The organism is Leifsonia sp. 115AMFTsu3.1 (assembly GCF_004362795.1).
Lineage (GTDB): Bacteria > Actinomycetota > Actinomycetes > Actinomycetales > Microbacteriaceae > Leifsonia.
The window spans coordinates 1,690,993-1,747,302 of the sequence record NZ_SNYB01000001.1; the positions used below are offsets into that span (position 1 = coordinate 1,690,993).

Annotated in this window: 50 protein-coding genes, 1 tRNA gene and 1 pseudogene (2 of these 52 cut by a window edge); 31 read left to right on the forward strand and 21 right to left on the reverse strand. The window is 69.4% G+C overall.

Annotation, left to right across the window (positions count from 1 at the left end):
* The 3 genes from AXZ95_RS08205 to AXZ95_RS08215 form a co-directional block, all read left to right on the forward strand.
* On the forward strand, positions 1-80 hold the 3' end of the coding sequence (locus tag AXZ95_RS08205) for an alpha/beta hydrolase (RefSeq protein WP_018190549.1). The gene continues 1,894 nt to the left of window position 1, outside the view; the window shows 80 of its 1,974 coding nt (coding positions 1,895-1,974); its start codon lies beyond the left edge, outside the window; it ends in the stop codon at positions 78-80.
* A 32-nt stretch (positions 81-112) separates the two neighbouring features.
* Entirely contained in the window at positions 113-643 is a 531-nt protein-coding gene (locus tag AXZ95_RS08210) for a hypothetical protein (protein ID WP_018190550.1), read from the forward strand.
* Between the two features lie 152 nt (positions 644-795).
* Positions 796-1,245, forward strand: coding sequence for a hypothetical protein (locus AXZ95_RS08215; protein WP_018190551.1), 450 nt, complete (start codon positions 796-798; stop codon positions 1,243-1,245).
* A 49-nt stretch (positions 1,246-1,294) separates the two neighbouring features.
* Here the strand turns inward: AXZ95_RS08215 and AXZ95_RS08220 are convergent, their stop codons facing one another.
* Entirely contained in the window at positions 1,295-2,692 is a 1,398-nt protein-coding gene (locus AXZ95_RS08220) for an MFS transporter (RefSeq protein ID WP_018190552.1), read from the reverse strand.
* A 174-nt stretch (positions 2,693-2,866) separates the two neighbouring features.
* On the opposite strand from AXZ95_RS08220, the gene AXZ95_RS08225 reads away from it, so the two are divergent.
* Positions 2,867-4,759, forward strand: coding sequence for a glycoside hydrolase family 15 protein (locus AXZ95_RS08225; RefSeq protein WP_018190553.1), 1,893 nt, complete (start codon positions 2,867-2,869; stop codon positions 4,757-4,759).
* Here AXZ95_RS08225 and AXZ95_RS08230 read toward each other — a convergent pair.
* From AXZ95_RS08230 to AXZ95_RS08265, 8 genes are all read right to left on the reverse strand, one after another.
* A complete protein-coding gene (locus AXZ95_RS08230) occupies positions 4,668-5,813 on the reverse strand; it encodes a hypothetical protein (protein WP_018190554.1) in 1,146 nt (381 codons plus the stop codon). The two genes, AXZ95_RS08225 and AXZ95_RS08230, sit on opposite strands and share 92 nt — an antisense overlap.
* Before the next feature lie 105 nt (positions 5,814-5,918).
* Positions 5,919-6,980 (reverse strand): hypothetical protein, encoded by a 1,062-nt coding sequence (locus tag AXZ95_RS08235; RefSeq protein WP_018190555.1) that lies wholly within the window; start codon positions 6,978-6,980, stop codon positions 5,919-5,921.
* Positions 6,977-8,002: a hypothetical protein gene (locus AXZ95_RS08240; protein ID WP_018190556.1), complete on the reverse strand. Its 1,026-nt coding sequence runs from the start codon at positions 8,000-8,002 to the stop codon at positions 6,977-6,979. Before AXZ95_RS08240 ends, AXZ95_RS08235 begins: the two co-directional genes overlap by 4 nt.
* A gap of 38 nt (positions 8,003-8,040) precedes the next feature.
* Positions 8,041-8,952 carry a carbohydrate ABC transporter permease gene (locus AXZ95_RS08245; protein ID WP_018190557.1) on the reverse strand — a complete coding sequence of 304 codons (912 nt, stop codon included), beginning with the start codon at positions 8,950-8,952 and terminating at the stop codon, positions 8,041-8,043.
* Complete coding sequence (locus tag AXZ95_RS08250; RefSeq protein WP_018190558.1) at positions 8,949-9,926, reverse strand: sugar ABC transporter permease; 978 nt, start codon at positions 9,924-9,926, stop codon at positions 8,949-8,951. Before AXZ95_RS08250 ends, AXZ95_RS08245 begins: the two co-directional genes overlap by 4 nt.
* Before the next feature lie 2 nt (positions 9,927-9,928).
* The gene (locus AXZ95_RS08255; RefSeq protein ID WP_018190559.1) at positions 9,929-11,221 is read right to left on the reverse strand and encodes a sugar ABC transporter substrate-binding protein; all 1,293 of its coding nucleotides are present in this window, start codon (positions 11,219-11,221) and stop codon (positions 9,929-9,931) included.
* A gap of 36 nt (positions 11,222-11,257) precedes the next feature.
* Positions 11,258-12,280: a LacI family DNA-binding transcriptional regulator gene (locus AXZ95_RS08260; protein WP_018190560.1), complete on the reverse strand. Its 1,023-nt coding sequence runs from the start codon at positions 12,278-12,280 to the stop codon at positions 11,258-11,260.
* A 7-nt stretch (positions 12,281-12,287) separates the two neighbouring features.
* Positions 12,288-14,375 carry a hypothetical protein gene (locus AXZ95_RS08265; RefSeq protein WP_018190561.1) on the reverse strand — a complete coding sequence of 696 codons (2,088 nt, stop codon included), beginning with the start codon at positions 14,373-14,375 and terminating at the stop codon, positions 12,288-12,290.
* 185 nt (positions 14,376-14,560) lie between these two features.
* On the opposite strand from AXZ95_RS08265, the gene AXZ95_RS08270 reads away from it, so the two are divergent.
* Entirely contained in the window at positions 14,561-15,682 is a 1,122-nt protein-coding gene (locus AXZ95_RS08270; RefSeq protein ID WP_018190562.1) for a hypothetical protein, read from the forward strand.
* A 237-nt stretch (positions 15,683-15,919) separates the two neighbouring features.
* Here the strand turns inward: AXZ95_RS08270 and AXZ95_RS08275 are convergent, their stop codons facing one another.
* From AXZ95_RS08275 to AXZ95_RS08285, 3 genes are read right to left on the reverse strand one after another with little or no spacing between them, the layout of a single operon-like run.
* A complete protein-coding gene (locus AXZ95_RS08275; RefSeq protein WP_018190563.1) occupies positions 15,920-16,426 on the reverse strand; it encodes a DUF2017 family protein in 507 nt (168 codons plus the stop codon).
* On the reverse strand, positions 16,423-16,725 hold the full coding sequence (gene clpS, locus AXZ95_RS08280) for an ATP-dependent Clp protease adapter ClpS (RefSeq protein WP_018190564.1): 303 nt from the start codon (positions 16,723-16,725) through the stop codon (positions 16,423-16,425). The genes AXZ95_RS08275 and clpS overlap by 4 nt, the downstream gene beginning before the upstream one ends.
* The gene (locus AXZ95_RS08285) at positions 16,722-18,497 is read right to left on the reverse strand and encodes a glycoside hydrolase family 15 protein (protein ID WP_018190565.1); all 1,776 of its coding nucleotides are present in this window, start codon (positions 18,495-18,497) and stop codon (positions 16,722-16,724) included. The genes clpS and AXZ95_RS08285 overlap by 4 nt, the downstream gene beginning before the upstream one ends.
* Before the next feature lie 29 nt (positions 18,498-18,526).
* Between AXZ95_RS08285 and AXZ95_RS08290 the strand changes: the two genes are divergently transcribed.
* The gene (locus AXZ95_RS08290; RefSeq protein ID WP_196802423.1) at positions 18,527-19,903 is read left to right on the forward strand and encodes a glucose-6-phosphate dehydrogenase; all 1,377 of its coding nucleotides are present in this window, start codon (positions 18,527-18,529) and stop codon (positions 19,901-19,903) included.
* 58 nt (positions 19,904-19,961) lie between these two features.
* Here the strand turns inward: AXZ95_RS08290 and AXZ95_RS08295 are convergent, their stop codons facing one another.
* Together AXZ95_RS08295 and AXZ95_RS08300 are read right to left on the reverse strand one after the other, a co-directional pair.
* Positions 19,962-20,423: a hypothetical protein gene (locus AXZ95_RS08295; protein WP_018190567.1), complete on the reverse strand. Its 462-nt coding sequence runs from the start codon at positions 20,421-20,423 to the stop codon at positions 19,962-19,964.
* A gap of 129 nt (positions 20,424-20,552) precedes the next feature.
* Positions 20,553-20,771, reverse strand: coding sequence for a hypothetical protein (locus AXZ95_RS08300; protein ID WP_018190568.1), 219 nt, complete (start codon positions 20,769-20,771; stop codon positions 20,553-20,555).
* Between the two features lie 62 nt (positions 20,772-20,833).
* Between AXZ95_RS08300 and AXZ95_RS08305 the strand changes: the two genes are divergently transcribed.
* The gene (locus AXZ95_RS08305) at positions 20,834-21,988 is read left to right on the forward strand and encodes an SLC13 family permease (RefSeq protein WP_018190569.1); all 1,155 of its coding nucleotides are present in this window, start codon (positions 20,834-20,836) and stop codon (positions 21,986-21,988) included.
* 79 nt (positions 21,989-22,067) lie between these two features.
* On the opposite strand, the gene AXZ95_RS08310 is transcribed toward AXZ95_RS08305, so the two are convergent.
* Complete coding sequence (locus AXZ95_RS08310) at positions 22,068-23,945, reverse strand: YhgE/Pip family protein (protein WP_018190570.1); 1,878 nt, start codon at positions 23,943-23,945, stop codon at positions 22,068-22,070.
* A complete protein-coding gene (locus AXZ95_RS08315; protein ID WP_018190571.1) occupies positions 23,945-26,875 on the reverse strand; it encodes an MMPL family transporter in 2,931 nt (976 codons plus the stop codon). The genes AXZ95_RS08310 and AXZ95_RS08315 overlap by 1 nt, the downstream gene beginning before the upstream one ends.
* Before the next feature lie 120 nt (positions 26,876-26,995).
* Here AXZ95_RS08315 and AXZ95_RS08320 point away from each other — a divergent pair, with 120 nt between their 5' ends.
* The 9 genes and pseudogenes from AXZ95_RS08320 to AXZ95_RS08360 all read left to right on the forward strand — a co-directional run bounded on the left by AXZ95_RS08320 (position 26,996) and on the right by AXZ95_RS08360 (position 37,182).
* On the forward strand, positions 26,996-27,682 hold the full coding sequence (locus tag AXZ95_RS08320; protein ID WP_018190572.1) for a TetR/AcrR family transcriptional regulator: 687 nt from the start codon (positions 26,996-26,998) through the stop codon (positions 27,680-27,682).
* Between the two features lie 35 nt (positions 27,683-27,717).
* The gene (locus AXZ95_RS08325; protein WP_018190573.1) at positions 27,718-28,635 is read left to right on the forward strand and encodes an SGNH/GDSL hydrolase family protein; all 918 of its coding nucleotides are present in this window, start codon (positions 27,718-27,720) and stop codon (positions 28,633-28,635) included.
* Between the two features lie 161 nt (positions 28,636-28,796).
* Complete coding sequence (gene otsA / locus AXZ95_RS08330) at positions 28,797-30,269, forward strand: alpha,alpha-trehalose-phosphate synthase (UDP-forming) (RefSeq protein ID WP_018190574.1); 1,473 nt, start codon at positions 28,797-28,799, stop codon at positions 30,267-30,269.
* A gap of 52 nt (positions 30,270-30,321) precedes the next feature.
* The gene (gene otsB / locus AXZ95_RS08335) at positions 30,322-31,146 is read left to right on the forward strand and encodes a trehalose-phosphatase (RefSeq protein WP_018190575.1); all 825 of its coding nucleotides are present in this window, start codon (positions 30,322-30,324) and stop codon (positions 31,144-31,146) included.
* Between the two features lie 72 nt (positions 31,147-31,218).
* Entirely contained in the window at positions 31,219-32,913 is a 1,695-nt protein-coding gene (gene ilvD / locus AXZ95_RS08340) for a dihydroxy-acid dehydratase (protein WP_018190576.1), read from the forward strand.
* Positions 32,914-32,966: 53 nt separating this feature from the next.
* Positions 32,967-34,772: an acetolactate synthase large subunit gene (locus AXZ95_RS08345; protein ID WP_026307134.1), complete on the forward strand. Its 1,806-nt coding sequence runs from the start codon at positions 32,967-32,969 to the stop codon at positions 34,770-34,772.
* 2 nt (positions 34,773-34,774) lie between these two features.
* Positions 34,775-35,284: an acetolactate synthase small subunit gene (ilvN, locus tag AXZ95_RS08350; RefSeq protein ID WP_026307135.1), complete on the forward strand. Its 510-nt coding sequence runs from the start codon at positions 34,775-34,777 to the stop codon at positions 35,282-35,284.
* 45 nt (positions 35,285-35,329) lie between these two features.
* A pseudogene (gene ilvC / locus AXZ95_RS08355) lies at positions 35,330-36,373 on the forward strand (ketol-acid reductoisomerase); the annotation flags it as partial.
* Between the two features lie 77 nt (positions 36,374-36,450).
* Positions 36,451-37,182: a copper homeostasis protein CutC gene (locus AXZ95_RS08360; RefSeq protein WP_018190580.1), complete on the forward strand. Its 732-nt coding sequence runs from the start codon at positions 36,451-36,453 to the stop codon at positions 37,180-37,182.
* Between the two features lie 21 nt (positions 37,183-37,203).
* On the opposite strand, the gene AXZ95_RS08365 is transcribed toward AXZ95_RS08360, so the two are convergent.
* A complete protein-coding gene (locus AXZ95_RS08365) occupies positions 37,204-37,587 on the reverse strand; it encodes a DoxX family membrane protein (RefSeq protein ID WP_018190581.1) in 384 nt (127 codons plus the stop codon).
* 147 nt (positions 37,588-37,734) lie between these two features.
* On the opposite strand from AXZ95_RS08365, the gene serA reads away from it, so the two are divergent.
* On the forward strand, positions 37,735-39,327 hold the full coding sequence (gene serA / locus AXZ95_RS08370) for a phosphoglycerate dehydrogenase (protein WP_018190582.1): 1,593 nt from the start codon (positions 37,735-37,737) through the stop codon (positions 39,325-39,327).
* 73 nt (positions 39,328-39,400) lie between these two features.
* Here the strand turns inward: serA and AXZ95_RS08375 are convergent, their stop codons facing one another.
* The gene (locus AXZ95_RS08375; protein ID WP_026307136.1) at positions 39,401-40,039 is read right to left on the reverse strand and encodes a TetR/AcrR family transcriptional regulator; all 639 of its coding nucleotides are present in this window, start codon (positions 40,037-40,039) and stop codon (positions 39,401-39,403) included.
* Positions 40,040-40,098: 59 nt separating this feature from the next.
* Here AXZ95_RS08375 and AXZ95_RS08380 point away from each other — a divergent pair, with 59 nt between their 5' ends.
* The 8 genes from AXZ95_RS08380 (at position 40,099) to AXZ95_RS08415 (ending at position 48,362) form a co-directional block, all read left to right on the forward strand.
* Positions 40,099-41,625 carry an MFS transporter gene (locus AXZ95_RS08380; RefSeq protein ID WP_018190584.1) on the forward strand — a complete coding sequence of 509 codons (1,527 nt, stop codon included), beginning with the start codon at positions 40,099-40,101 and terminating at the stop codon, positions 41,623-41,625.
* Between the two features lie 73 nt (positions 41,626-41,698).
* Positions 41,699-42,754: a 3-isopropylmalate dehydrogenase gene (locus tag AXZ95_RS08385; protein ID WP_018190585.1), complete on the forward strand. Its 1,056-nt coding sequence runs from the start codon at positions 41,699-41,701 to the stop codon at positions 42,752-42,754.
* A 25-nt stretch (positions 42,755-42,779) separates the two neighbouring features.
* Positions 42,780-43,910 carry a branched-chain amino acid aminotransferase gene (locus AXZ95_RS08390; protein WP_018190586.1) on the forward strand — a complete coding sequence of 377 codons (1,131 nt, stop codon included), beginning with the start codon at positions 42,780-42,782 and terminating at the stop codon, positions 43,908-43,910.
* A 153-nt stretch (positions 43,911-44,063) separates the two neighbouring features.
* Positions 44,064-44,939 (forward strand): 2-dehydropantoate 2-reductase N-terminal domain-containing protein, encoded by an 876-nt coding sequence (locus AXZ95_RS08395; protein WP_018190587.1) that lies wholly within the window; start codon positions 44,064-44,066, stop codon positions 44,937-44,939.
* A complete protein-coding gene (locus AXZ95_RS08400) occupies positions 44,936-45,721 on the forward strand; it encodes a fumarylacetoacetate hydrolase family protein (protein ID WP_018190588.1) in 786 nt (261 codons plus the stop codon). The genes AXZ95_RS08395 and AXZ95_RS08400 overlap by 4 nt, the downstream gene beginning before the upstream one ends.
* Positions 45,722-45,745: 24 nt before the next feature.
* Positions 45,746-47,263 (forward strand): glutamate--tRNA ligase, encoded by a 1,518-nt coding sequence (gene gltX / locus AXZ95_RS08405; protein WP_018190589.1) that lies wholly within the window; start codon positions 45,746-45,748, stop codon positions 47,261-47,263.
* A 4-nt stretch (positions 47,264-47,267) separates the two neighbouring features.
* Entirely contained in the window at positions 47,268-48,233 is a 966-nt protein-coding gene (locus AXZ95_RS08410) for an NAD(P)/FAD-dependent oxidoreductase (RefSeq protein ID WP_018190590.1), read from the forward strand.
* A gap of 57 nt (positions 48,234-48,290) precedes the next feature.
* Positions 48,291-48,362 (forward strand) — tRNA-Gln (locus tag AXZ95_RS08415).
* 48 nt (positions 48,363-48,410) lie between these two features.
* Here AXZ95_RS08415 and AXZ95_RS08420 read toward each other — a convergent pair.
* A complete protein-coding gene (locus AXZ95_RS08420) occupies positions 48,411-49,100 on the reverse strand; it encodes an alpha/beta hydrolase (protein ID WP_018190591.1) in 690 nt (229 codons plus the stop codon).
* A 206-nt stretch (positions 49,101-49,306) separates the two neighbouring features.
* Between AXZ95_RS08420 and AXZ95_RS08425 the strand changes: the two genes are divergently transcribed.
* Together AXZ95_RS08425 and AXZ95_RS08430 are read left to right on the forward strand one after the other, a co-directional pair.
* Complete coding sequence (locus AXZ95_RS08425) at positions 49,307-50,020, forward strand: DUF1275 family protein (RefSeq protein WP_018190592.1); 714 nt, start codon at positions 49,307-49,309, stop codon at positions 50,018-50,020.
* 2 nt (positions 50,021-50,022) lie between these two features.
* Positions 50,023-50,502 carry a hypothetical protein gene (locus tag AXZ95_RS08430; protein ID WP_231374385.1) on the forward strand — a complete coding sequence of 160 codons (480 nt, stop codon included), beginning with the start codon at positions 50,023-50,025 and terminating at the stop codon, positions 50,500-50,502.
* Between the two features lie 98 nt (positions 50,503-50,600).
* Here AXZ95_RS08430 and AXZ95_RS08435 read toward each other — a convergent pair whose 3' ends face one another.
* Entirely contained in the window at positions 50,601-50,918 is a 318-nt protein-coding gene (locus AXZ95_RS08435) for a hypothetical protein (protein WP_018190594.1), read from the reverse strand.
* Positions 50,919-51,043: 125 nt separating this feature from the next.
* Between AXZ95_RS08435 and AXZ95_RS08440 the strand changes: the two genes are divergently transcribed.
* The 4 genes from AXZ95_RS08440 to AXZ95_RS08455 all read left to right on the forward strand — a co-directional run bounded on the left by AXZ95_RS08440 (position 51,044) and on the right by AXZ95_RS08455 (position 56,216).
* Positions 51,044-52,171 carry an FAD-dependent oxidoreductase gene (locus AXZ95_RS08440; protein WP_018190595.1) on the forward strand — a complete coding sequence of 376 codons (1,128 nt, stop codon included), beginning with the start codon at positions 51,044-51,046 and terminating at the stop codon, positions 52,169-52,171.
* Between the two features lie 898 nt (positions 52,172-53,069).
* Positions 53,070-53,447: a hypothetical protein gene (locus AXZ95_RS08445; RefSeq protein ID WP_018190596.1), complete on the forward strand. Its 378-nt coding sequence runs from the start codon at positions 53,070-53,072 to the stop codon at positions 53,445-53,447.
* A complete protein-coding gene (locus AXZ95_RS08450; RefSeq protein ID WP_133638818.1) occupies positions 53,444-55,561 on the forward strand; it encodes a hypothetical protein in 2,118 nt (705 codons plus the stop codon). The genes AXZ95_RS08445 and AXZ95_RS08450 overlap by 4 nt, the downstream gene beginning before the upstream one ends.
* Before the next feature lie 265 nt (positions 55,562-55,826).
* A complete protein-coding gene (locus AXZ95_RS08455) occupies positions 55,827-56,216 on the forward strand; it encodes a VOC family protein (protein WP_018190598.1) in 390 nt (129 codons plus the stop codon).
* Positions 56,217-56,223: 7 nt separating this feature from the next.
* Here AXZ95_RS08455 and AXZ95_RS08460 read toward each other — a convergent pair whose 3' ends face one another.
* On the reverse strand, positions 56,224-56,310 hold the 3' portion of the coding sequence (locus AXZ95_RS08460) for a DUF1349 domain-containing protein (RefSeq protein ID WP_018190599.1). The gene runs 522 nt beyond the window's last position; the window shows 87 of its 609 coding nt (coding positions 523-609); its start codon lies off the right edge, out of view; it ends in the stop codon at positions 56,224-56,226.

A 56,310-nucleotide genomic window follows, 5' to 3' on the forward strand; every position in this document is an offset into this window, starting at 1 on the left:
CCGGCGGCACCCCGCAGGATCGTGGGACTGTGCCGAACCCGCAACCTCTCCCGTCTCCGACTCCGATGGGGGCACGATGACCACTACTACTACCCGTGCTGTGTTGCGTGCTATGGCCGTGGCTGCGTTGCTTGCCACCGGGGCGCTGAGCGGGTGTGCGCCACAGCCGAAGACTGCGAAGGAGATACAGCAGGTGGAAGACAGCGACAGATCCGACCGCGCCGCGGTCGAACGGGAAATCCAGCGTCTCTACGACGAGGCCACCGCACTGGTCGCTGACACCTGGCCGACCGTGCCTGACAAGAGCTGGCAGACCGGGTGTGGTGACTACGCGGATGGCACCCCGTCGGAGACTTGGAGCATATTCAACCAGTACTTCGGTCCGACGAAGTCGAGCCCTGAGGAGACGGCGGAGCGGGTGGCGAAGATGTGGACGGACTACGGGTTTCCGACGAAGGTGGTGGAGGATAACAGGATCAACCCGCCGCGGAAGGTCGTGTCCTACCCGCCGTATCTGACTGGGGTCCGGGAAGACGGGTTCGGGATCGAATTCACGATCGGTGAGAACTACGCCGACTTCGAGGGCAATAGCCGGTGTGCTCCGATCGACCCGGACGACCCCACGCTCCCGAAGAACTGGTGATGGTTTCGCCTGCTCCGCCCGGGCCCGCGCCGCGGAGGACCGTGGGCCATTCCCGCCTTGCACTGCGTGTTGTTGCCGTGGCCGTGTTGTTTGCCAGCGGGGCGCTGAGCGGGTGTGCGCCACAGCCGAAGACTGCGAAGGAGATTCAGCAAGTGGAAGACAGCGACAGAGCCGACCGCGCCGCGGTCGAACGCGAGATCCAGCGTCTCTACGACGAGGCCACAGCCCTGGTCGCCGACACCTGGCCCAACGCACCAGAGATGGAGTGGGGTTACGGATGTGGTGACTATGCCGACGGCACCGAGTCGGAGAGTTGGAATATCGCGAACCAGTACAAGGGTCCGACGAAGTCCAGTCCGGAGGAGACGGCGGAGCGGGTGGCGAAGATGTGGACGGAGTACGGGTTTCCGACGAAGGTGGTGGAGGATAACAGGATCAACCCGCCGCGGAAGGTCGTGTCCTACCCGCCGTATCTCACCGGGCTCCGGGAAGACGGGTTCGGGATCGAATTCACGATCGGTGAGAACTACGCCGACTTCGTAGGCAACAGCCGGTGTGCTCCGGTCGACCCGGACGACCCGAGGCGGCCGGAGAACTGGTGACGAGTCCGCCGGCGCCCGTCCGACGGCGACGAGGGTCGGGTGGTGAGGATCAGGCGAGCGTGCGACGGTGACGGTCCTCCGGCAGGAACAGCGCGGCGATCAGCCCGCCGACGCCGAGGATCGCCAGCACGGCCATCGCGGTGCCGTACGCCGCACCGCCCGCGTCGATGTTGGCGACGAGGATGGTGCCGGCGATCGCCGTGCCGAGCGTCGATCCCAGGTTGGACACGCTCCGTGACAGGCCGGAGATCTCGCCCTGCTCCTTCTCCGGGAACGCCGACTGCACGACGTTCACCGACGGCGTGAGCATCAGCCCGAGCCCGGCACCGATCAGGAACAGCCCGGGCACGAACGACCACTCCGTCGTGCTCACCGCCACCAGCCAGATCAGCAGCACGACGCCGGGGATGCAGAGCACGAACCCGGTCAGGATGAGGCCCCGCTGCGAGAAGCGCTTCGCCAACCTCCCGGCCACCAGCGATGTGAGGAGCAGTCCGACCGTCGCCGCGGTGAAGATGACGCCCGTCTCGATGGCGTTGTGGCCGCGAACCACCTGCAGGTAGGCGGACACCGTGAACGAGGTGCCCATCAGGAGCACCCACTGCAGGTTCTGGGTGATCAGCGCGATGTTCGACACCCGGTTCTTGAACAGGGAGGTCGACAGCAGCACCTCCTTGCCCGCGCGCTCACGGCTGCGCACCCACCAGAAGAACAGGAAGAGGATCACGATCCCGGCGAGGACGAGCCCGATCATCAGCGGGACGCTTGTGTCGGCCGCGAGGATGCCGAGCACCAGCACGAAGAGTCCGAGGGCGGAGAGCACGGCGCCGACGACGTCGAACGGCCGGTCGGGGTCGGCCGGCACCGGGTCGGTCAGACGCCGGCTGAGCAGCAGGATGATCACGATGATGAGCGCCTGGAACAGGAACGCGGCGCGCCAGCTGATCGTGCTGGTGATCAGGCCGCCGATCAGCGGACCGGCGGCGGCGCCGATGCCGCCGAGCGCGCTGATGATCCCGAACGCCCAGGCACGCGTCGCGATGTCGGGCAGGTAGAGGGTGGTCAGGATGTAGACCGGCGGGATCAGCAGCGCCGTCCCGATCCCCTCGAGGATGCTGTTGCCGAGGATGAGAGCCCACAGACCGGGGGAGAGCGCGCTGATGATCGCGCCGATCCCGTAGACGATGAGCCCGAGGGTGAAGCAGCGTTTCCGGCCGATCTTGTCGGTCAGCTTGCCCGCCGGGATCATCAGGGCGGCCATGGTCAGCAGGAACAGCGTGATGCTGACCTGGATGCCCTGGACCGTCGTGTCGAGATCGCGCGACATGTCGTTGATCATCACGTTCATGTTCGAGCCCGCGAAGCTGCAGATGAACTGCGCGAGCGCGAGCGGCGCGATCAGGCGCCGGACCGATGCGTGCGAGACGCCGACGGCTGCTGCGGTCATGGTGACCTCCGATCGGGAGGGTGACCTCCGATCGGGAGGGCGGACTCCGCCCGGATGGTAGCTCCGTGGGTGCGACCCCGGGTAGACGGCAATCCGTCCGGCCCGGAACATCTCTCTCGCCGGTCGGAGGGTCGCGGGGTTACCATCCGGCCATCGACTGGAGGGGACATCATCATGGCCGCAGACGAGCACGCCTTTCCGGATATCGCCGACCACGGACTGATCGGCGACCTGCAGTCCGTGGCCCTGGTGTCGACCGAGGGATCGATCGACTGGTTCTGCTCACCCCGCTTCGACTCGCCCGCGGTCTTCTCGTCGCTGCTCGACCGCGAGAAGGGCGGCTTCTTCCGCATCCGGGCGGAGGACGACGGGATGCGCATCAAGCAGATGTACTTCCCGCAGACGGCCGTCCTCATCACCCGGTTCATGTCTCCCTCCGGGGTCGGCGAGGTGATCGACTTCATGCCCGTCGCCGACGAGCCCACCATCCCGAGCGACAACCGCGTGGTGCTGCGCGGCATCCGGGTCGTCCGTGGCGAACTCGACTTCCATATCGAGTGCCGCCCGCGATTCGACTTCGGCCGCCGTCACCACACGGCGAGCGCGGCCGACGGCGGCGTGGTGTTCCAGGGCGACGCGGTCCGCGCATCCCTTACCGGGCTCACGGCCGACGAGCTCGCTGCACTGGACCTCTCCGGCGGCGATGTGGATGCGACGGTCACGGTCGCGGCGGGAGAGCTCCGGCTCTTCGTATTCCAGACCGCGCCGGCGTCCGGAGCCGAGCCGCTCACCGCGGACGCCGGGCAGGCGGCGTTCCGCGAGACCGTGGCGTTCTGGCGGGACTGGCTGCAGCGCAGCACCTACTCGGGCCGCTGGCGCGAGTCGGTGGAGCGTTCGGCGATGGTGCTGAAGCTGCTGCAGTACGCGCCGAGCGGCGGACTGGTCGCCGCACCGACAGCCGCGCTGCCCGAGCAGCTCGGGGGAGTGCGCAACTGGGACTACCGCTACACCTGGATCCGGGACGGCTCGTTCTCGGTCTTCTCGCTCCTCGCGCTCGGCTACACCGAGGAGGCGATCTCGTTCGCGCTGTGGGTCTCCGATCGGGTCGCCGAGCAGGCCGGCGAGAGCTCCGGCCCGCTGAAGATCATGTACCGGATCGACGGCTCCTCCGACCTGGAGGAGCGCGAGCTGGAGGACTTCGAGGGCTACGCGGGGTCGCGTCCCGTGAACATCGGCAACGGCGCCGCCGACCAGCTGCAGCTCGACATCTACGGCGAGGCGATGGACGCGCTGTACGCCACCGAGGGCTACCGGCCGATCGGGCACCCCGGCTGGAGCAAGCTGTGCCGCATCCTGGACTGGCTGGTGGCGAACTGGGACCAGCCGGACGAGGGCGTCTGGGAGACGCGCGGCGGCCGCAAGGATTTCACCTACGGGCGCATCATGTGCTGGGTCGCCTTCGACCGGGCCATCGCCATCGCCCGCGACCGCGGCCTCCCCGCTCCTCTCGAGTCGTGGATCGAGGCGCGCGACGCCGTCTACGAGCAGGTGTTCACCCGGTGCTGGAACCCGGACCGGCAGGCGTTCGTGCAGTACCCGGGCACCGACGTGGTGGATGCGATCACACTGCTCATGCCGCTGGTGGGCATGATCTCGCCGCAGGACCCCATGTGGCTGTCGACGCTCGACGCGATCACCGAGGAGCTGGTGACCGACAGCCTGGTGTACCGCTACAACCCGGCCGCCTCGCCGGATGGCCTGCCCGGCGCGGAGGGCACGTTCTCGCTGTGCTCGTTCTTCTACGTGAACGCGCTCGCGGACGCGGGGCGCATCGAGGAGGCGCAGTACGCCTTCGAGAAGATGCTGACCTACGGCAACCACCTGGGGCTGTTCGCCGAGGAGATCGACCCGGCGGGGCTGCAGCTGGGCAACTTCCCGCAGGCGTTCACCCATCTCGCGCTGATCCGCGCGGCGATCACTCTGAACGGTGCGCTCGACCGGCAGCAGAAGCGAGAGGCGGCCCCTCCAGGCGCCCCGCGGACGACCTCCGGCCGACCGCGCCGCTGACGCGCAGGTAGACGATCAGCCAGGCGAACACGACGACGCCGGCGACGAGTTCGGTCGCGGTCAGCACGTAGTAGCCGACGACGAAGAACAGCAGGACGGCCACGATCGTCGCGAAGAACACGTAGCCGAGCACGAAGAACGCGACGGGAGCCTCCGGCAGCGCCGCCCGCACCCAGAAGACGACGAGCGAGAACACCAGCACCATCCCGACCGCCGACACGTTGTGCAGGACCTGCGAGACGTTCAGCGGAAACAGCCCGACCCCCGCGAGAAGCACCCCGATGAGGATGAGTCCGACGCGGACCCGGATGAGCGCGGCACGCCGACGGTCGGCGACCGGATCGCCCTCCGACGCCGGGGCCAGGAAGCGCGTGTCCGTCGCGTAGCGCGCCATCGCCGTGACGATCACGCCGGCGATGATCAGGGTCAGGTTGAAGGAGAGCGAGGAGATCGACTGGGTCATGCCCAGTGCGCTCAGGTGCAGCATCCACCAGTGCGGGTCCGGCGCGCTCAGCATCGCCGTGAGGATGCCGACGATGACGAAGGCGGCGAGCACGGTGGACAGCCGCATCAGGCTCATGTTCACCGCCGACAGGAACACGGCGTACCCGGTGACGGCCGCCGCGGTCGCCGCGAGCGCGGACGCGGAGAGGAAGTACACGGTCGCGTCCCGGAACCCGTCCGCGAGCACCGTTCCGAGCACCAGCCAGCCCAGGAGCGCGATGACGCCGTGCGCGACGGCGATGGCGATGGTGTCGAACACGTCGACCGGGGATGCGCCCGCCCGCCGCCGCTCGCCGGGGGCGGCGAACGGGGTGAGGCCGTCGCGCATCCACAGCCTCCCGACCACGTACGCCAGCACGGCGACGATCCCGCCCGCGTACGCGACGAACTGGCCGACGGAGTCCGGGCCGGCGATCGGCAGGTCGCGACCCCAGAACAGCGGAAGCGCGACGATGCCCGCGAGGACGAACGCAGCGGCGCCCGCGACGATGGCGGCCCCCTCCGCCTTGAGCAGCGGAGTGCGCCGCATCTGCCCAACGGTGTCGCCCATGTCACCACCTCGCCGGCCGGGAACGCGCTCACTGTACCGCCGTGCGGAGCGCGGGCACCAGGCAGCGTTCCCGCCGAGTGCGAGGTGCGGGACGCGGGGGTGACGTCAGTCGGACGAGGGCACCCGCTCCAGCAGCGCGACCCCGATCTTCGAGTCCGCCATGCCGTAGAACACCCAGTCGCGGCCGTCCACCGTCTCGATGGCCGTCGGGAACACGACGTTCGGAACGATGCCGCTCCGCTCGTCCTCCGTCTCGGCCGAGAGCAGCGGTTCGGTGGTGCGGTCGAGCACCCGCCACGGCTCGTCGCCGTCGAGGATCATCGCGCCGGCGGCGTAGTTCACATTCTTCTGCTGCGCGACCCCCGACTCCAGCCGGCCGGTGACACCGTGGTGGATGAGCAGCCAGCCTTCGGGGACGCGTCGCGGCGCCGGGCCCGCACCGATCTTGAGCTCCTCGAACGGGAACTCGGGACCCGCGAGGAACCGGTTCTGCCGCCAGCGGGCGAGCTCACGCAGGTCGCGCTGCACAGCCTCGACGGGGATGAACGCGATCCAGATGCTGGGGCGGCTCTCGCCCGCGGGGGGATGCTCGCCCTCGCCCGGGCGGATCTCGCCCAGGTCCCACACCGGCCGGTGGAGCACGGCGAGGCTCGGGGTGCCGTCCGGCGCGGTGACCGGTTCGGGGAAGAACACGGTGTCCTTGTTGTGGAAGAGCGACAAGTCGATCCCCAGCTCGTCGTCGTACTCGAACGACACCGGGCCGAGCCGCCGCCAGGCGCGCAGGTCGTCGGAGACGGCGACCGCGGTGTGCGGGCCGAGCGGTCCGTAGGCGACATACGTCATCACGTGCAGCCCGAGCGACGGGATGAACGTGATGCGCGGATCCTCGACGCCCGCGTTCGAACGGCCGCGCTCGAAGGGGCGGTCCGGTTCGAGGACGACGCCCTGGCGTTCGACGGCGACCGGGACGCCGTCCTCCGTGATCACGCGGGCGAGGCCGACACGCGAGACGTTTCCCTCGGCGACCAGGCGCGGCAGCAGGTACAGGTCGCCGTCGGGGCCGTGGCCGGAAGCGGGGTTGAGGACCCCCTCCGCCTCGAGCGGGTCGCCCGCGACAGGGGTCATCACGACGCCCGCCCGCGAGAGCCGGTACGGGAACGCGCTCATGCGTCCACCTCCTTGTAGAAGTACAGTTCGCGGACCCCGGGTGGAGCATCCCATCCCTGGGCGAACGACCAGCGGCCGTCGAGCTTCTGGAGTCCGCCCCAGGCGAGCGAGCCGCCGCGGTTCAGCTCCAGTTGCGTGAACGGGTGGTCGAGCCGATACAGCGCCTGCGCTGCGGCGAAGTCGCCGTCGGCGTCGGCGTAGAAGAAGTCGAGCACCAGGTGGTCGCCGTCGACGACGGCGCAGGCGACCTCGAACAGCGTGCCGGGGAGCGGCGACAGGTCGAGGTAGGGCTGCACCTCGAAGCGCCACTCGAGGCCGTCGGTCGAGCGTCCGACCGTGGGCCGGCCGCCGCATCCCTCGGACAGGAACATGAGGTACTCGCCGCCGATGCGCACCGCCCGGCCCTGCGCGTCGCGCGGGATGACCGCTCCCTTCGCCCAGTACTCCGACACCTCGTAGGGGACGACGAGGCCCCGCTTCGTCCAGTGCTCGAGGTCGTCCGAGACCGCGCTCATGATGTCGACGGCGACGGATCCGTCGTCCCGTCGCCAGATCGCGTTGTAGAAGAGTACGTAGCCGGTGTCGAGGGCGTAGACCTTCGGGTCCTCGACGCCGAGCGTCTCGTTCGCGAGCGTCGGATACAGGATCGGGTTGGCGGGGGAGTCGTGCCACACGCCGTCCCGCCGGACCGCGTGACCGATCCGGCTGGCGGTCGACTCCTTGCGCGGCGACGCCCGGTAGAACAGGTGCACGTCGTCGCCCCGCTGGATGACGGTCGGGTTGAAGACCGAGTCGCTCGTCCACCCCACCCCGGTGGGGTCGTCCCACTGGCCCTCCGGGCGGAAGGTCAGCGCGTCGTCACGGACGAACGGTCCGATCGCCCAGTCCGGGCGCACCGGGTAGTGCGCCGAGAACTGGTCGGTCGAGATGCGGTCGGTGAGGGCGTTGGTGTGCGCGAGCGCCTCGCGGTAGCTCGCCAGCAGGGCGTCGTGCTCCGCCGGAGCGGTGTGGACGGTGTCCATGGTCTCCCGTGGTTCGTTTCTGTGGATGGACGGGTGGGTCAGCCCTTGACGGACGAACCCAGGTCGGTGGAGGTGAAATAGCGCTGGAACACGATGAACAGCACGACGACGGGCGCGGCCAGCACGACGGCTCCGGAGAGGATCGCGCCGTACGGGTTCGCGGTGGACCCCGCGACCGTCGAGATGTAGTTCGCCAGCGACACGGCCAGCGGCTGCAGGCTCGCCTCCTTGGTGATCAGGAACGGCCAGAGGAACTCGTTCCACGGGCCGATGAAGGTGAGCAGCAGCACCGTGACCAGGGCCGGACGCACCAGGGGCAGCGCGATCCGCCACAGCAGCCGGAACTCGCCAGCCCCGTCGACGCGCGCGGCGTCGAACAGCTCCTTCGGGAGCTGCAGGAAATACTGCCGGAAGATGAGCACGGCCGCCGAGTTGATCGCGAACGGCAGGATCATCCCGAGGTAGTTGTCGGCGAGCCCGTAGTTGCGTGCGATGAGCACGTACAGCGGGATCATCAGCAGCTGGAACGGGATGGTCTGCACCAGCAGGGCGAGGGCGAAGGTGACCCCGCGTCCGCGCCACTGCAGCACCGCGAGCGAGTACCCGGCCAGCACGCCGAACACGACCGTGCCCAGGAGCACGCCGCCGGTGAAGATCCCCGAGTTGACGAGGCCGGTCACCAGGTTGATGCGCGAGTTGATCTCGGCGTAGTTCTGCAGCGTCAGGTTGCCCGGGTTCGGGAAGGCGCCCGCGATCGTCGTGTCGGGGGCCGTCTGCAGCGACCCGACCAGCATGTAGTAGAAGGGGAACAGGAACGCGATGGCGCCGAGCGTCAGCACGATGCCCTGCAGGATCGCCTGCCCGCGGCTCAGCCGCCGCGGGGTGCCCAGGTCCCTCCTGCGCTTGGTCCGCGCCGGTGCGACGGCACGTGGGGTGGTCTCCGTGGTCATGACTCGTTCCTCCCTCCGACGAAGCGGTTCTGCAGCCAGCCGATGATGAGCACCCCGATGACGAGGATGACCCCGATCGCGGAGGCGTATCCCGGGTGGCCCTGCTGAATGCCCTGCTGATAGATCAGCAGCACCGGCGAGGCGGATCGGCCCTCCGGCCCGCCGCCACCGGTGAGCAGGTAGGGCTCGGTGAACAGGTTCGCGCCGGTGATCGTCGCGAGCAGCAGGACCAGCACGGTCGCCGGACGCACGCCCGGAACGGTGACCGACATGAACTGCCGGATCTTGCCCGCGCCGTCGGTGGCGGCCGACTCGTACAGCTCGGTCGGCACGTTCTGCAGCGCCGCGAGGTACAGCAGGATGTAGAAGCCGAGACCCTTCCACGTGACGTAGATCGCGATGGACGGCATGGCGAGCGCCGGGTTCGAGAGCCAGCTCGGGCTCGGCGCCAGCGGACCGAGGATCTGGTTGACGAGTCCGTTCTGGCCGAACAGGAACAGCCAGACGGCGATGGTCGCCACACTCGCTGTCACGTACGGCACGTAGTAGCTCACCCGCAGGAAGGTGCGGAACCGGACGATGCTGTTCAGCCCGGAGGCGAGCAGCAGCGACAGGATGACGGTGAGCGGCACGTTGATGATCAGGAAGATGCCGACGTTGACGAACGACTGCAGCACCTGTGGGTCGGTGAACGCCTGGATGTAGTTGTCGAACCCGACGAACGGGCGATCCACGTTCGCCCCGGGCGCCGCGAAGAAGTAGTCGAAGAACGACATGTACACCGCGAAGCACAGCGGGAACGCGAAGATCGCGAGCACGAAGACGAGGTACGGCGCGCTGAACAGCCAGCCGAGCGGGTTAGTGCCCAGGATGCGCTGCACGAGCGGCGGCCGGTGCGTGCGCCCCGACCCGGCGGCGGGCGAGGCGCCCGCCGCCGGCGGTGCGGTGTCAGAACCGCGGACGGAGGTGCTCATGGCTACTTCTGGGCCTGGAGCTTGTCGATCTTGTCGGCTGCCGCCTTGAAGACGTCCTCCACCGATCCGCTGCCGTTCACGACCGCCTTCGTGTAGGCGTCACGCAGGGCCTGCATCTGAGCGATGGTGTTCGTGCCGGTCGGGTCGTCCACCGTGCGAGCGCTCTGCGCACCGAACTCCTTGTACGCGGGGTGCGAGTCGAAGTACGACGCGTAGGTGGTGGCGAGGTCCTTGCGGATCGGCATCTGACCGCTGACGTCGAGCAGCTTGCCGTCCTGCTCCTGGCTGGTCGCGAACTTCAGCACATCCCAGGCCGTTCCCTGGTTCTTGCACGAGGTGTACATGCCGATGTTCTTCGCGTCCGGGAAGGTGTAGGTCTCGTCGGCCGACGTGCCGTCCTTGGTCGGGACGGGGACGGAGCCCCACTGGACCTTGTCGCCGTAGTACGCGATCGCCCATGGGCCGACGATGGCCATGGCGGACTTGCCGTCCTGGAACGCGTCGCCCTGGTACTGCTCCTTGCCGGCGAGCCCATCGCTGTAGATGGTCTTCCAGAAGTTGGCGACATCCAGCGAGTCCTGGTCGGCGATGGTGGCCTTGCCGTCCTCGATGAAGGTCTTGCCACCGGTCTGGGCGGCGAGCAGCGGCAGGTAGTCGAAGTTCACCTGGAAGAACTCGCTCGTCGGGGCCGGGTAGATCGCGTACGGAGCTGCGCCGGACGACTTGATCTTCTGCGCGGCGGCCAGGAACTTGTCGTAGGTCGACAGGTCGGGCTTCTCGGGGTCGAGGCCGGCCTTCTGGAAGATGGCCTTGTTGTAGAAGATCATGACGGGGTTCTGCTTCCACGGCATCTGGTAGTAGTCGCCGTCGGCCGACTTGTACTGGGCCGCGGCGTCACCGCTGCGGGCCTCGATGTACTTGTTCCCGTCCGGGAACTTCGACAGGTCGACGAGGCCGCCCTGCTTCTGCCACTGGCCGGTGGCCGCCGGGAGGTTGTTGAACACCAGGCACGGCGTGGTTCCCGCGGTGATGGCGGCGCCGATGACCTCCTCGGTGCTCTTGCCGGCAGGCACCTCCTGCGCCTTGATCTTCTCCTTCGGGTGCGCGGAGTTCCAGGCCGAGACCATCGCCTTGCCCCACTGCACCTCCTGGGTGTTGTTGGAGTACCAGATGGTGATCGGGCCGTGCGCCTTCATGGCGTCCGTGCTGCCGCCTCCGCTCGAGCCGCACGCGGCCAGGGTGCCGGCGACGATGCCGGCGGTGATGAGGGAGATGGCGATCCTGCGCTTTCGCATGTCTCTGCCTTTCGGTGGGTGTGGGGGTGGGGTCGATCAGCCGGCCGACGGCGGGGCGGTGGAGGCGCGCACCACCAGCCGGGCGGGCGGCAGCGCGACGTCGCCGGGTTCGCCGTCCTCCACCAGCCGCAGCAGCGCGGTGGCGGCGGCGGTTCCCCAGCCGGCCGGGTCGTTGTCGAGGGTGGTGAGGGAGGGGTAGACGAACGACCCGATGTGCGAGCCGTCCAGTCCGGTGATGGAGAGCTCGGCCGGGAGGTCGAGCCCTCGTTCATGTGCGACGCCCATCCCGGCGATCGCCATGGGGTCGTTCCCGTAGACGATCGCGGTCGGGCGGTCCTCTGTCTCGAGCAGGGCCTTCGTGGCCTCGGCGCCCTGCTCGGGAGAGAAGTCTGTGGTGACGACGACGGGGGAGATCCCGGCCGCCGCCGCGGCGAGCTCGAAGCGCTCACGCCTGCGGAGCCCGTGCAGCATCCGCTCGTCGCCCGAGACGTGGGCGATGCGGCGGTGCCCGAGCTGAACGAGGTGCCGGACGAGCTCGTCGATGCCGGAGTCGTAGTCGCGGGTGATGACGGGGAAGGGGCTGCCACCGGGCGGTTCGCCGAGCGACACGGCGTAGGAGCCGAGCCGCGAGATCAGCGGGATGCGCTCGTCCGCGGCGAGGAGGTCGGTGAGCAGGAACCCGTCGACGCGCTTGTCGGCGACGAGCCGCTCATATGCACGCTCCTCGGCGGCGCGGTCGGGCACGACGGTCAGCACGAGCACGTTGCCGCGTTCGGCCAGCACGGTCTCCACTCCGGCGATGAACGAGGCGAAGAACGGGTCCACCTCGATCGTTCGGGGTTCGCGCCGCAGCACCAGCCCGAGGGCGTAGGCGCGCCGGGTGCTCAGACCGCGGGCGCCGGGATGCGGTGTCCAGCCGAGGTCGCGGGCGGTCTGCAGGATGCGCTCCCGCGTCTCGCTCGCGACCCCCGGCCGCGCGTTCAGGGTCAGCGACACGAGCGACTTGCTGACGCCCGCGGCGCGGGCGACGTCGTTGATCGTGACGTTGGCCGGACTCATGCGTGGCTCACTTCGGGGTCACCGTGGTGAAGCCGCCGGGGAGGACCACGATGATGCCGTGGGCTCCGACGGTCTGCGTGCGGCCGACCTGGCGGCCGGAGGAGTCGTAGCTGGTCGCGGTGACCGGGCCAGTCGCATCCAGCTTCTGCGGCACCGGCAGCTTCGTCGCGTTGACGTAGACGTCGAGGCTGCTGCTGCCCGCGAGTCCGAGGTGCGACACGACGGGCTGGACGAGCAGGGCATCCAGCCGGGCGGTCCCGGAGACGCGCGCAGTCACTGTCGTGGCCTGGGCGGGAACGGGGATGGGCAGGGTCTGCGGCAGCAGGAACACCGGGCTGGGCGCGATGCCCTGCTCACCGGGGCGGACGTTGTCGGTCCGGCCGAGGGGCAGCGTCAGGCGGCCGACCGAGGCGGTCCACGAGGTCGTGCCCGCTCCGCCCGGACCGAGGTCGGCGATCGGCAGGATGCGCGCTGCCGGGTGGCCTGTGGGAAGCGTGACCGTGACGGTGGAGCGGTCGGAGGCCTGCAGGTAGGCGCCGGCCGACCAGTTGGCCGAGCCCGTCCAGGCTGACGGCGGCGTGACGGTGGTGACGGTGCCGGTCGTCGTGCCGGACTCCGCCTCGACCACCGTCAGGCCCTGGGTCGCCGTCGTGCGGGTGAGGGCAGTGGCGGCGCGGGCGATGGGGGGATGCGCATCCAGCGCGAGCATGCTCAGCTGGGTGTGGATCACCGACTCGGCTCCGCAGTTGCGGTTCACGGTGCCGTCGGCCGCGATGCCGTCGACGCAGACACCGGTCGCCGGATCGTAGGCCGGGACACCGGCGCGGTTGGCCCCGAAGTACCAGGCGGCCTGCGCTCCGGCCAGGGCGGCGAGCCCGCCGGCGCCGGTCGCGTCGGCCGCGGCGACGAGGCCCTCGAGTCGCGAGTCGACGCCGTACGCGATCTGGGTGCGGTCGGCCGGGGTCGGCGTCCAGCCGTTGTCCGGTCCGCCGGTCGCGAGCAGTTGCGCGGTGAACTGGGCGAGGTCGGTGGTCGCACTGCGCTGCAGGGAGGCGTCGCCGAGGGTCGTGGACGCCGCGGTGAGGGCGGCGGGCTGCATCCCGGCCCAGGCGTGCCAGAAGGTGGGGGAGTTCGCCTCGGGCAGGAGGGCGCCGAACGGCCACTGACCGATGCCGCCGCTCTGCAGCTTCGCGATTCCCTCCGAGTAGTGGGCGAGGGCGGTGCGCGCGGCTGTGTCCGCCGGACGGGCGGAGACGTACGCGCTCAGGCCGAGCACGGCCTCCGCCGTCGCCCCGGCGCTGCCGACGATCAGCCAGCCGGGGACGGTGACGCCGTTGGCGACCTGGGTCTGCGGGTACTGGGCGAGCGACTGGCGGCCGAGGGCACCGAGCGCCAGCTGCATCCGGTCGCCGAGGAACGACGCGAAGGCGGGGTCGGCGTCGCGGAAGCCCGCGTAGCCCTCGCCGAGCGCCCAGACGGTGCGGGCGAGCCAGAACGACTCGGCCGAGTCGGACGGGTCGGGCAGCTCCTTCGGGATGGCGGACGGGTTGAGCGTGCCGTCGTGCTGCTGCCAGAGCACCACGTTGCCGGCGTTCGGGCCCTCCGTCGTCTGCAGGTAGGTGAGCGAACGGAGTAGTTCGTAGGCCGACGTGCGGCTGGATGCCGTGCCGTTCTGCTTCCAATCGCGGAGGTAGACGACCGCGGCGCGGGAGATGTCGTCGGCGTCGTAGGCGCCCTGGGCGTACCAGCCGCGCGCGGCATCGGTGATCGGGCCGCCGCCGACGCGGTGGAAGGTGCCGTCGGACTGCCGGTCGGCGTACACCCAGGGGGCGCGGGCGACCGGCTCCTCTGCGGCTCGGTACGTGGTGTGGCCGGCGACGCCTGCCAGGAGCGGGACATCGTCGAGCAGGAAGTTGAGGTGGGCCAGATTGGTGAGCTTCGGCGGTGCGGCGTCCGCGGTGGCGGAGGCGCTGGGGACGGTCGCCGGAGCGGTGGTCGCGGCCTGCGCGGGCAGGGCGACGGCGGTCACCGCCAGCGTTGCGCCGAGCGCGAGAGCGAGCGCAGCCCGCGGTGTCTTCAGTTCTCGGTTACGCATCGTCGCGACCCCTCATGGTGGAGCGACCCCCGGGCGGGGGTCATCATCTAAACCGGTTTAAAGGACGGTAGGCGCGCTGACGGCAAAAGTCAACGTGAGTCTTGTGAAGGCCCCCGTCGCGCGACGAGACTGGCCGCACCGTACCGCGATCGACCACGCCATGACGGCGGGGCAGGAGGACTTCCGTGGAGTACAAGGACATCCCGACCCAGGCCGACGTCGAACGGATAGCCGGCTTCCGGCAACCCGGCTGCGTCAGCGTCTACCTGCCGACCGGGACGACCCCGGCCGAGGCCGACCGTGCCCGCATCGAGCTGAAGAACCACCTGGCGTCGGCCCAGCGGGCACTCGAGAAGCTCGAGGTGCCGCGGTCGCGCATGCAGAGCATCCAGGCCGAGGGGGAGCGGATCCTCGACGACCGCGACTTCTGGCGCTACCAGTCCCGATCGCTCGCGGTCTTCCTCGACGGCGAGCTGGCAGAGACTTTCCGCCTACCGAACCGGCTGACCACCGCGTGCGAGATCGCGGACCGCTTCTACGTGAAGCCGTTGCTGCGTGCGCTCACGTTCCCGCAGACCGCGCTCATCCTCGCCCTCGCAGGCAACTCGGTGCGCCTGCTGCGGATCACGCCCGACCAGTCGCCCGAGCGGATCGACGTGCCGGGGATGCCGACGGATGCGGCCTCGGCCGTCGGGCTTCCGTCGATCAGCGGACGGCAGGCCGACGGGCGCATCCAGGGCTCCGAAGGGCACAAGGTGCGGATGCTGGAGTACGTGCAGGCGATCGAGCGCGCCCTGCACCCGCTGCTCGCCAACTCGACCGAGCCGCTCATCCTCGCCGCCGCGGAGCCGCTGCTGGGCATCTTCAAGGGGGCGGGGGAGCATCCGCACCTCGTCTCCGAGGTGATCGGCGGCAATCCGGAGGACAAGACCGACGAAGAGCTCGCGGCGGCCGCGCGCGGCGTGCTCGACCGGCTGTACGCGAGCAAAGTCGCCGCGCTCCGCGAGACGTACGAGGCGCGCATCGCCGCCGGGACGGCTCTCGTCGATCTCAGCGACATCGCGCGCGCCGCGACCTTCGGCGCGGTCGAGTCGCTCGTCATCGACATCGACCGCCGCGTGCCGGGCACGGTCGACGATGAGACCGGCGTGATCACGTTCGGCGACGACGACACCCCGGGCGAGTACGGCGTGGTGGACGAGATCCTCCGCCGCGCGCTCGCTTCGAAGGCGAAGGTCTATGCGCTCCGGGCGGAGGACGTGCCGGGCGGCGGCGCGGCCGCTGCCGCGGTCCGCTTCCCGGTCTGACCGCGCTTCCGGTTCTCCTCCCTTTCCGACGCCGACGGAAACGGAGGTCATCGGGCCTGATCCCACCCGCATCCCCTCCGTTCCCGGCGAAAACACCGATCGACCGGGCATTTCTCCTCCGTTTCCGTCGGCGGCGGAAAGGAGGAGAAGGGAGACGACGCACCGGCGCGAGGAGGGAGACGGAGGCTTCCCGGACCGGGTTTCGCCCGCGTCCACCTCCGTTTCCGGCGGCGCGCGTCAGCGACGGGGGCGGACCGCCAGCACGAGGAACTCCTGCACCGCGGCCAGCCAGTCGTAGACCGCGCGCTGCATCGCCGACTCCTCGTCGTGGATGTCGCCCTCGTCGCCGTCCTCGTGGATGCCGAGCCGCGCCGCGAGGACCAGCCGGAGGTCGGTGATCGTCCGCAGCCACGCGCTCGCCTCGGCGTCGTCGAGCGCTACCTCGGTCCGTCTGCCGGCCGGCTCGCCGAGCGTCCGCGCCATCAGCCGCGCGTTGTGCTCCTTGCGGTCGGCGAGCCCCTCCGCGGTGAAGCGGCGGAACTCCGCTGACGACTCCGGGTCGTCCGGGTACGCGTCGGGCAGCAGGCGCCCGAGCGCGGGGTCCGTCTGCGGTCCGTCGGGGGTCGCGGCGGCACGCGCCAGCCCGGCCGCCTCGTCGGCGAGCGACAGCAGCAGCCGCGCTTCGTCCGTCGTGAAGGAGGCGACCACCCGACCGTCGCGCCGCCGCCGGTGGAACGGGATCACGCGTCCGCCTTCTGCAGCGTCGCCCACAGGCCGTACTCGTGCATGGCCTCCACGTGCCGTTCCATCTCCTCGCGGGTGCCCGTCGCGACGACCGCGCGGCCCTCCGTGTGCACCAGCATCATGCGCCGCTCGGCCTCTGCCTTGGGGAAGCCGAAGTAGGTCTGGAACACGTAGGTCACGTAGCTCATCAGGTTGACGGGGTCGTTCCAGACGATCGTCACCCACGGCGAGCCGAGTTCGAGAAGCTCATCCGTCTGCTCCCGCGTTCCGGTCTGCTCCAGCGTGCCGGCGTCCGTCATCCGGTCGCCTCCGCGATCGCGTCCGCCGCCCGCACCAGTGCCAGGTGGGTCAGCGCCTGCGGCGTGTTGCCCGCGTGGGAGCGCCCGTCGACGTCGTATTCCTCGGAGAGCATACCGACGTCGTTCGCCAGGCCGACCAGCCGGTCCATGAGCCGCGTCGCGTCCTGAACACGGCCGGAGCGGGCGTACTGCTCGACCAGCCAGAACGAGCAGGCCAGGAAGGGATGCTCCCCGGGCGGCAGCCCATCCACGCCGGATTCGGTGCGGTAGCGCAGCAGCAGGCCGTCGCGCACCAGATCCTCCTCGAGTGCTCGCACGGTGCCGAGCATCCGCGGGTCGTCCGCGTCGACATACCCGACCTGCGCCAGCTGCAGCAGCGAGGCGTCGACGGCGGTCGTGCCGTAGTGCTGCACGTAGGTGCCGCGGTGCGGATCCCAGCCGTTCGCCTCGATGTCGGCGCGGATGGCGTCGCGCTCGCGCTTCCAGCGCTCGACCGGGCCGTCGAGGCCGTACTCCTCGACGCCGCGGATGGCGCAGTCGAACGCCGCCCAGACGAGCGCGCGCGAGTGCGTGAACTGCTGCGGCTTGTCGCGGATCTCCCAGATACCGTGGTCCGGGTCGCGCCAGTGCTGCTCCAGGTAGCCCATCAGCGCGCGCTGTAGTGCCCACGAGAAGCGGGTCTCGGCGTTCCCCGCGCGGCGTCCGCGGTCGAGGCCGAGCATCACCTCGCCGATCACATCCGCCTGGAACTGAGTGGATGCGCCGTTGCCGATCCGCACGGGATGCGCGCCCTGGTATCCGGGCAGGCTGTCGATGATCCGCTCGGCGAGGTCGCGTTCCCCGGCGAGCCCGTACATGATCTGCACATCGCCCGGGTCGCCGGCGATCGCGCGGAGCAGCCAGTCGCGCCAGTGGTCGACGTAGTCGTTGTAGCCGTGATCGAGGAGCACGCCGATCGTGAGCGAGGCGTCCCGCAGCCACACGTAGCGGTAGTCCCAGTTGCGCTGACCGCCGAACGCCTCGGGGAGGGACGTCGTGGCCGCGGCGACGATGCCGCCGGTCTCCAGGTGCGAGAGCGCGCGGAGGAGGAGCAGCGACCGCACGACCTCGTCGCGGTACGGCCCATCGTGCGCACAGCCGCTTGCCCAGTCGGTCCACCACTCGCGGGTGTGCTGCAGCGCCTTCTCGACGTCGAGCGCGGGCGGGGCGTCGCGATGCGAGGGGAACCAGGTGAGCACGAGGTCGACGGTCTGGCCGGCGCGAACCGTGAACGACCCCTCATGCGAGTGGTTCGCCGCGTGCAGCTCGGAACCGCGCACGACGATCGCGTCAGGCCCGGCGACCGCGATGAGGGCGTGCGGCCGCTCGGACTTGTCCTGGCGGACCCAGGGGATGGCCGTCGCGTACCCGAACCGGATGCGCAGGTCCTGGCGCATCCGCACCGTGCCGCTGACACCGCGGACGCGGCGGATGATGTCGGCGCGGTGATCGCCCATCGGCATTACATCAACGACCTCGACCTCGCCGTCCGCGGTGCGCCACCGCGTGACGAGGATCATCGTGTCCTTCTCGTACTGACGCGTGCTGGTTGCCGAGGCGTCCTCCGGGGCGACGAGCCAGCGGCCGTGGTCCTCGGTGCCGAGGAGGGCGCCGAACATGGACTGCGAGTCGTAGCGGGGGAGGCACAGCCAGTCGATGCTTCCGTCTTTCCCGACAAGGGCCCCGGTGAAGCAGTCACTGATCAGGGCGTAATCCTCGATGGGGAGCGACATATTCCCAGTATGGACGTACTGTGAACGGCATGACGCAGTCCGTGGACACTCTTGTGATTCTCGGAGCATCCGGCGACCTCACGTCACGGCTCCTGCTCCCCGCCATCGGACAGTTGCTCACCGATCAGCCGGATCGCGCGTTCGCCCTGGTGGGTTCCAGCAGTGACGACCTCGACGACGACGCGTGGCGGAAGATCGTCACGACGTCGTTCGCGACGGTCGACGCGAAGGGGGATGCGGTGGAACGCCTGCTCGCCGGCACCCGCTATGTGAAGGGCGACGCCACAAGCGCGGACGACCTGAAGTCGCTTCTCGCGAGTGTGGACGGCGTCCCGGCGCTGTACTTCGCCCTTCCGCCGGCCGTGACGGCGAAGGCGTGCGACGCGCTCGGCATGTTCGACCTGCCCAAGGGTCTCACGCTGGCGCTCGAGAAGCCGTTCGGCACGGACCGCGAGAGCGCCATCCGCCTGAACGCGCAGCTCGCGAAGCTCGTCCCGGAGGACCAGATCCACCGCGTCGACCATTTCCTCGGGCGTTCCAGCGTGCTCAACATCCTCGGCGTGCGGTTCGCGAACAGCATCCTGGAGCCGCTCTGGGACGGTCTGCACATCGAGCGCGTCGACGTCGTCTACGACGAGACGCTGGCCCTGGAGGGACGCGCGCGCTACTACGACGGTGCCGGCGCCCTCATCGACATGATCCAGAGCCACCTGCTGCAGGTCATGGCGGTCCTGGCCATGGAGCCGCCGTCGACGCTGGGCGAGGCGGACCTGCGCGACGCCAAGCAGCTGGTGCTGCGTGCGACGAAGGTGTGGGGCGGCGACCCGGTCACAGCGAGCAGGCGCGCCCGCTACGCGGCGGGGGAGATCGACGGCAAGACCCTGCCGGCCTACGCCGACGAGAGCGGCGTCGACCCCAAGCGGGAGACGGAGACCCTGGCCGAGGTCACGCTGCAGGTGGACACGTGGCGGTGGAAGGGCGTGCCGTTCACCCTCCGGTCGGGTAAGGCCCTCGGCAGCCGCCGACGCGAGATGGTCATCACCTTCGTGCCGGCCCAGCACGTGCCGACCGGGCTGAAGGGCGCGACCGAGCCGGCCCAGCTGCGGCTGATGTTCGCCCCGGACTCGATGTCGCTCGACATCAACATCAACGGCACCGACAACCCGTACGAGCTGGAACGTGCCAGTCTGACCGCCGACTTCGGTCCCGGCGCGCTGCTGGCCTACGGCGAGGTGCTGGAGGGCATCCTCGACGGGGACCCGTCGCTGTCGGTGCGCGCGGATACGGCCGTGGAGTGCTGGCGGATCGTGGAGCCGGTGCTGACCGCGTGGCACGACGATCGCGTGCCGCTCGAGGAGTATCCGGCGGGGTCCGAGGGTCCGGAGGACTGGGCGCCGCTGGGTTGATCCGGGAGTGGGCTGAGCCGGGAGTGGGCGGATCCGGGAGTGGGCTGAGCCGGCCGGCTCAGGCCGCGGAGCGGTGCGAGACGACCGGGAACTCGCCGGTGACCGGCTTGCGGAGGTCCGTCCACTGCGTGATCGGCGCGGGCTCCCAGCCGAAGGCGGCGGGCTCGGCCTCCGGCGTCGCACCCTCCGCAGCTGCGGCTTCGACGACAGGTGCGGCGGGCGCGGTCTCGACGACCTCGGCCGTGACGACGACGGGCTCGTCGGCGACGGCCGCTGCCAGGTGCTGCGGCTCGGTCAGGCTCTCACCGGCCTCGAGACGACGACGGGCCTCTGCGATCGCGGCGGCGATGCCGACCGAGACCGACTGGGCGAGGATCGAGTGGAAGATGGTGTCGGTGTCGTCGTGAGCGCGGCGGACCACGGTCCACTCGCCCTTCTCGCCGATGAGCTCCGCCACCTTGGTGTGCACGAGCTCGAGGATCTGGGCGTCCGTCAGCTGCGGAACAGGAGCCGCCGGCACTGCCGCAGCGTGTCGCCTCCGACCAAACATCGCGCACCCCTTCCAGGTTCACCGTTGTATACAAGTGTCCTGGACACATGTGTTGCGACACGGCGCAACACGCCGGGGATTTCGGCGGAAATCAGCGGGTCAACGCCCTTTTCGCGAACCGAGGGGGGTGGATTCGCGCTCGGACGCCTCCTTCGACTCCTGCAGCACCGCTCCGATCGCCAGCGTCAGCGAGATCGCCGCGTTGATCCACATCAGCGGGATGCGCCAGTCGCGCGGTCCGCTCTTGGACGACTGGATGGTGGTCCACAGGCCGATCGCCGCACTGATCACGGCTCCGTTGAAGAGGTACTTGCGCATGCCGGTCCTTTCGGGGTCGTCCCGTAGCGTACGCTTCCAAAGTCGGGACCGGGAGGAGGAGGATGCGCACCGCGATCGTGGGCGCCGTGCTCCTCGTGCTCGGCGGAATCGCCGTGGCCACCGGGCTGCTGCCCGTCCCCGAGGCCGTCGAACTGTGGGACCGCGTGTGGCCCATCCTGCTGTTCGTCGTCGCCATCACGGTCGTGACGGAACTCGCGGCGGAAGCCGGCGTCTTCACCGTCCTCGCGCAGCAGACGGCGCGCTGGGGGCGGGGACGGGCCTGGGTGCTCTGGCTGCTGGTCGTCGTGGTCGCCGCGCTCAGCACGATCTTCCTGTCGCTCGACACCACCGCGGTGCTGCTCACGCCCGTGGTCATCGTCATGGCGCGGCACGCCGGGCTCAACCCGCTGCCGTTCGCGTTGACGACCGTGTGGATGGCGAACGCCGGATCCCTGCTGCTCCCGGTCTCCAACCTCACCAACCTGCTGGCCCAGCACGCCATGGGCGACCCCACCCCTGCGGCCTTCGCGGCCCTCATGCTGGCCCCCGCGCTGGTGGCGATGATCGTGCCGATGGTCGTCGTGTTCGTGATCGCGCGGAAGTCGCTGCTGGTCCGTTACGAGACGGGCGAGGAGGACGGCATCGAGGACCCGGTGCTGTTCTGGATCTCCGGCGCCGTGGTCGTCGCGCTCGTCCCGCTTCTCGTCTCGGGTCTGCCGGTGTGGCTGCCGACGAGCATCGCCGCTGTCGTCCTCGCGGTGGTGTTCCTGGTCCGGCGCCGCAGCGTGCTGCGGTTCGGCCTGGTGCCGTGGCAGCTGGTGCTGCTCGCCTCCGGCCTCTTCCTGTTCATCGAGGCGCTCCACGCGGCCGGCCTCGCCACGCTCATGGCGACGGTCTCGGGCACGGGGGAGTCGCCGCTGGCCCTGCTGCGCCTGTCGCTGACGGGGCTGGTCGGCGCGAACGCCATCGACAACCTGCCCGCGTACCTGGCGCTGGAGCCGGTGGCCGACACCCCTGCGCGGCTGGCGGCGCTGCTGATCGGCGTCAACGCCGGTCCGCTGATCACGCCGTGGGCGTCGCTCGCGACCCTGCTCTGGCACCAGCGGCTGACGTCGTTCGACGTGGAGATCCGCTGGAGCCGGTACATGCTCCTCGGCCTGATCGTTGCGCCGGTCACGGTCGTCCTCGCGACCCTGGCGCTCTCGCTGACCGTCTAGCCCCGGCCCCGACGGTCTGTGGGCCGCAACACGCCGTTATCGCCCGGCGATAACGGCGCGTCGCGCCCCACGGGTGCGGCTACTCGGCCGGCAGCAGCTGCGCGGCGCGCACGACCCGGCGTCGGGCGACGGCGATCAGCGCGAGGGCGAACCCGAATGCGGCCCACAGCAGGAGCCCGCCCAGGCCACGCCAGGCGTCCGCCGAGCCGTCGATCGCCCCCTGCAGCGCGGTGATGGCCGGCGCGGTCGGCAGCCAGGGGAGAGCGGCGTCGAAGAAACCGGGAGCGGTCGACACGATGCCCGAGGCGAGGGTCACCACGACGACCAGCATCGACAGGAACCGTCCGACACCGCCGAGGAGGGCGACCAGGCCGTGATTGACCGCGGCGAACGCGATGCCGGCGGCGGCGGCGAGTCCGGCGAAGCCGAACCAGTGGCCCGCGTCGACCGCGAGCGCCGGTGCCAGCACGGCCGCGACCAGCACGCCCTGCACGACGCCGAGTGCTGCGGCGGGGAGGAATCCGTCGAGCGCGATGCGTCCGGCCGCGCGCGAGGTCAGCAGCGCGCGGCGCGAGAGCGCCTGGAGCACGAGGAACGTGGCGAGCGCGCCGAGCCACAGCGCGACGGAGGCGAACAGCGGGATGCTCGCTGTGCCGAACGCGGTCTCGCCGGAGGCCTTCTGCGTGACCGGCTCGGCCGCGACCTTCGCGAGGCTGGTCCGCTCGCCGCTGTCGTAACTCGGGAGCTGCTTGACCGCCGTGTGCAGGCCCGAGGCGAGCGACGACGCGCCGGAGGCGGACTGGTCGGCGCCGGAGGCGAGGGCGGGGATGCCGTCGCTGAGCTGCTTCACCCCGGTCGCGAACTGCTGCGCACCGTCCGCCGACTGGGATGCGCCGCTCGCCAGCTGCTGCGCCCCGGACGCCGACTGCGATACGCCTCCGGTGTACTGCCCGAGCTGGCCGGCGAAGGTCTGCGTACCCGATGCGAGTCCGGCTCCATAGGCCTGCGCTGTGTTGAGGTCTTTCAGCTGAGCGGACAGCTGGGCGCACAGGGCCCCGACGGCGGGGTCGGCCGGCGGCGCGCAGTTGTGCGCGACGGCCGCGTTGATCCCGTTCGTGGCGGTGGTGAGACTGGAGGACATCGTGGCGGCCGTCCCCGCGAGCTGTTGTGCACCTCCGTCGACCGCCGCGCCGTTGGACGCGAGCGTGTTCAGTCCGTCGGCGAGCCCCGATGTTCCGTCGGACAGCTGGGAGATTCCGTCGGCGAGCGACGACGCGCCCGTCGAGAGCTGCGCTGCGCCGTCCGCGAGCTGGTGCGTGCCGCTCGCCAGCTGCGTCAGCCCGCCGGCGAGCTGGTCGGCGCCCGTCGCCGCTTTGCCGAGCTGCTCGCCGAGGGTGTTGAAGCCGACGTAGACGTTCTCGATGTACGTGGAGGTCAGCTGCTTGTTGAGCACGGAGGTCGCCGTCGTCGTGACCGCCTGGCTGATGGCCGGGTCGACCAGCTTCGAGTCGGGGCTGGTGCGGACGTCGATGGTGGCCTGCGTGGCGTCGGCCGCGGCTCCCGCCGTCGATGTCGCCGCCTTCGAGAAGTTCTCCGGGATGGTGACCACCGACACGTACTCGCCGCTGTCGATGCCCTTGTCGGCATCCTTCTTGTCCGTCAGCACCCAGGTGAAGTTGTCGTTCTTGGAGTCGAGGAGGCCGGCGGAGAGCTGACGCCCGAGCGGCACCGTCTGCCCGTTCACCGTGACGGGCTGGTCGAGGTTCACCACGGCCGCCTTGACGTCGTGCAGGCGCTCGGTCGGGTTCCACAGCGCCCAGACGAGCAGCCCGCCGATGGTGATGGGGACGAGCATGAGGCCGACGATCGTCAGCCAGGTGACGCGCTTGTCGGAGCGCATGCGCTCCAGCGAGAACAGCGAGCGCGGGCGGCGGAGGCGGGAGGAGGGGGTGGTCATCAGGCGTTCGTCTTCTCGAGGTGGGCGCCGTGCTCGGCGCGGTCGGGGTCGGTGAGGTCGGGAGCCGTGACGGCGCGCGGGCCGGGGCCGGCGGAGAGGTCGACCTCGGTCGGCTCGGCGCTCTCGGGCAGCAGATCGTCGAGGCCTGCGGGCTCGACGCAGCTGACGACGAGCGCGAACGGGCGCTCCTCGACCCGGGCACGGCTCAGCGCCGCGGTCAGTTCTGCCCGGATGCGGCGGCGTTCGATCGGGTCGGTGACGGAGTCGACGGCGTCGAGGGCCAGCAGCTGCGGGCGGCCGGCGAGCGCGTGGCGGAGGTCCTCCACCGGCGTCTCGGCCGCATCCAGCCGCACGATGGCGGTGCGCGAGCGGACGGCGGCGCCCCGGACGGGCAGCACCAGGCCCGCGACCTTGACGGTTCCGCCGTCGACCGGCGTGCGGCCGGTGATCGCCATGAGCAGTGCGACGGCTGCCGTCCGGTCGTCGCCGTGCACGACGAGCACCTCGCCGTCGGCGAGACGGAACGACACGTCGCCCACCAGGCGCCGCTTGCGCGTGCTGACCGTCAGCCCGTCCGCAGCGGCGACGAGGTTCTCCCCGCCCTCGGGCCAGTTCGCGAGCTCCAGCTCCTTCTGCAGGCCGTCACCCTCCACGTCGAACGAGGGGAGGATGCGGTCGAGCCAGCGCGGCATCCACCACGCCTTCTCGCCGAGCAGCTGCAGCACCGCCGGGACGAGCGTCATCCGGACGATGAACGCATCGACGAACACGCCGACGGCGAGGCCGAGCGCGATGGGTTTGATGGACGCGTCGCCCTCTGGGACGAAGGCGGCGAACACCGAGATCATGATGATCGCGGCCGCGGTGACGACCTTGGCGGAGCTGACGAACCCGCTCTGGATGGCGCGCCTGGCGTCGCCGCCGTGCACGTAGTCCTCGCGCATGCGGCTGACCAGGAACACCTCGTAGTCCATCGCGAGCCCGAAGAGCACGCCCATCAAGATGATCGGCATGAACGAGATGATCGGCCCGGTCTTGTCTACGTGCAGGAGGTCGGCCAGCCAGCCCCACTCGAACACGACCGTGACCGCTCCGAACGCGGCGCCGACCGAGAGCAGGTAGCCGAGTGCGGCCTTGATCGGGACCGCGATCGAGCGGAACACCATCGTCAGCAGGATGAGGGAGAGCCCGACCACGAGGATGCCGAAGGGCAGGAGCGCGCCGGCCAGCCGCGACGACACGTCGATCTGGGCGGCGGTGTTGCCGGTGACCTTGAGGTCGACGCCGTACTCGTCGAGGAAGTGCTGGTGCTTCGCGCGGATCTCGGCGACCAGGTCGGCGGTCTTCTGGTCGTTCGGCCCGGTGGTCGGGACGACCTGCACAATTCCGGTGTCGGCGGTCGCGTTCGGCGTGGCGAGCGGGACGGAGGCGACGCCGGGGAGGTCGGCGATCTCATCCCCGATCTTCGTCATCAGACCGACCGGGTCGGTGCTGGAGATGATCGAGCCGGTGACGATCAAGGGACCGTTGTAGCCGGGGCCGAAGTGGTCGGAGACGAGGTCGTAGGCGACGCGCGCCGGAGCGCCCTCGGGCTGCGAGCCGGCGTCCGGGAGGGCGAGCCGCAGCTGCAGGGCGGGCAGGGCGGCGATCCCCAGGGCGACGATGACGGCGACCACGGTGACGATCGGGAAGCGGATGACGGCACGCACCCAGCCGCGGAAGAACCCGGGCGGGATGTCGGCCTTCGCGGCGTGGGCGAACGACGGGGCGGACGCATCCACGGAGGCATCCACGGGTTCGGGGGAGTCCGCGGCGGAAGGAGCGGCCCGTGCCGTTTCGGCCTCCGTCGCGCCCTCGACCGCAGCCGCCGTCGCCCCGCGCTTCGCGGCGCGCGCCGCCTTCCGGCGACCCGGCGTGAGCCGCGCCCCGGCGAAGCCGAGCAGCGCGGGCGTCATGGTCAGTGCGACGAGCACGGCGACCGCCACGCCGACGGATGCCGCGATGCCCATGGTGGTGAGGAACGGGATGTTGGCGACGGCGAGGCCGGCCAAGGCGATGATGACCGTGATGCCGGCGAACAGCACGGCGGATCCGGCCGTCGCGACCGCGCGCGCGGCGGACTCCTCCGGCGGCACCCCCGACTTCAGCTGCGCCTGGTGCCGCGAGATGATGAAGAGCGAGTAGTCGATTCCGACGGCGAGGCCGAGCATCAGGGCGAGCATCGGCGTCGTCGACGAGATGGAGCCGAACAGCGTTGCGATGAAGATCAGGCACATCGAGATGGCGACGCCCAGGATCGCGGTGAGCACAGGCATCCCGGCCGCGAGGAACGAGCCGAACGTCAGGATGAGCACGACGAGCGCGATGAGCACGCCGACGAGTTCGATGACCGAGAGCGTCGGCAGGTTCTGCGAGAACAGCTGACCGCCGACGGCCGACTTCGAGCCGTCCGGCAGCTGCTTCGCGAGATCGGCCCCCGCATCCTTGACGGCCGTCTTGGTGGCGTCGGTGACCGTGGTCATCTGGCCCTTCAACTGGACCGTGATGATGGCCGCCGAGCGGTCGTCGGAGATCAGGTTCTTGACCTGAGTGGAGTAGGGCGAGCTGACGCCGGAGACACCATTGACGTCCTTCAGCTGGTCGACCGTGTCCTCGATCGGCTGCTTGATGTCGCCGTCGTCCACCGTCTGGCCGTCCGGCGCGACCACGACGATCTGGGCGGTGGTGCCGCTGACCTGCGGGAAGGTGCGGCTCAGCGTGTCGAGCGCCTCTTGCGACTCTGTGCCCGGAATGCTGAAGCTGTTGTCCGTGCCCTGATTGAAGAGGAGGGCGCCGCCGCCGAGGAGGGCCAGCAGGCCGATCCAGACGATGACGACGAGGGCGCGGGCGCGGTAGGCCCACCGGCCGACCGAATACAGGAGCGAGGACACGCGTTCTCCAGTGGATGAGTACCGAAAAGGGGTGAGGAGCGGTTCGATACACCTTTGTATCCGTACACGACCGTATCGGATACACTCCTGTATCGATAGCTCCTTCAGGAAGGTTTCAGCTTGGACAGCACGACTCTCAGCGAGGGCGTCGCCACCGGCGTTCCCGAGGACATCCCGGCCGAGTCGGCCCGGCGTCAGCGCACCCGCGCGCGCCTGCTCGACGCGGCCTTCGACGTGTTCGCGGAGCAGGGCGTCCGCGCCGCCAGCGTCGAGACGATCGCCGAGGCGGCCGGCTTCACCCGCGGCGCGTTCTACTCCAACTTCTCCAGCAAGGAGGAGCTGTTCTTCGCGCTGATGGAGCGCGAGAAGACCATGCGGCTCGAACAGCTGAACACCGGCGTCGCGCAGTTCCTGGCGCCGCTCGTCGGTGCCGGGGGAGCCCGGCTCTCCGACGAGGATGTGCTGCAGACCATCACGCACATCCTCGAGCTGCAGTCCGACGACCGGCGATGGTGGCTCGTGCAGGCCGAGTTCCAGCTCATGGCGCTCCGCGACCACGCCATCGCCGCCGACTACCTGCGCTATCACGACGAGTTCTTCGCCGACCTCACCGAGATCGTCGTCGAAGCGCTCGCGAGCGCGCGGCGCCGCTTCACGATCGCCCCGGAGGAGGCCGTCCGCGTGATCGCCGAGCTCTGCGCGAGCGGCGAGGCCCGCGCGGTGCTCGCCGGGGACGAGCGGACGTTCACCGAGCGGCTGTCGGAGTCGGTTCCCGCGATCCTGCTGGCGCTGACCGAGCGCGTTTGAGCGTTCGCCAAGCGTCGGCGACTACCCTCGATGGGATGCGACCCGAAGCATCCCGGACCTCCCGTGCGCCCCTGCGCGCGCCGCGCTCCTCGCGTGTGCTCCGCTCGGTCGCGCTGCTCGCCACGGCGGCCGTCCTCACGGTCCTGTCGGCGTGCTCGTCCGCGCCGACCAGCGCCGACACGCCGCATGCCGAGTCGACCGCCGTCCCGACGCCGACGGCGACTCCCGACCCGTTCCCCAAGGAGCCGCTCACCGCATCCACCCGGTACGTCGCCCTCGGCGACTCGTTCGCCGCGGGCATGGGCGGCGGCGACGAGAAGGGGAAGTGCCGGCTGAGCCCGCGCGCCTATCCCACCGTCTTCGCGCGCGACGCCGGCATCGACCTCGTCGTCAACGCGGCCTGCGCCGGAGCGACCACCTCCGACCTCCTGAAGCACCAGCTGATCGCGCTCGATGACCGTACGGACCTCGTGACCGTCAGCATCGGCGGCAACGACCTCGGCGTCGCCGCGATCGCGGGGGACTGCGCGGCGGGCAAGGCCACGGCGTGCCGCAACGAGGTCACGGCCGCCCTCTCGCTGCTGAACGTGCTGCCTGACCGGCTCGACACGGTCTACAGCGCGATCGCGCAGTCCGCGCCCAACGCGCGCATCGTCGTGACCGGCTACACCCTCCTGTACGACGCGTCCGACCCGAATGCACCCGACTTCGGTACGGCGGCGGCGATCAATGCCGCGACGCTCGGGCTGAACGAGGTGATCCGCCAGGCGGTCGACGAACAGAGGGCGGCCGGCAAGGCGATGACCTACCTCCCGGTCGACTTCGCCGGGCACGCGATCGGCGACCGGAGGCCGTGGCTCAACACGACCGGCCCGGACGTCTTCCACCCGACCGGCGCCGGCTACGCCGAGTACGCGAGCCGGCTCATCCAGCTGCTCGGGAAGGCCCACTAGCGGCGAACGCCCCCTGAGGGGGCTCCGAGGACGCTGGTACCCTGGCTGGTGTCCACGTCCCGACCCCTCGAGGGAGTTGACCCACCATCACCGCAACGCCTGAATCGACGACGACCGCCGCGAGCACCACCGAGAACGACGACACGTACGACCTGGTCATCGTGTCCAACCGACTGCCCGTCGACCGGGTGATCGACGAGAGCGGGAACGCCGACTGGCGGCCATCGCCCGGCGGTCTGGTGGCGGCGCTCGAGCCGGTGATGCGGTCGCAGGACGGCATCTGGATCGGCTGGGCCGGCGTCGCGGGGGAGGAGATCGAGCCCTTCGAGGCCGGCGGCATCAACATCCTGCCCGTCCCCCTCTCTGATCAGGACCTGCAGGAGTACTACGAGGGCTTCTCCAACGACACCCTGTGGCCGCTGTATCACGACGTCATCGCGCAGCCGAGCTACCACCGCGAGTGGTGGGAGACCTACGTGAAGGTCAACCGCCGGTTCGCCCAGGCCGCCGCCTCCGTCTCGGCGCCCGGCGCCGTCGTCTGGGTGCACGACTACCAGCTGCAGCTCGTCCCCGCGATGCTGCGCGAGCTGCGGCCGGACCTCGTGATCGGCTTCTTCAACCACATCCCGTTCCCGCCCTATGGCATCTACTCGCAGCTGCCCTGGCGCCGGCAGATCATCGACGGCCTGCTCGGAGCCGACGTGATCGGCTTCCAGCGCGTCGCCGACGCCGGCAACTTCTCACGCGCGGTCCGACTCCTGAAGGGCTTCGAGACGCGCGGCCCCATCATCGAGGTGCCGATCGACACGGACGACCCGGAGGCCGGCTCGCACCGACACGTCACCACCGACCGCCGCGGGGGCCTGGTGCGCACGGTGCTCGCCCGCGCGTTCCCGATCTCCATCGACGCCGACCAGTACCAGGAGCTCGCGAGGAAGCCGGAGATCCAGGCCCGCGCCCGTGAGATCCGCGAGGAGCTCGGCAACCCCGAGAAGATCATGCTCGGCGTCGACCGCCTCGACTACACGAAGGGGATCGGTCACCGGCTCAAGGCCTTCGGCGAGCTGCTCGAAGAGGGCCGGCTGAACGCGGAGGACGTCACGCTCGTCCAGGTCGCCAGCCCCAGCCGGGAGCGCGTCGAGACCTACCGGCAGCTGCGTGACGAGATCGAGCTGACCGTCGGCCGCATCAACGGCGACTACTCCACCCTCGGCCACACCGCGATCGCGTACCTCCACCACGGTTACCCGCGCGAGGAGATGGTGGCGCTGTACCTCGCCGCCGACGTCATGCTCGTCACGGCGCTCCGCGACGGCATGAACCTCGTCGCGAAGGAGTACGTGGCGACGCGGGTGGACGAGGACGGCGTGCTCGTCCTGAGCGAGTTCGCCGGCGCCTCCGACGAGCTCCGGCAGGCGCTCCTCATCAACCCGCACGACATCGAGGGCCTCAAGGAGACCGTGCTGCAGGCGCTCGCGATGCCGCGGCGCGACCGCACGCGGCGGATGCGCGCCCTGCGCAAGAAGGTGCTGACGAACGACGTCGCCCGCTGGTCGGCGTCCTTCCTCGACGCGCTGACCCGCAGCGCGCACGGCGACCACCCGCTGCAGAACCCGCCGGTCAACCGGCGCTGAACCGGCTGGCGCTGAGCCGCATCCCTCGCCCTACTCCCTGCAGGAAAGACGCATGACCGACACCGCTTCGCACCGCCCGCCCGCCTCCGCCATCGCCCTCGCGTCGGCCCTGCAGGAGCTGGCGCGCGCCGACCGACTGCTGCTCGCCCTCGACTTCGACGGGACACTGGCCCCCTTCGTGGACGTGCCGCGAGGCGCCCGAGCGCTGCCCGAGTCGAAGGCCGCGCTCGACCGGCTCGAGCACCTGCCGGACACCTGGGTCGCGTACGTCTCCGGCCGCCCGCTGTCGAGCCTCGAGACCGTCACGGAGGCGGACGAGGACGCGCTGCTGATCGGCTCGCACGGCGTCGAGATCCGCTTCGGCCGCGACGGCGTCTCCCTCGACCTGAGCCCGGAGGAGCAGGAGACCCTGGGGCGGCTCGGCGAGGCGCTGCACGCGCTCGTGGACGACATCCCCGGCACCAAGCTCGAGATCAAGCCGGTCGGCTTCGGCGTGCACTACCGCCTGGTGGCCGCCGAGCGCGGACCGGAGGTCGTCGCCCGCGCCCGCGAGGCCGCGGCGGCGGTCAGCGACGGCCTCACCATCCGCGACGGCAAGGACATCATCGAGTTCTCCGTGCGCGGCGCGAACAAAGGCGACGGCGTCGAGCGCCTGCGCGAGTACACCCACGCGACCGCGGTGCTCTTCGCCGGCGACGACGTGACCGACGAGGACGGCTTCACGGTGCTGCATCCCGAGCGCGGCGACGTGGGCATCAAGGTCGGGACGGGCGAGACGGCCGCGCAGTACCGGGTCGCGGACGAGCGCGCGATCGCCACCCTGCTGGGCCTGCTGGCGCAGGCGCGCGAGGCGCACACGAACTCGTCCACAGACTGACGCCTTCGCGAGCTCTCCCCAGGCAGGGGACGCATGGTCGGAGCGGCATTCGAGACGTCCTAGAGTTGTTCCATGCCAGAAGTCGATTGGAAGCCGCGTTCGCGCGTCGTCACGGACGGGATCGAAGCCACCACCAGCCGCGGGATGCTCCGCGCCGTCGGCATGGGTGATGAAGACTGGGAGAAGCCGCAGATCGGCATCGCCAGCTCCTGGAACGAGATCACCCCCTGCAACCTCTCCCTCGACCGACTCGCGCAGGGCGCCAAGGAAGGCGTCCACGCGGGCGGCGGGTACCCGCTCCAGTTCGGCACCATCTCCGTCTCCGACGGCATCTCGATGGGTCACGAGGGCATGCACTTCTCGCTCGTGTCGCGCGAGGTCATCGCCGACTCGGTCGAGACCGTCATGATGGCCGAGCGCCTCGACGGCACCGTCCTGCTCGCGGGATGCGACAAGTCGCTCCCCGGCATGCTGATGGCGGCCGCCCGCCTCGACCTCTCCGCGGTGTTCCTCTATGCGGGTTCGATCGCCCCCGGCTGGGTCAAGCTCTCCGACGGCACGGAGAAGGACGTCACGATCATCGACTCCTTCGAGGCGGTCGGCGCGTGCAAGGCCGGCAAGATGAGCGAAGAGGACCTCAAGCGCATCGAGTGCGCCATCGCCCCGGGCGAGGGCGCGTGCGGCGGCATGTACACCGCCAACACCATGGCCTCCGTCGCCGAGGCGCTCGGGATGAGCCTGCCGGGCTCGGCCGCGCCGCCCTCGGCCGACCGCCGCCGCGACTACTATGCGCACCGTTCGGGCGAGGCCGTCGTGAACCTTCTCAAGAAGGGCATCACCGCGCGCGACATCCTGACGAAGGAGGCGTTCGAGAACGCCATCGCCGTCGCCATGGCGTTCGGCGGCTCGACCAACGTCGTCCTCCACCTGCTCGCGATCGCGCACGAGGCCGAGGTCGACCTCACCATCGACGACTTCAATCGCATCGGCGACAAGGTGCCGCACATCGGCGACCTGAAGCCGTTCGGCAAGTACGTCATGAACGACGTCGACCGTCACGGCGGCGTCCCGGTCGTCATGAAGGCGCTGCTGGACGCGGGCCTCCTGCACGGCGACTGCCTCACCGTCACCGGCAAGACCGTCGCCGAGAACCTCGCCGAGATCAATCCGCCCGCACCGGACGGCGAGGTCATGCGCTCGCTCGACAACCCCATCCACCCCACCGGCGGCATCACCATCCTCAAGGGCTCCCTGGCCCCCGAGGGCGCCGTGGTCAAGACGGCCGGCTTCGACGCCGAGGTGTTCGAGGGCCCCGCACGGGTCTTCGAGCGCGAGCGTGCCGCCATGGACGCCCTCACCGAGGGCAGCATCAAGGCCGGCGATGTCGTGATCATCCGCTACGAGGGCCCGAAGGGCGGCCCGGGCATGCGCGAGATGCTCGCCATCACCGCCGCCATCAAGGGCGCAGGCCTCGGCAAGGATGTACTACTATTGACGGACGGACGATTCTCAGGCGGCACAACCGGCCTGTGCATCGGCCACATAGCACCCGAAGCGGTGGACGCAGGTCCCATCGCCTTCGTGCGCGATGGTGATCTGATACGGGTCGATATCGCGGCTCGCTCCCTCGACCTACTTGTCGACGAGTCTGAGCTGACCGCCCGCCGTGAAGGCTGGGCGCCTCTTCCCCCGCGCTATACCCGTGGCGTTCTCGCGAAGTTCTCCAAGCTCGTGCGCTCCGCAGCTGAAGGAGCCGTCACCGGGTAGGGGCCGTTCGCACCACCACCCACCACCGCAGTATGTAAGGACTGATGACAGGCATGTCCACGGATGCAACCCCCAGCAGTGTGTTGCCGTCCGCGACGCCGTCCAAGGCGTCGCCCGAGATACTGACCGGCTCGCAGTCGGTCGTCCGCACCCTCGAGCTCCTCGGCGTCACCGACGTCTTCGGGCTCCCCGGGGGTGCCATCCTCCCCATCTACGACGCGATCATGGACTCCACCCGGATCCGTCACATCCTCGTCCGTCACGAGCAGGGCGGCGGCCACGCCGCCGAGGGCTACGCGGTGGCGTCCAACAAGGTCGGTGTCGCCATGGCGACCTCCGGCCCCGGAGCCACCAACCTCGTCACGGCGATCATGGACGCGCACATGGACTCCGTCCCCGTCGTGTTCATCACCGGCCAGGTCTTCTCCACGCTGATGGGCACGGACGCGTTCCAGGAGGCCGACATCGTGGGCATCACGATGCCGATCACCAAGCACTCCTTCCTGGTGAAGGACGTCGAGGACATCCCCGCGACGATCGCGGCGGCGTACCACATCGCCGGCACCGGTCGTCCTGGCCCCGTCCTCGTCGACATCACCAAGGACGCGCAGCAGAACACCGCCCCGTTCGTGTGGCCGCCGAAGGTCGACCTGCCGGGGTACCGGCCGATCACCAAGGCGCACGGCAAGCAGGTCCTGGCAGCGGCCCAGCTGCTCGCCGAGGCCAAGAAGCCGGTGCTCTACGTGGGCGGCGGAGTGATCCGCGCCCGCGCGTCGCAGGAACTGTTCGAACTCGCCGAGGCGACGGGCGCCCCCGTCGTCACCACGCTCACCGCGCGCGGCGCCTTCCCGGACACGCACAAGCAGCACCTCGGCATGCCCGGCATGCACGGGACGGTGCCCGCCGTGCTCTCGCTCCAGGAGTCCGACCTCATCGTGTCGCTCGGCGCGCGGTTCGACGACCGCGTCACCGGCAACACCTCCCTGTTCGCGCCCAACGCGAAGATCGTGCACGTCGACGTCGACCCTGCCGAGATCTCCAAGATCCGTGTCGCCGACGTCCCCATCGTCGGCGATGCCAAGGACGTCATCGTCGATCTGACCGCCGCGTTCCAGGACGCGACCCGCTCGGGCAAGCCCGACCTCGTCGAGTGGTGGACCTACCTGAACGGGCTCCGCGAGGAGTTCCCGCTCGGGTACTCGGCCACCAGCGACGGCCTGCTAGCGCCGCAGTACGTCATCCAGCGGATCGGTGAGCTCACCGGGCCCGAGGGCATCTACACGGCGGGCGTGGGCCAGCACCAGATGTGGGCCGCCCAGTTCATCAAGTACGAGCGCCCCAACTCGTGGTTGAACTCGGGCGGAGCCGGGACGATGGGCTACTCGGTCCCCGCAGCCATGGGTGCGAAGGTCGCCCAGCCGGACCGCGTGGTGTGGTCGATCGACGGCGACGGCTGCTTCCAGATGACCAATCAGGAGCTCGCCACCTGCACGATCAACAACATCCCGATCAAGGTGGCGATCATCAACAACTCGTCGCTCGGGATGGTGCGGCAGTGGCAGACCCTGTTCTACGACGGGCGCTACTCAAACACCGACCTGAACACGGGCCACGACACCGTGCGCGTCCCCGACTTCGTGAAGCTGGCCGAGGCGTACGGCGCCCTCGGCATCCGCGTCACCACGGAGGAGGAGGTCGACGCCGCCATCAAGCTGGCGCTGGAGACCAACGACCGCCCCGTGGTGATCGACTTCGTGGTCAGCGCCGACGCCATGGTGTGGCCGATGGTCCCGCAGGGCGTCAGCAACAGCTACGTCCAGTATGCCCGCGACCACAGCCCGTCGTTCGGAGGGGAGTGACCATGAGCACGCACGTTCTGAGCCTCCTCGTGGAGGACAAGCCGGGTCTGCTGACCCGCGTGGCCGGGCTGTTCGCCCGTCGCGGCTTCAACATCCACTCGCTCGCGGTGGGCACGAGCGAGGTCGACGGCCTTTCGCGCATCACCGTCGTGGTGGACGTCGAGGACCTCCCGCTCGAGCAGGTGACCAAGCAGCTCAACAAGCTGATCAACGTCATCAAGATCGTGGAGCTCGACCCCGCACAGTCGGTGCAGCGCGAGCACCTGCTCATCAAGGTGCGGGTGGACAACTCCACGCGTTCGCAGGTGCTCGAGGCCGTGAACCTCTTCCGCGCCCGCGTCGTCGACGTCGCGACGGATGCGCTGGTGATCGAGGTCACCGGCGACAGCGGCAAGACGCAGGCGCTGCTTAAGGTGCTCGAGCCGTACGGCATCAAGGAGATGGCCCAGTCGGGCCTCCTCGCGATCGGCCGCGGCGGCAAGTCCATCACCGAGCGCGTCTTCCGGAACTGAGCCCGCCGCACGGCGAGCCGACCATTTCACGCACGAACCAACCAGCAAGGAGAAGCAGCAGTGGCTGAGATCTACTACGACAACGACGCGGACCTCTCGATCATCCAGGGCAAGAAGGTCGCCGTCATCGGTTACGGCTCGCAGGGCCACGCGCACGCGCAGAACCTCCGCGACTCGGGCGTCGAGGTCGTCATCGGCCTGAAGGAGGGCTCGAAGTCGAAGCCGAAGGCCGAGGAGGCGGGCTTCCGCGTCCTCAGCGCCTCCGACGCCGCGGCCTGGGCCGACGTCATCGTCATCCTCGCGCCGGACCAGGTGCAGCGTCACCTGTACGCCGACGACATCAAGGACAACCTGCAGGAGGGCAACGCCCTCGTCTTCGGGCACGGCTTCAACATCCGCTTCGGCTACATCGAGGCGCCCGAGGGCGTCGACGTGATCATGGTCGCCCCGAAGGGCCCGGGCCACACGGTGCGGCGCGAGTACGAGGCCGGCCGTGGCGTCCCCGTCATCGTCGCGGTCGAGAAGGACGCGTCGGGCAACGCCTGGCCGCTCGTGCTCTCGTACGCGAAGGCGATCGGCGGCCTCCGCGCCGGCGGCATCAAGACCACGTTCACCGAGGAGACCGAGACGGACCTCTTCGGCGAGCAGGCCGTGCTCTGCGGCGGCGTCTCGCAGCTCGTCCAGTACGGCTTCGAGACCCTGACCGAGGCCGGCTACCAGCCGCAGGTCGCGTACTTCGAGGTGCTGCACGAGCTCAAGCTCATCGTCGACCTCATGTGGGAGGGCGGCATCGCCAAGCAGCGCTGGAGCGTCTCCGACACGGCCGAGTACGGCGACTACGTCTCCGGCCCGCGCGTCATCGACCCGCACGTGAAGGAGAACATGAAGGCGGTGCTCTCCGACATCCAGGACGGCACCTTCGCCAAGCGCTTCATCGCCGACCAGGACGCCGGCGCGCCGGAGTTCCTGGCCCTCCGCAAGAAGGGCGAGCAGCACCCCATCGAGGCCACCGGCCGCGAGCTGCGCAAGCTCTTCGCGTGGAACGCGTCGAACGACGACGACTACGTCGACGGCGAGGTCGCGCGCTGATCGCAGCACGCACCACGCACTAGTCTCAGGGTGCCGCACGCGATGCGCGTGCGGCACCCTTCTGCGTCAGGAGACACATGGGCATCGCCGTCGAGATCGCCGTGCAGGACGTCGTCGGCGTCCGCGTCGCGCTGGCGGGGGGAGCCGACCGGGTCGAGCTGTGCAACGCGCTCGGGATGGGCGGGCTCACGCCCTCCGCGGCCCTGATCGCCGGCGCGGTCGCCGAGGCGCGCGACACGGGTCGTGACGGATTCGTCCACGTGCTGGTCCGCTCGCGCGGCGGCGGGTTCGTCTACGACGCCGACGAGGTGGCGCTGACCGTCGCCGATGTGCGGTTCGCCCGCGAGGCCGGCGCTGCGGGCGTGGTCGTCGGCGCGCTGAACGACAGCGGGGCCGTCGATGCGGAGGCCGTCGCGGCCATCGTCGACGCGGCCGGTCCGCTCAGCGTGACGTTCCATCGCGCGATCGACGTCGCGCCGGACCCGGTGCGTGCGGCGGAGCGGCTGGCGGAGCTCGGCGTCGCGCGCATCCTCACCTCCGGCGGCGCCGAGCGCAGTGTCGACGGCGTCGGGATGCTGCGGCAGCTGACGGACCGCGTGGGCGGCCGGGTGGAGGTGATGGCGGGCGGGGGAGTGCGCGTCGACGACATCCCCGAGATCGTGGCGACCGGGGTGGATGCGGTGCACCTGTCGGCACGCGACGCGGTGCACGGGTCGCCCAGCGGCCCGGGCGGAGGCGCGGCGACCTACGACATCACGGATGCCCGGATCGTCCGTGCGGCGGTGGAGACGGCGAAGCGTCGGCGCTGAGGCGCTCCGCTGAACGTGCGGCTACAGCGCGCAGAACACGCAGAGCGCGATCAGCACGATCTGCAGGATGAGGCGCGGGACGAGGGGCGTCGCGAAGACGCCGAACCGCTCGGTCTTGCCTGCGGCGTAGGCGTTCGCCGGGAAGACCGCCACCAGGAAGACCGCCAGGCAGAGGGCGGCGGGGACGCGCGTGGCCGGGATCAGGAGCCCGATGCCGCCGAGGATCTCGCAGACGCCGGTGAACGCCACCAGGACGCTCGGACGCACTACCCGCAGGGCCGGCGGGACCATCGCCGCCATGCCGCGAGCCGGTCCCGGGACGAAGTGCAGCGTCCCCATCGCGACGAACACCACCGCGAGCAGGATGCGGACGATGAGCTGTGCGATCTCCAGAAGTGTCACCATGCCATCCTCCCCTGCGGTTGTCCACAGGCGGGCGTAACGCGGCGAAAGGCGGGGGTGGCGTCCCGCTAGAGTTAAGCCGTTCCGCGCCCCACCGACCGTGGCGCAGTCCTCCCAAGCCAGCCCTCGCACTCTGTAAGGAACTGCCACGTGACAAAGCCGGTCGTCCTGATCGCCGAAGAACTCTCGCCCGCCACCGTCGACGCCCTCGGGCCCGACTTCGAGATCCGCTCGGTGGACGGGACCGACCGGCCGGCGCTCCTCTCGGCGGTCGCCGACGCCGACGCCATCCTGGTGCGCTCCGCGACCAAGGTGGATGCCGAGGTCATCGCGGCCGCACCGGTGCTGAAGGTGATCGCCCGCGCGGGCGTCGGGCTCGACAACGTCGACATCAAGACGGCGACCAATGCCGGCGTGATGGTCGTCAACGCGCCCACGTCGAACATCATCTCGGCCGCCGAGCTGACGGTCGGCCACATCCTGAGCCTCGCGCGCCACATCCCGGCCGCGCACAACGCGCTCGCGCAGGGGCAGTGGAAGCGCTCGAAGTACACCGGCGTCGAGCTGTACGAGAAGACGATCGGCATCATCGGCCTCGGCAGGATCGGCGCGCTCATCACTGCGCGGCTGCAGTCGTTCGGCACCAACGTCATCGCGTACGACCCCTACGTCACGAGCGCTCGGGCGCAGCAGCTCGGCGTCCAGCTGGTCACCCTCGACGAGCTGCTCGCGCAGTCCGACTTCATCACCATCCACATGCCGAAGACGCCCGAGACGACCGGCATGATCTCCGACGACCAGCTGGCGCTGATGAAGAAGACGGCGTTCATCGTCAACGTCGCCCGCGGCGGCCTGATCGACGAGGATGCGCTCTACCGCGCCCTGACCACCGGCACGATCGCCGGCGCCGGCCTCGACGTGTTCGTCTCGGAGCCGCCGCAGGACTCGCCGCTGCTCGCGCTCGAGAACGTCGTCGTGACACCGCACCTGGGCGCCTCCACCGACGAGGCACAGGAGAAGGCGGGCGTCTCGGTGGCGCGCTCCGTGCGGCTGGCGCTCTCGGGCGAGCTCGTGCCCGACGCCGTGAACGTCGCGGGCGGCGTCATCGACCCGTACGTGCGTCCCGGCATCCCGCTGGTCGAGAAGCTCGGCCAGGTGTTCTCCGGGCTCGCCAGCAGCCCGGTGACGAGCGTCGACGTCGAGGTTCGCGGCGAGCTCGCCGACTACGACGTCAGCGTGCTGAAGCTCGCTGCGCTCAAGGGCATCTTCACCAACATCGTCAGCGAGACGGTGTCGTACGTGAACGCACCGCTTCTCGCCGACCAGCGCGGCATCGAGGTGCGCCTCATCACCGACTCGGTGAGCGAGGAGTACCGCAACCTGATCACCCTGCGCGGCGCGCTCAGCGACGGCTCGCAGATCTCCGTGTCGGGCACCCTGACCGGGCCGAAGCAGATCGAGAAGATCGTCGGCATCAACGGCTACGACGTCGAGGTTCCGGTCGCCGAGCACCTCGTGGTGATGGTCTACGACGACCGCCCGGGCATCGTCGCGGTGTACGGCCGCGAGTTCGGCGAGGCTGCGATCAACATCGCAGGCATGCAGGTCGCGCGGACGTCGGCCGGCGGCAAGGCGCTCAGCGTCCTCACCGTCGACTCACGCGTGCCGGACGGCCTGCTCGAGAAGGTGCGGCTCGCGATCGACGCCGACCTGATGCAGGAGATCGACATCACCGAGTCCTGACCGGTGTCGCGGGTCTTCGGCCGCTGCGGTCGGAGGCCCGCCACGCGTCAGGCGGGGTGAGCGCCGCGTGCGCTCAGACATCGCCGGCGAACCGGCGGATCAGGGCGACCAGGTCGTCGATGTCCGTCTCGTCGCGCAGCACGTTGTTCGCTGCGGGGAGCAGCGCCGTGTTGTAGTACATCCCGTCGCCGATCAGCATGATGGTGCGTGCGACCAGCGGATCGCCCACCGCCTCCTGCAGCACCTCCAGCCAGCGGCGCTGTGCGCGGGCGAGCGCATCCCGGGCCTGAGGGTCGGCTGCCTGCGCGAGCCGGGCGATCGCCACGATCGCGCGCTCGAATCGCGAATCGGTGGGGATCGACGTCCGGAGGAAGTAGTCCACCGGGCCGTCCGGCGCTGCGCGCATCGCGGCGACGTCCTCGTCGATGAGCGCGGCGAAGCGGTCGAGCACGCCCGCCGCCAGGGCCTCTTTGGAGGCGAAGTGGTAGAGCAGCCCGCCCTTGGAGACCCCGGCGCGGGCAGCGACGGCGTCGAGGGTCGCAGCGCGTTCGCTCTGTTCGGCGAGCAGCTCCTCGAAGGCGTCGAGCACGCGGTCGCGGGCGGAGACTGGAGCGCCTGACGGCGTGATCGCAGCAGCTGCGGCGGCCGTGGCCGCCGTGGGCGCGGCGGACTCGCGCGGAGCGGGGGAGGAGGGCGCTGCGGCAGGCGGCATGACCCCATGGTAGCCGCACCGCCTTGATACTGTACCGTCCAGACGGTACAGTAGTGCGCATGTCCACGACACCGACCCTCCCGGCCCCGGCGATCACGCGTGCGGGCGTGCGCGGCTGGGCGGCGCTCGGCGTCCTCATGCTGCCGACGCTGCTCGTCTCCGTCGACAACACCGTGCTCAGCTTCGCCCTGCCCGCGATCTCCGAGGCGCTGCGCCCGTCGGCGACCGGGATGCTGTGGATCGTCGACATCTACCCGCTGGTCCTCGCCGGCCTGCTTGTGGCGATGGGCAGCCTCGGCGACCGCATCGGCCGCCGCCGTCTGCTGCTCATCGGCGCCACCGGCTTCGCCGCCGTGTCGGCCGTCGCTGCCTTCGCCCCGACCGCCGAGCTGCTCATCGCCGCCCGGGCCGCGCTCGGCGTCTTCGGCGCCATGCTGATGCCGTCCACCCTGTCGCTGCTGCGGAGCGTCTTCCTCGACCGCGAGCAGCGCCGCCTCGCGATCGCGATCTGGGCGTCCGGCTTCGCGGCCGGCTCCGCGCTCGGCCCGATCGTCGGAGGTGTGCTCCTCGAGCACTTCTGGTGGGGCTCGGTGTTCCTGCTCGCGGTGCCCGTCCTCATCCCGCTGCTCGTGCTCGCACCCCTGCTGGTGCGCGAGTCGCGCGACCCGGCGCCCGGTCCGGTGGATGTGCCCGGCATCGTCCTCTCGCTCCTGACCATGGCGCCCATCGTCTACGGCATCAAGGCGCTGGCGGTCGACGGCTTCTCGCCGGTCGCGGCGCTGGCGATCGCGCTCGGCGCCGGCTGCGGCTTCCTGTTCGTGCGGCGGCAGTTGCGGCGCCCTGTTCCGATGCTCGACATGCGGCTGTTCACGCGACCCGCCTTCAGCGGAGCCGTCGTGGTCAACCTGCTGAGCGTGGTGTCGCTGGTCGGCTTCTTGTTCTTCGTCTCGCAGCACCTGCAGCTCGTGATCGGGCTGACGCCGCTGCAGTCGGGGCTCGTGCTGGTGCCGGGCCTCCTCACGATGATCGTCGCCGGCCTCGTCGTCGTCCCGATCGCCCGCCGCATCCGGCCGGGTGTCGTGATCGCGGGCGGGCTGACGCTCTCCGCCGCGGGCTACCTGCTGGTCGCGCTGACCGGCGGGGGAGCGCCGTGGAGCATCCTCCTGGCCGCCTTCGTCCTCCTGGGCGCGGGGATCGGCGGGGCTGAGACGGTCTCGAACGAGCTCGTCATCTCGACCGCTCCCGCAGCCAAGGCCGGCGCCGCGTCGGCGGTGTCGGAGACGGCGTACGAGCTGGGAGCCGTGCTCGGCACGGCGACGCTCGGCACCCTGATCACGGCTTCGTACCGGGCGACGCTGGTCGTCCCGGAGGGCCTGACCGCCGCGCAGGCCGACGCCGCGGGGGAGACCCTGGGCGGGGCGGTCACCGTCGCGGCCGGCCTGCCGGGCCCGCTGGGCGAGCAGCTGCTGGCGTCGGCGCGCGCCGCGTTCGACAGCGGCGTCGGGGTCACCGCGGTGATCGGCATCGTCCTGGTGGCGAGCGCCGCACTCGTCGCCCTCATCACCCTGCGTCACGTGCGCTCCTGAGCGCGGGTGGATGTCGTGGCGCGGCGATAGGGTGGCACTACCGGTTCCGCCCATCGACCAGCGCAGGAGTGCCATGTCCCGTACCGTCAAGCTCGCCGTCATCCCCGGGGACGGAATCGGTCCGGAGGTCATCGCCGAGGCCGTCACGGTGCTCGACGCGGTGACGGAGGGGAGCGGGCTCTCGTTCGAGAAGACGCACTTCTCGCTCGGAGCGGACCGCTACCTGGCGACGGGCGACGTCCTGACGGATGCCGACCTGGAGTCCATCCAGGCGCACGACGCCATCCTGCTCGGAGCGGTCGGCGGTGTCCCGGGCGATCCCCGCCTGGCGGGCGCGAACATCGAGCGGGGGCTCCTGCTGAAGCTGCGGTTCTCCCTCGACCATTACGTGAACCTCCGCCCGACGACGCTCTTCCCGGGCATCGCCAGTCCGCTCGCGAACCCCGGCGATGTCGACTTCGTCGTCGTGCGCGAGGGTACAGAGGGTCCGTACGTCGGCAACGGAGGCGCGATCCGGCAGGGCACGCCCCACGAGATCGCCAACGAGGTCTCGGTGAACACCGCCTACGGCGTCGAGCGCGTCGTGCGCTACGCGTTCGAGCAGGCCGCGCAGCGGAGGGGGAAGCTGACACTCGTGCACAAGACCAACGTGCTCACCTTCGCGGGCTCGCTATGGAAGCGGATCGTGGACGCGGTGGCCGCCGAACATCCGGACGTCACGGTCGACTACCTCCACGTCGACGCCGCGACGATCTTCCTCGTCACGGATCCTGCTAGATTCGATGTGATCGTCACGGACAACCTCTTCGGCGACATCCTCACCGACCTCGCGGCCGCGATCAGCGGCGGCATCGGGCTGGCGGCCTCGGGCAACATCAACCCGGCCGGGGCCTTTCCGAGCATGTTCGAGCCGGTTCACGGATCGGCCCCCGACATCGCCGGCCAGCAGAAGGCCGACCCCACCGCCGCCATCCTCTCCACGGCGCTCCTGCTCCGCCACCTCGGCGAGAAGGAGCTCGCCGAACGCGTGGAGCAGGCGGTGACCGCCGACCTCGCCGCCCGCACGGGCGCTGCGCGAACGACCTCCGAGATCGGCGCAGCGATCGCCGCGCGAGTGGCGCAGAATTGATTCACCGTCGCATAAAGGACCTGTCATGACTTCGACCAGCATCTCCCTCACCAGCGGACCCACCGAGACCTCGGGCCTGCTCTGGAACGTCACCCGCAACGAGGCCGCCCGAGACGCGGCGACCCGGGCCGAGATCCTCGCGGACCCCGGCTTCGGCAACCACTTCACCGACCACATGGTCGACATCTGCTGGTCGGCCAAGGGCGGCTGGCACCGTCCGCGTGTCTCGCCCTACGGCCCCATCCAGCTGGAGCCGTCGGCCGCGGTGTTCCACTACGCGCAGGAGATCTTCGAGGGCCTGAAGGCGTACCGCCACGAGGACGGCTCGATCTGGGGCTTCCGCCCGGAGGCGAACGCCGCCCGCATGCAGCGCTCGGCCTATCGCCTCGCGCTCCCCGCGCTGCCGGTCGAGCACTTCCTCGACTCGATCAAGCAGCTCATCGCCGTCGACGGCGACTGGGTGCCGGACGCGCCGGAGACGAGCCTGTACCTCCGGCCGTTCATGTTCGCCAAGGAGGCGTTCCTCGGTGTGCGCCCGGCCAACAAGGTCGCCTACTACCTGATCGCGAGCCCGGCGAGCGCGTACTTCCCGAGCGGCGTCGCCCCGGTGTCCATCTGGCTGTCCGACCGCTGGTCGCGCGCAGGCAAGGGCGGAACGGGTGCGGCGAAGACCGGCGGCAACTACGCCTCGAGCCTGCTCCCGCAGTCGGAGGCGTACGAGCACGGTTGCGCCCAGGTGCTCTTCCTCGACTCGGTCGAGGGCAAGTACCTCGAAGAGCTCGGCGGGATGAACGTGGTGCTCGTGCGCAAGGACGGCACGCTGGTCACGCCCGAGTCCGACAGCATCCTCGAGGGCATCACCCTGGACTCGGTGCTGCAGCTCGCCCGCGACCGCGGTCACGCCGTCGAGCGCCGCAAGGTGACGCTCGACGAGTGGCGCGACGGCGTGGAGTCGGGCGAGATCGTCGAGGTGTTCGCGTGCGGCACGGCCGCGGTGATCACCCCGATCGGCGAGCTCAAGTCGGACACGTTCACCGTCGGCGACATCACCGCGCCTCCCGGAGAGCTGACGATGTCGCTGCGCCAGGAGCTGACGGACATCCAGTACGGCCGCGAGCGCGACCGCCACAACTGGATGTACCGCCTCGACGCATAGTTCTGAGTTGTGCGGACGGAGGAGTTCGCGGTCCGTCCGTCGGCGTTTCGCGTGAAAGGGAGGAGTCTGCGGCCGGTTCGCCCGCAGACTCCTCCCTTTCGCATACCGCCGGAACGCGATGCCCTCGGGCCGAACCCTGGCTAGCATCGAGGCATGGGTAACGGGACCGTGTTCGCCGTCGTCGGACCGGGCGCGGTCGGCGGCCTCCTCGCGTGGTTGTTGCACCGGGCCGGACACGACGTGGTCGCGGTGGGCCGCCCGGCCACCGTCGAGGGGATCCGGCGCGACGGCATCGAAGTGCGGAGCGAGCTGTTCGGCGACGGGGTCGAGCGCGTCCCGGCCGCGACGGAGGTGCCCGACGGTGCGAGCGTCCTGCTGGCGACGAAGGCCTACGGGCTGGATGACGTGCTCCCCGGCGTCGTGGCGGCCCGGCCCGCCGAGGTGATCTCCTTCCTCAACGGCGTCGAGCACATGGAGCCGCTGCGTTCTGCGCTTCCGGGTGTGCCGGTCGCGGGCGCATCCATCGCGGTGTCGGCGCTGCGCGCATCCACCACCGTCATCGACCACCGGAGCCCGTTCGTCCGCATCGAGGCGCCGCAGGCGGCGGCCGGCTTCGCCTCGGTTCTCGCGCTCACCGACGCCGGCCCGAGCGTCCGCATCGGCGGGAGCGAGGCGGAGGTGCTCTGGGCGAAGTTCCGCCTGCTGGCCTCGCTCGCCCTTCTCACCTCGTATTGGCGGCAGCCGGCCGGGCCGGCCCTCAGCGAGGACCCCGAGCTGACCGAAGGGGTCGTCCGTGAGGTGGTCGCCTGCTCGGCCGCCGAGGGGGTCCCCGCGTCCGAGCTCGACCTGGTCCGAGCCCTCCGCGGCGTGCCCGGCGGGATGCGCACCTCCCTCCAGGAGGACCTCGCCGCCGACGCCCCGAGCGAACTCGACGCCATCGGCGGAGCGCTCCTGCGCATCGGCGAGCGGCATGGCATCGCGACTCCCTCCCTTGCGCGCATCCTGTCGGCGCTAGGCTCGAACGCGTGAAGATCGCACGTTTCAGCCACACCCGCGAAGGCTCGTCGACGCCCGCCATCGACTACGGCATCGTCGACGAGGACGCCCTGGTCGTGCTCGCCGGCGACCCGATGTTCGTGGGATTCGAGACCACAGGGGAGCGCGTCCCGCTGGGCAAGGTCGGCTCGCTGCTCGCCCCGGTCATCCCGCGGTCGAAGGTCGTCGCGGTCGGTAAGAACTACCGCGAGCACGCCGCTGAGATGGGTGGAGAGGCGCCGGGTGAGCCGCTGCTGTTCCTGAAGCCGAACACGGCCGTGATCGGCCTCGGCGACGCGATCGTGGTGCCGCCGCAGTCCGAGCGCGTCGACTACGAGGGCGAGCTGGCCGTGGTGATCGGCAAGATCGCCCGCAACGTCCGTGCGGAGGACGCCGCCGGCCACATCTTCGGCTACACCGTCGCGAATGACGTCACCGCCCGCGACCTGCAGGAGAAGGACGGCCAGTGGACGCGCGCGAAGGGCTTCGACACCTTCTGCCCGCTCGGCCCGGTGATCGAGACCGAGCTCGCGCCCGACGCCGTGCTGCGGACCCGCCTCAACGGCGAGCTCAAGCAGGAGGCGCCGATCTCGGACATGGTCCACGACATCCCGTCGATCATCGCGTACGCGTCGAGCGTGTTCACGCTGCTGCCGGGCGACGTCATCCTCACGGGGACGCCGTCCGGGATCGGCCCGATGAAGCCCGGGGACACCGTCGAGGTGGAGGTCGAGGGCGTCGGGTCGCTGGTGAATCCGGTGCGCGCCCCGAAGTAGCCTCCCCGGTAGGATCGAAGATGTATGTCTGACTCGATCGCTCACCCGTTCTCCGAGGCCACCGGCGCCGATGTGCGCGTGCGCTTCTGCCCGTCGCCGACCGGTACTCCGCACGTCGGCCTGATCCGCACCGCCCTGTTCAACTGGGCGTATGCGCGCCACACGGGCGGGAAGATGGTGTTCCGCATCGAGGACACCGACGCCGCCCGCGACAGCGAGGAGAGCTACCAGCAGATCCTGGATGCGCTGCGCTGGCTGCGCCTCGACTGGGACGAGGGCATCGACGTCGGAGGCCCCGACGGACCCTACCGGCAGTCGCAGCGGTACGGCATCTACCGCGACCTCATCCAGAAGCTGCGCGATTCCGGCCACATCTACGAGAGCTTCGCGACGGCGGAGGAGATCGAGGCGCGCAACGTGTCGCTCGGCCGCGACCCGAAGCTCGGCTACGACAACTTCGAGCGCGACCTCACCGACGAGCAGAAGGCCGCCTACCGCGCCGAGGGCCGGGAGCCCGCCCTGCGGCTGCGCGTGCCGGACGACGATCTCAGCTTCGACGACCTGGTGCGCGGCGAGATCACCTTCAAGGCCGGCTCGTTCAGCGACTTCGTCGTGGTGCGCCCCAACGGCCACCCGCTGTACACGTTCGTGAACCCGGTCGACGACGCGCTCATGGGCATCACGCACGTGCTCCGCGGCGAGGACCTGCTGTCGTCGACCCCGCGCCAGATCGCGCTGTACCACGCGCTGATCGACGCGGGAGTGACCACGTTCGTCCCGCGCTTCGGCCACCTCCCGTACGTGATGGGGGAGGGCAACAAGAAGCTCTCCAAGCGAGACCCCGAGTCGAACCTGTTCCATCACCGCGACCGTGGCTTCATCCACGAGGGCCTGGTCAACTACCTGGCGCTGCTCGGCTGGTCGCTGACGCACGACCGCGACGTCTTCTCGCTGGAGGAGATGGTGGCGGCGTTCGACGTGAAGGACGTCAACCCGAACCCGGCCCGCTTCGACCTGAAGAAGGCGGAGTCGATCAACGGCGACCACATCCGGCTCTTGGATGTGGCCGACTTCGCCGAGCGCACCGTCCCGTACCTGGCCGCGGCCGGTGTGGTGGAGGAGCCGCTGACGCCTGCTCAGCACGAGGTGCTCGCGAAGGCGGCGCCGCTGGTTCAGGAGCGCGTGCAGCTGCTGGGGGAGACGCCCGGGATGCTCGGCTTCCTCTTCACCGACGCCGCCTCGCTCGTGGTCGAGCCCGACGCGCGCGCTTCGCTGCCGGACAACGCGGGCGAGGTGCTGGCCGCGTCACTCGGTGCGCTGGAGCTGGTGCCCGAGGCGGAGTGGAACCACGAGGCCATCGAGTCCGCACTGCGCGACGCCCTGGTCGAGGGGATGGCGCTGAAGCCGCGCGTCGCGTTCGGCCCGCTGCGGGTGGCGCTCTCGGGCCGCCGGGTGTCGCCGCCACTGTTCGAGTCGATGGAGATCCTGGGCAAGGCGGAGACCATCGCCCGGCTCGACCGGCTGTCGGCGGACCTGGGCTAGCGCGATGACCGGTGTGACCGCGCCGCCGGCTCTCGAGCCGTCCTACGAGGTCGTCGTCATCGGCGGGGGCCCCGCGGGCCTGTCCGCGGCACTCAACCTGGCCCGCGCCCGGCGCCGTGTGCTCGTGGTGGACGGCAACCGCCCGCGCCACGCTGCGACACTGCTCGCCCACGGGTTCCTCACCCGCGACGGGGTCAGCCCGCTGGAGCTGCGCCGGATGGGCCGGGAGGAAGTGGACGCGTACGACAACGCGACCGTCGTCTTCGCCCAGGTCGGCGCGGTCTCGGTGGAGGGCGACGGCTTCCGGGTCACGGCCCGCGGGGTGCGCGGAGGCTCTGACGTCGACGTACGCGCCGACACGGTGCTCATCGCGACCGGTGTGACGGAGACGATGCCGGCCATCCCGAGCATCCGCGCGTTCTACGGCACCCAGCTGCACAGCTGCATCGAATGCGACGGTTTCGAGTCGGCCGGTCAGCCACTCGCCCTGATCGGCGAGACCGACGACCTGGCCGAGCGGGCTCTGCTGCTCACGCAGTGGACGGACGACCTGATCGTCTTCACCAACGGCGTCGCGCCGATCGGCGAGGACGAGGAGCGCACGCTCGCCCGCCTCGGTGTGCGGGTCGAACGCCGCCCGATCGACGACGTGGTCGGCGAGAAGGGCGTCATGACCGGCGTCCGTCTCGCGGACGGCACCCTCGTCGAGCGGGCCGGCGGGTTCCTGCGCCCGGTGTGGTCGCCCTCCCTGTCATTCGTGGATGCGCTCGACCTCGATCGCGACGCCGACGGCTACCTGCTGACCGACGCGGACGGCCGCACGTCGCTTCCCGGCGTGTACGCGGCGGGGGAGACGTCGGCACCCGGACCGCAGCAGCTGATCGTCGCCGCGGGCTCCGGTGCGGTGGTCGCCGCGGCCGTCAACCGCGACCTCATCGGGCTCTCGCTGGAGGACGCCCCCGTTTTGTAGTCCGGCCTGCCGGTAGGCTAGAGTTGTTTCTCGTGCCCGGACTACGGTTCAGGCCGGTGGGGTATGGTGTAATTGGCAACACGGCTGATTCTGGTTCAGTTGTTCTTGGTTCGAGTCCAGGTACCCCAGCAAGAAGCGCCCCGGTTCTCCGGGGCTTTTTTGTTGCCTCGTGAGGGGTCAGGCGGCCCGTCCAGCCGCAGCGAGGATGAGGTCGGAGACCTCCGCTGGGTGCGAGACGAGCGAGACGTGGCTGGCGGCGAGCTCGATGGTGGTGGCGCCCATCCGTTTCGCCATGAAGCGCTCGAGGTCGGGGTTGATCGTCCGGTCCTCCGTCGAGACCGCGTACCAGCTGGGCTTGTCGCGCCAGGCGGCGTGCGTGGTCCTGCCGGAGAAAAGCGTGTCGGAGATCGGTCCCTGCACCGCACACAGTACCCGCGCCTCCTCCGGCGGGAGGTCGCCGGCGAAGTCGCGCAGGAACGCCTCCTCGGTGAGGCGGCCCCACCCCTCCGACCACACCACCCCGGCGGACGCGGGCGGCAGGGGGTAGGTCTTGGCGAGCGCGCCGTAGTCTTCGCCGGCGTCGGGGGCGCGAGCCGCGACGTAGACGAGCGCTGAGACAGCCGGGTCGACCCCGGCCTCTGTGACGATCATCCCGGCGAACGAGTGCCCGACGAGCACGGTCGGGCCGGGATTCAGGGCGATGGCGCGTCGGGTGATCTCGACGCCGTCCTGGAGCGTGGTGAGGGGATGCTGCACCGCCGTCACTCCAAGACCTGCGGCCTGCAGGCGGGGGATCACCTTCGACCAGGACGATCCGTCGGCGTAGGCACCGTGGACGAGGACGACGTTGGTGGCAGCTTCAGGCATTCCGACCTCTTTCAGCCGAGCGGGTGGAGCGTGGCAGCACGGTAGCAGGGAGGATCGCTGCGACAACAGGAGCAGATCGTGACGGATCTGGCGGGACGCGGGCGGAACCTGCTACTTTGACGGCCACCCGAACGAGCACCGCTCCGGCACCATCGCCCCAGGGGAGAGCGACCCATGACCGACGAACCGTCTCCGATCGGCCCGATGTGACCGGTACGCCGGAACTCGTCCAGTCGACGCATCCCGGACGGGTGCGCCGCATCCACCTGGCCCTGGTTCTGCTGTCCTTCTCGGCGGGCGCGGCCGACGCCTTCGCCTTCCTCGCCCTCGGCGGGATCTTCACGGCGAACATGACCGGCAACCTGATCCTGAGCGGTATGTTCACCCGGCCCCAGTTCGCGCTGACCCTTCTGACGGCTGGTGTGGCCATCGTCTCGTTCGTGGGCGTCCTATACGCCGCGTTCCGGCTCACGAGCGCCCCGACGACCGTCCCGGCGACGGCACGACGGGCGTTCCGTCGCCTGGTGCTGCCGTCTGCGGCCGTGCAGACCGTCGTCGTCGTGATCTGGATGGTGCTGCCCGGCGCCGACAGCACGGTGGAGCGTTGCGTGGTGATCGCTCTCTCCGCGGCTGCGCTGGCACTGCAGACCGTGGCGGCGAAGAAGCTCTCCGATGTGGATGGCGTGACCACCACCTACGTCACGGGAACGCTGACCACCACGATGCAGGACCTTGCGCTGCGCACCGCCCACGGCCAGGGCGTCCGGGTGCTCTCGGTGCTCGCTCTGCCGGTCGGCGCGGTGTGCGCGACCGCCACGCTGGCACTCGCGCCGGTCCTCGGCCCGGTCGTCGCGTGGGTGGCGGCTCTCCTTGCGACGGGCCTCCTCCTCCCCGGCCGCGGTTCGGACTTCGGCGAGTGACGATGGCTGACTGGGGTGTGTTCGCCACCATCGTCGGCGGCGCGGCGGCGGCGCTCCTCGGCCTGCTCTTCGTGGCCGTATCCATCCGGATCCAGGTCATCGCCGGGTCCACGGAACTGCGTCTCCGGGCGGCTCAGACGCTGAGCCTCTTCACCGCGATGCTGCTGGTGGCGGTGCTCCTCGCCGTGCCCGGTCAGCCTGCGAGGGTTCTCGGCATCGAGGTGATCGTCCTCGCAGTGCTGACGGCTGTCACGCTGCTCGTGCTGGACCGGCGGGCCACCGGGCCGTCGCCGACCCCGCTCGGGCGCGCGATCCAGCGGATCAACCCGAACGTGGTGACCTCCGTGACTCTGCTCGCGGCAGGCATCCTCATGGTCGTCGTCGGGGAGGCTGGCATCTATGTGCTCGTCCCGGCGGTGTTCGTGGCCTTCGTCGGTGGGGTGCTCAGCGCCTGGGTGTTCCTCATCCACGTCGACGCGTGAGTCGGTCGGCACGGCTCGCCGAGGTGCACGTTGTTGCTGTCTCGCACGGCGTGTCGACCGCAACAACGTGCACTTCGACGGAGGAAAGGAGGGGAGGCTTAGGAGGCGGCGGCCTCTTCGGCCTCCTCGCCGTGTTGGACGATGTCGCCGTGCTGGAAGAGGATGCCCTTCGCCGTCTCCCGCCACTGCGGCTTGGCCCGCAGCAGGAACTCGAGCTCCATACTGAAGTGCTTGTACTCCTCTGCGAGAGAGTCGAGCATGATCGCCTTCGCGACCTCGTCCTTCTCGACGGCGATGCGCTGCTCGTACCAGCCGATCGCCTCCGCCTCCTCGGACAGGCTCGCGCACATCCGCGCGAACGTTCGCGTCTCCTCGCTGAGCTCGCTCGGCGGCTCGTGGTACTGATCAGTCGACATCGCCTGTCGTCCTTTCGTCGTGGGACTCCATCCAATGTCCGGATGCCGGATCCCTCAAGGGCCACCCGCTGCGAATGCGCAGAGGCGCGGCGGGATCGTCGTCCGCCGCTCGATAGGGTTGCGGCATGGCAACGAGCGTGATCGTCATCGGTGCGGGTGTCGTCGGCGCGGCGACGGCCTGGTCGGTGGCGCGCGAAGGAGCGTCGGTGCTGCTGCTGGAGGCGTTCGAACGCGGCCACGATCGCGGGTCGTCGCACGGTGCGACCAGGATCTTCCGTCACGGCTACGCGGAGCAGGACTATGTGGAGCTGTCCGTCCGCGCGCTCACCGGGTGGAAGCAGCTGGAGCGGATCAGCGGCCGCACGCTGCTCGACGCGACGGGAGCGGTCGACCACGGCGATCCGGTGGTGCTGAAGGCGATCGCCGAGGCGCAGGATGCGGCGGGACTGCCCTACGAGTGGCTGACAGGTGCCGAGGCCGAGACGCGCTGGTCGGGCCTCCGGTTCGAGGACCACGTGCTGTTCAGCCCGGGCGGCGGCCGGTTGCGGGCGGCCGACGCCCTGGACGCCCTTCTCGATGCAGCCGAAGACGCTGGAGCGGAGCTGCGCTTCGGCGTCCGGGCGACGGGAGTGGAGGACTCCGGCGACAGTGTGACGGTGGTGACCGACGGTGGCACCCATACCGCCGACCTGGTGGTGGTCGCGGCGGGCTCGTGGACGCCGTCACTCCTGCGCCCCTGGCTCTCGGCTCACATTGTGGAGCTTCCAGAGGTACGCGTGACGGAGGAACAACCGGCGCACTTCCCGGTACTTCCTGGCCTGGCGGACACGGAGACGGCGTGGCCGAGCTTCGTGCACCACCCCACCCGTGACGGTGCAGCGAGCGCCTACGGACTGCTGACCCCGGGCGAGGGCGTCAAGGTCGGCTTCCACGGCATCGGGCCGGAGGTGGACCCGGACGGCCGCGATCGGCGCATCGATCCCGACAGACTGGAACAGCTGAAGCGGTACGTGGCCGAGTGGGTGCCGGGTGTCGATGCGACGCATCCCGAGGGCATCAGCTGCCTCTACGACAGCACCGAGCAGGAGGACTTCGTGCTCGACCGCGTCGGGAAGGTCGTCATCGCAACCGGGTTCTCGGGTCACGGATTCAAGTTCGGTCCGGCACTCGGCGATGTGCTCGCCCGTCTGGCGCTGCACGGCGAGCCCGCCGCACGGCGCTTCCGTGTGGCGGTCGCGCCGCCCGCCGCGTAGCCGCATCGTCCGCTCGTCGCCGGCCCCTCCCCGCGGAGCGCTCGATGGTGGAGAGGCCTGGTAGCGCAGAAGATGGCAAGATGAGCGGGATGCGACGCTTTCTGAACGGGTGTGTCCAGGCTTGGCAATCACCGCCAGTGGATTGCCCACAGGGCCAGGATCCCGTCAGTCGTCGAGCCAACGACCCATGCGGTCGTTGGGCGAAGCCCGCATGTTCCAAACGGTTTGCGTTGGCTGATCTTTCTGAGGCGGGAGCATGATCGTGGCGGGCGGCGGGCTAAGCGCCGCGTATGTACTTGCTGAACGCGGCCTCCGAGAGATATCGCCCACCGCGCTAGGGGCAAGCCTGCTTGGGTCAGGCGGACGCATGATTATGCTGCGGTACTTCGCCGATGCGGTAAGTCGTAGGGAAGTAGAAGAGCATGCGATTGCGATAGAAATGCAGTTGGACCTACACGATGCAGAGAGAACCCACAGAGAAGTATCGACGATCGGCTTGATGGGGCGATCGCGCGACGCGCTACACGTAACTCATATCGTCGCCGGGCCCAGGCTCTTGTTAATTTGTGTAGCGCAGATAGGTACTCTGCCTAGCTCATGGGACGATTCAGCACCGGCATTGGGAGAGTCCTCAATTCGATCCACGATTGTGCGGCAACTTCGATCAGTCCGGAACTCCGCAGATTGGGCAGGTGTTTCGGATGCAATCGCTTCCGAACTCGTTGAATCTAGTGTCCGTGTGGTCGATGCCACGTCAGATGCGATAGTTAGGGAACTAGCAGACACTAGCTCTAGCCGAGAATCCTCGCGAGGAGGCGCTTACGGTGCTGGCTTCCACTGGGCTATATCAAGTCGAGTCCGGCTTCAGCGGGCGCTCTTCCTGCTCAGGCATGAGGGAGTGCGCGACGATGCGACTATCGATCTTGAAGCGGCGATTTCCAGCACAGATGCGGCGATCGCGGCACTCGCGGGGGTCGCTAGCATCCGATTGAGTGAGCAGATCCAACAGGCGAACCGCACGCGAGAGCTCGAAGACCAGCGTGCGCAAGAGCGTGACCGCCTTCTTGCGCGCGTCGGGGCGGCGCTGTTACTTCCGTCGATATGGTTCTCCTACTTGGGTATCAATTTGTTGCCGACCAGCTTGTGGGAGCTAGATCTCAAGAAGTGGTGGGTAGCTGCCCTGGTGGCAGGCTCGGGCATTCTGCTCGCGTGGCTAGGTTGGCGGGCTGCGACCTGGATGACCGATAGAGCTAGAGCCAAGGAGAAGAAGTCGTGACCGAAGCGCCAGTAACTTTCGATGAGTTGGTTTCGATGGTTGGCTTGTCTAGCGCGCGCGCTTCGCTGCTCGCCGATGACCTGTTGGTTCGAGAGGGGCTGGACCACTTCATAGAGCCAACTTTTCTTGATCGGGACCCGATGGTAGGGCTGTCCGAAGGTCGGGTACTCCTCGTGGCAGCTCCGGCTGCGGTTGGGAAGTCGGTTCTAGCCCGCGAGCTAGGCCTTCGTACGCGGAATCCGTTGGTTGACCTAGCGGGCCGTCGAATCGGTGAGGCATTCTTCACAGGAGCGCTCGCACGTCAGTTGGGTGGTCAGCAGGCGCTGGAGCTTGTGGCAGAGGTACATGCAGGTCGAGCGACTCTCATAATTGATTCAGCAGACGAGGCCTTGGTCGGGAACGGTCCCCAGGACTACGGCGTGGCGATTCAAGATCTGGCAGAGCTGATCGGGGCGGGAGTTCACGGGCGCCCCTCGGCTGTGATCTTGGGTCGCCCCGACACGATTGACGAGACGGCCCGAGTGCTTGAACAGCGCCAAACTCCTGTGGCGCGCATCGACGTGGCTTTCTTCACAGAGCAGCAAGCGAGGGCCTTCGTGCGGCTGAAGGCACTTGGACTGAGCGGTTCGGGGCCCACACAGGAGCTTCAGGACTTCCTCGGCGCATTCTTCGAGCTCGTTATGGACGCACTCGGCGCGCAGGACTGGTTGCAGGCCGACTCTTTCGTAGGTTATGCGCCCGTCCTAGACGCGCTTGCGACCTTCTACGACCCGGAAGTGAACATGATGCGAGTCCTCCACGAGATCAAGCGTGCAGGGACAACCGAGCACGTCTGGGGTTTGTTGATCAGAATCATTGAAGAGGTGCTGGATCGAGAAACACAGAAGTTCGCGAGCAGTTTCGGGGCTGGAGACCCCGCGAAGGTAGAGTATGGGCGTCTTTGCTACACCAAGGAACTTCAGCTTTCCCTACTGCTGGCAGACCGTCCACTCGAGATTCCGATTACTCCGGAAGCAGAACCGGAGGAAGAAAGCTGGTGGGGCGAAATCGAGTCGCAGATCCGCGAACAGTTCCGCGTGCACCCGTTCGTGGCTGGAAGCCTTGAGAGCGAAGACAACCCACTTCTTCGATTCACGAATGCGGCTTTCCGCGATTATGCTGTGGCGTCGAGTTTGGGAAGCGCAGATGCGCTTCGCGCAAGAGTCATACGTGACAACTGGTGTGACCCTCGGGTCGCTCCTTCGCCAATTCTTATGAGACTCGCCCTTTCCGCAGAGATGGGGCTTGAGTCAGTGAATCCCACGGCGCTAACCCTGCTCGTCGCTTCACATGCCGCAGAGTTTCGCGATGATGTACTTCTATTGGTAGAGGAAGTCGAGTCTGAATCGCAGACTGACGGTGGTTCTTCGGTCAGGGCACGACTGGAAGAAGCGGGCGTCGAGTTGCACACAGTCACCGCCCAACTGTCTGCGGGAGAAGCCCTCTACCTGATGCAAGGAGTCGCACGTACGGATATCAATGCCCCATCTCTGCGGGTCGTCGCCGGTGAAGGGGCTCAGGAGTTCTCAGTCGGTCCACTCGCGGACATTACGTGTGATGAATTCGCCTCAGAAGCGCCGGAACTACGGCTTAGGCCAAGTCGCGACAGTCAGCCATCTTTTATCGAGGCGCGCCGAATTAGCGGAGTGACACGCCGCGTGGTGCCTTCGAATGCTGTACTGCTCAAGCTCATTGCATCGGAGACGTCTTATCCGTGGACATCGTTTCGTGCATCGAGGCCGACGGGCGATACAGGGAAGGAGCGGATCTGGACGGCAGCTACAGCCTTCCAGTCCAATGCACGCTGGTACATAAAGAAGTCCATGGTCAAAGGAGATCCGAACTATCCTGCGAACGTCATGGATACGATAGTTGCGAAAGGGCGTGCAAGCTGGGCTGCCCACGAGTTTGGCGTCGAACGCGGGGTCATCTCAAAGGAGGATGGGGTCTACTTTCTCCATCTCAGCGATTTTTCGGTTCGTGACATGGTGGACCTCAATATCGACAATCCGAGCTACCGGGGTTTTCTCGATGACTTCGTCGATTGGGTCGACGAGAATAATTTCTCTCTGTAGGACCCACTAAGCAGGTGTGGTGCTGGGGAACTCACTCAATAAGAGCGCTTATGGCACGTTCAATTCCGCGCTAGTTGTGTATCGACGTGAAGACGGGCAGCTTGCACGTCGTCGCGAACACAAGTCCCGCTCGTTGATCAACGTGATCTTCCTCCGTCTCGGTTCGAGGTCAAATACTCAAGCAGTCGAAGCAGTGTTCGGATGATTTGCGATCGAGCCGTTATGTGTCTCCCCAAGGGATTCCATGTGGTGGAGGATGTCGCGCATGACGGACACGGAAGGCGCCGGCATCGTCGGCGTCAGCACCATCGGCATCCCGGTCTCCGACCAGGATCGCGCGCTCGCGTTCTACCGCGATGTCCTCGGGCTCGAGGTGCGGGTCGACGCGCCGCTCCCGCAGCTCGGGAGCCGCTGGATCATGCTCGCACCACCCGGCTCCGCGGTGTCGGTGTCCCTGGTGCCGGCCCAGCCGGATGCTCCCGCGGGCGTCGAGACGGGCATCCGCTTCGAGACGCTCGACGCGGAGCGCACCCACGAGACCCTGGTTCGAGCCGGCGCCGACGTGGGAGAGGTGCTCCGTTGGCCGGACGTCCCGGCGATGTTCGCGGCGCACGACCCCGACGGCAACCGGTTCGAGGTGGTCGAGCGCGTCTGAGGCCCGCTCACTCCCCGTTGCGGAGGTCAGCGAGCCCGTCGTGGCGGAGCGCGATCCGGTCGAAGGTCGCGGTGCAGGTGTCGCCCATCGGTGC

Excerpts from the sequence above, each read along its gene's own strand:
- AXZ95_RS08210 (WP_018190550.1), top strand. The coding sequence starts at position 113 with ATGGCCGTGGCTGCGTTGCTTGCCACCGGGGCGCTGAGCGGGTGTGCG.
- AXZ95_RS08220 (WP_018190552.1), bottom strand. The coding sequence starts at position 2,692 with ATGACCGCAGCAGCCGTCGGCGTCTCGCACGCATCGGTCCGGCGCCTG.
- AXZ95_RS08225 (WP_018190553.1), top strand. The coding sequence starts at position 2,867 with ATGGCCGCAGACGAGCACGCCTTTCCGGATATCGCCGACCACGGACTG.
- AXZ95_RS08230 (WP_018190554.1), bottom strand. The coding sequence starts at position 5,813 with ATGGGCGACACCGTTGGGCAGATGCGGCGCACTCCGCTGCTCAAGGCG.
- AXZ95_RS08235 (WP_018190555.1), bottom strand. The coding sequence starts at position 6,980 with ATGAGCGCGTTCCCGTACCGGCTCTCGCGGGCGGGCGTCGTGATGACC.
- AXZ95_RS08240 (WP_018190556.1), bottom strand. The coding sequence starts at position 8,002 with ATGGACACCGTCCACACCGCTCCGGCGGAGCACGACGCCCTGCTGGCG.
- AXZ95_RS08245 (WP_018190557.1), bottom strand. The coding sequence starts at position 8,952 with ATGACCACGGAGACCACCCCACGTGCCGTCGCACCGGCGCGGACCAAG.
- AXZ95_RS08250 (WP_018190558.1), bottom strand. The coding sequence starts at position 9,926 with ATGAGCACCTCCGTCCGCGGTTCTGACACCGCACCGCCGGCGGCGGGC.
- AXZ95_RS08255 (WP_018190559.1), bottom strand. The coding sequence starts at position 11,221 with ATGCGAAAGCGCAGGATCGCCATCTCCCTCATCACCGCCGGCATCGTC.
- AXZ95_RS08260 (WP_018190560.1), bottom strand. The coding sequence starts at position 12,280 with ATGAGTCCGGCCAACGTCACGATCAACGACGTCGCCCGCGCCGCGGGC.
- AXZ95_RS08265 (WP_018190561.1), bottom strand. The coding sequence starts at position 14,375 with ATGCGTAACCGAGAACTGAAGACACCGCGGGCTGCGCTCGCTCTCGCG.
- clpS (WP_018190564.1), bottom strand. The coding sequence starts at position 16,725 with ATGACGGACGCCGGCACGCTGGAGCAGACCGGAACGCGGGAGCAGACG.
- AXZ95_RS08285 (WP_018190565.1), bottom strand. The coding sequence starts at position 18,497 with ATGTCGCTCCCCATCGAGGATTACGCCCTGATCAGTGACTGCTTCACC.
- AXZ95_RS08290 (WP_196802423.1), top strand. The coding sequence starts at position 18,527 with ATGACGCAGTCCGTGGACACTCTTGTGATTCTCGGAGCATCCGGCGAC.
- AXZ95_RS08300 (WP_018190568.1), bottom strand. The coding sequence starts at position 20,771 with ATGCGCAAGTACCTCTTCAACGGAGCCGTGATCAGTGCGGCGATCGGC.
- AXZ95_RS08305 (WP_018190569.1), top strand. The coding sequence starts at position 20,834 with ATGCGCACCGCGATCGTGGGCGCCGTGCTCCTCGTGCTCGGCGGAATC.
- AXZ95_RS08310 (WP_018190570.1), bottom strand. The coding sequence starts at position 23,945 with ATGACCACCCCCTCCTCCCGCCTCCGCCGCCCGCGCTCGCTGTTCTCG.
- AXZ95_RS08325 (WP_018190573.1), top strand. The coding sequence starts at position 27,718 with ATGCGACCCGAAGCATCCCGGACCTCCCGTGCGCCCCTGCGCGCGCCG.
- otsB (WP_018190575.1), top strand. The coding sequence starts at position 30,322 with ATGACCGACACCGCTTCGCACCGCCCGCCCGCCTCCGCCATCGCCCTC.
- ilvD (WP_018190576.1), top strand. The coding sequence starts at position 31,219 with ATGCCAGAAGTCGATTGGAAGCCGCGTTCGCGCGTCGTCACGGACGGG.
- AXZ95_RS08345 (WP_026307134.1), top strand. The coding sequence starts at position 32,967 with ATGTCCACGGATGCAACCCCCAGCAGTGTGTTGCCGTCCGCGACGCCG.
- ilvN (WP_026307135.1), top strand. The coding sequence starts at position 34,775 with ATGAGCACGCACGTTCTGAGCCTCCTCGTGGAGGACAAGCCGGGTCTG.
- AXZ95_RS08360 (WP_018190580.1), top strand. The coding sequence starts at position 36,451 with ATGGGCATCGCCGTCGAGATCGCCGTGCAGGACGTCGTCGGCGTCCGC.
- AXZ95_RS08365 (WP_018190581.1), bottom strand. The coding sequence starts at position 37,587 with ATGGTGACACTTCTGGAGATCGCACAGCTCATCGTCCGCATCCTGCTC.
- AXZ95_RS08375 (WP_026307136.1), bottom strand. The coding sequence starts at position 40,039 with ATGCCGCCTGCCGCAGCGCCCTCCTCCCCCGCTCCGCGCGAGTCCGCC.
- AXZ95_RS08380 (WP_018190584.1), top strand. The coding sequence starts at position 40,099 with ATGTCCACGACACCGACCCTCCCGGCCCCGGCGATCACGCGTGCGGGC.
- AXZ95_RS08385 (WP_018190585.1), top strand. The coding sequence starts at position 41,699 with ATGTCCCGTACCGTCAAGCTCGCCGTCATCCCCGGGGACGGAATCGGT.
- AXZ95_RS08390 (WP_018190586.1), top strand. The coding sequence starts at position 42,780 with ATGACTTCGACCAGCATCTCCCTCACCAGCGGACCCACCGAGACCTCG.
- AXZ95_RS08395 (WP_018190587.1), top strand. The coding sequence starts at position 44,064 with ATGGGTAACGGGACCGTGTTCGCCGTCGTCGGACCGGGCGCGGTCGGC.
- gltX (WP_018190589.1), top strand. The coding sequence starts at position 45,746 with ATGTCTGACTCGATCGCTCACCCGTTCTCCGAGGCCACCGGCGCCGAT.
- AXZ95_RS08410 (WP_018190590.1), top strand. The coding sequence starts at position 47,268 with ATGACCGGTGTGACCGCGCCGCCGGCTCTCGAGCCGTCCTACGAGGTC.
- AXZ95_RS08420 (WP_018190591.1), bottom strand. The coding sequence starts at position 49,100 with ATGCCTGAAGCTGCCACCAACGTCGTCCTCGTCCACGGTGCCTACGCC.
- AXZ95_RS08430 (WP_231374385.1), top strand. The coding sequence starts at position 50,023 with ATGGCTGACTGGGGTGTGTTCGCCACCATCGTCGGCGGCGCGGCGGCG.
- AXZ95_RS08435 (WP_018190594.1), bottom strand. The coding sequence starts at position 50,918 with ATGTCGACTGATCAGTACCACGAGCCGCCGAGCGAGCTCAGCGAGGAG.
- AXZ95_RS08440 (WP_018190595.1), top strand. The coding sequence starts at position 51,044 with ATGGCAACGAGCGTGATCGTCATCGGTGCGGGTGTCGTCGGCGCGGCG.
- AXZ95_RS08455 (WP_018190598.1), top strand. The coding sequence starts at position 55,827 with ATGACGGACACGGAAGGCGCCGGCATCGTCGGCGTCAGCACCATCGGC.